Source organism: Mesorhizobium sp. M0633 (genome assembly GCF_040320645.1).
GTDB lineage: Bacteria > Pseudomonadota > Alphaproteobacteria > Rhizobiales > Rhizobiaceae > Mesorhizobium.
The window spans coordinates 55291-110505 of record NZ_JAMYQC010000015.1; the positions used below are offsets into that span (position 1 = coordinate 55291).

General features: G+C 62.7%; 58 protein-coding genes and 1 pseudogene (2 of these 59 cut by a window edge). 42 read left to right on the top strand and 17 right to left on the bottom strand.

All coding sequences use genetic code 11. From position 1 onward, the window contains the following. On the bottom strand, positions 1 to 463 hold the 5' portion of the coding sequence (locus NKI47_RS17515; RefSeq protein ID WP_352592004.1) for an alpha/beta fold hydrolase. Its footprint begins 431 nt before the window's first position; 463 of the gene's 894 nt are visible here — the first part of the coding sequence; the start codon lies at positions 461 to 463; its stop codon lies beyond the left edge, outside the window. Positions 464 to 696: 233 nt separating this feature from the next. Then, positions 697 to 2736: a lytic transglycosylase domain-containing protein gene (locus tag NKI47_RS17520; RefSeq protein WP_352592105.1), complete on the bottom strand. Its 2040-nt coding sequence runs from the start codon at positions 2734 to 2736 to the stop codon at positions 697 to 699. A gap of 326 nt (positions 2737 to 3062) precedes the next feature. On the opposite strand from NKI47_RS17520, the gene dapA reads away from it, so the two are divergent. The 4 genes from dapA to NKI47_RS17540 all read left to right on the top strand — a co-directional run bounded on the left by dapA (position 3063) and on the right by NKI47_RS17540 (position 5912). After that, positions 3063 to 3944, top strand: a complete 882-nt coding sequence (gene dapA, locus NKI47_RS17525; RefSeq protein WP_352490891.1) for a 4-hydroxy-tetrahydrodipicolinate synthase — start codon at positions 3063 to 3065, stop codon at positions 3942 to 3944. A gap of 25 nt (positions 3945 to 3969) precedes the next feature. Continuing rightward, positions 3970 to 4449 (top strand): SsrA-binding protein SmpB, encoded by a 480-nt coding sequence (smpB, locus tag NKI47_RS17530; RefSeq protein ID WP_023768487.1) that lies wholly within the window; start codon positions 3970 to 3972, stop codon positions 4447 to 4449. Between the two features lie 106 nt (positions 4450 to 4555). Then, complete coding sequence (locus tag NKI47_RS17535) at positions 4556 to 5284, top strand: GH25 family lysozyme (RefSeq protein ID WP_352569836.1); 729 nt, start codon at positions 4556 to 4558, stop codon at positions 5282 to 5284. Positions 5285 to 5390: 106 nt separating this feature from the next. Further along, complete coding sequence (locus NKI47_RS17540) at positions 5391 to 5912, top strand: hypothetical protein (RefSeq protein ID WP_352449007.1); 522 nt, start codon at positions 5391 to 5393, stop codon at positions 5910 to 5912. A gap of 30 nt (positions 5913 to 5942) precedes the next feature. Here the strand turns inward: NKI47_RS17540 and NKI47_RS17545 are convergent, their stop codons facing one another. Both NKI47_RS17545 and NKI47_RS17550 read right to left on the bottom strand, forming a co-directional pair. Beyond that, entirely contained in the window at positions 5943 to 6620 is a 678-nt protein-coding gene (locus NKI47_RS17545; RefSeq protein WP_352454370.1) for a uracil-DNA glycosylase, read from the bottom strand. Then, positions 6617 to 7198 carry a LabA-like NYN domain-containing protein gene (locus NKI47_RS17550; protein WP_023677774.1) on the bottom strand — a complete coding sequence of 194 codons (582 nt, stop codon included), beginning with the start codon at positions 7196 to 7198 and terminating at the stop codon, positions 6617 to 6619. Before NKI47_RS17550 ends, NKI47_RS17545 begins: the two co-directional genes overlap by 4 nt. A gap of 278 nt (positions 7199 to 7476) precedes the next feature. Between NKI47_RS17550 and rpoZ the strand changes: the two genes are divergently transcribed. The 20 genes and pseudogenes from rpoZ to NKI47_RS17650 all read left to right on the top strand — a co-directional run bounded on the left by rpoZ (position 7477) and on the right by NKI47_RS17650 (position 26383). Continuing rightward, a complete protein-coding gene (rpoZ, locus tag NKI47_RS17555; protein ID WP_023677773.1) occupies positions 7477 to 7878 on the top strand; it encodes a DNA-directed RNA polymerase subunit omega in 402 nt (133 codons plus the stop codon). Between the two features lie 111 nt (positions 7879 to 7989). Then, entirely contained in the window at positions 7990 to 10218 is a 2229-nt protein-coding gene (locus NKI47_RS17560) for a RelA/SpoT family protein (RefSeq protein WP_023677772.1), read from the top strand. Positions 10219 to 10306: 88 nt separating this feature from the next. Further along, positions 10307 to 10885 carry an orotate phosphoribosyltransferase gene (gene pyrE / locus NKI47_RS17565; RefSeq protein WP_352449004.1) on the top strand — a complete coding sequence of 193 codons (579 nt, stop codon included), beginning with the start codon at positions 10307 to 10309 and terminating at the stop codon, positions 10883 to 10885. A gap of 13 nt (positions 10886 to 10898) precedes the next feature. After that, positions 10899 to 11279 (top strand): VOC family protein, encoded by a 381-nt coding sequence (locus tag NKI47_RS17570; protein ID WP_352592010.1) that lies wholly within the window; start codon positions 10899 to 10901, stop codon positions 11277 to 11279. Between the two features lie 230 nt (positions 11280 to 11509). Beyond that, on the top strand, positions 11510 to 12091 hold the full coding sequence (locus tag NKI47_RS17575; RefSeq protein ID WP_023677769.1) for a DUF2062 domain-containing protein: 582 nt from the start codon (positions 11510 to 11512) through the stop codon (positions 12089 to 12091). Next, positions 12088 to 12501 carry a holo-ACP synthase gene (gene acpS / locus NKI47_RS17580; RefSeq protein WP_023719885.1) on the top strand — a complete coding sequence of 138 codons (414 nt, stop codon included), beginning with the start codon at positions 12088 to 12090 and terminating at the stop codon, positions 12499 to 12501. Before NKI47_RS17575 ends, acpS begins: the two co-directional genes overlap by 4 nt. Before the next feature lie 77 nt (positions 12502 to 12578). Beyond that, complete coding sequence (gene lepB, locus NKI47_RS17585) at positions 12579 to 13328, top strand: signal peptidase I (protein WP_352592013.1); 750 nt, start codon at positions 12579 to 12581, stop codon at positions 13326 to 13328. Positions 13329 to 13332: 4 nt separating this feature from the next. After that, positions 13333 to 14058, top strand: a complete 726-nt coding sequence (rnc, locus tag NKI47_RS17590; protein WP_352592016.1) for a ribonuclease III — start codon at positions 13333 to 13335, stop codon at positions 14056 to 14058. Continuing rightward, positions 14055 to 14981, top strand: a complete 927-nt coding sequence (era, locus tag NKI47_RS17595) for a GTPase Era (protein ID WP_352592019.1) — start codon at positions 14055 to 14057, stop codon at positions 14979 to 14981. The genes rnc and era overlap by 4 nt, the downstream gene beginning before the upstream one ends. 367 nt (positions 14982 to 15348) lie before the next feature. Then, positions 15349 to 16053, top strand: coding sequence for an antitoxin Xre/MbcA/ParS-like domain-containing protein (locus tag NKI47_RS17600; protein ID WP_352592022.1), 705 nt, complete (start codon positions 15349 to 15351; stop codon positions 16051 to 16053). Between the two features lie 362 nt (positions 16054 to 16415). Beyond that, positions 16416 to 17505: pseudogene (locus tag NKI47_RS17605) on the top strand (porin). A gap of 117 nt (positions 17506 to 17622) precedes the next feature. Further along, on the top strand, positions 17623 to 18411 hold the full coding sequence (recO, locus tag NKI47_RS17610; RefSeq protein WP_352592025.1) for a DNA repair protein RecO: 789 nt from the start codon (positions 17623 to 17625) through the stop codon (positions 18409 to 18411). After that, the gene (locus tag NKI47_RS17615) at positions 18408 to 18683 is read left to right on the top strand and encodes a PaaI family thioesterase (protein WP_023677761.1); all 276 of its coding nucleotides are present in this window, start codon (positions 18408 to 18410) and stop codon (positions 18681 to 18683) included. The genes recO and NKI47_RS17615 overlap by 4 nt, the downstream gene beginning before the upstream one ends. Before the next feature lie 84 nt (positions 18684 to 18767). After that, complete coding sequence (locus NKI47_RS17620) at positions 18768 to 21470, top strand: DUF2339 domain-containing protein (protein ID WP_352592028.1); 2703 nt, start codon at positions 18768 to 18770, stop codon at positions 21468 to 21470. A gap of 36 nt (positions 21471 to 21506) precedes the next feature. After that, a complete protein-coding gene (locus NKI47_RS17625) occupies positions 21507 to 21839 on the top strand; it encodes a DUF6572 domain-containing protein (RefSeq protein ID WP_051406156.1) in 333 nt (110 codons plus the stop codon). 163 nt (positions 21840 to 22002) lie between these two features. Beyond that, entirely contained in the window at positions 22003 to 22521 is a 519-nt protein-coding gene (locus NKI47_RS17630) for a sigma-70 family RNA polymerase sigma factor (RefSeq protein WP_023719875.1), read from the top strand. Further along, positions 22518 to 23312 (top strand): anti-sigma factor family protein, encoded by a 795-nt coding sequence (locus NKI47_RS17635; protein WP_352592031.1) that lies wholly within the window; start codon positions 22518 to 22520, stop codon positions 23310 to 23312. Before NKI47_RS17630 ends, NKI47_RS17635 begins: the two co-directional genes overlap by 4 nt. Positions 23313 to 23521: 209 nt before the next feature. Beyond that, positions 23522 to 24628, top strand: a complete 1107-nt coding sequence (locus NKI47_RS17640; RefSeq protein WP_023677756.1) for a peptidase C39 family protein — start codon at positions 23522 to 23524, stop codon at positions 24626 to 24628. Continuing rightward, positions 24625 to 26088 carry a RimK family ATP-grasp domain-containing protein gene (locus NKI47_RS17645; protein WP_352448993.1) on the top strand — a complete coding sequence of 488 codons (1464 nt, stop codon included), beginning with the start codon at positions 24625 to 24627 and terminating at the stop codon, positions 26086 to 26088. Before NKI47_RS17640 ends, NKI47_RS17645 begins: the two co-directional genes overlap by 4 nt. Before the next feature lie 22 nt (positions 26089 to 26110). Next, on the top strand, positions 26111 to 26383 hold the full coding sequence (locus NKI47_RS17650) for a DUF3303 domain-containing protein (protein WP_352592034.1): 273 nt from the start codon (positions 26111 to 26113) through the stop codon (positions 26381 to 26383). A 128-nt stretch (positions 26384 to 26511) separates the two neighbouring features. On the opposite strand, the gene NKI47_RS17655 is transcribed toward NKI47_RS17650, so the two are convergent. The 3 genes from NKI47_RS17655 to ygfZ form a co-directional block, all read right to left on the bottom strand. Then, a complete protein-coding gene (locus NKI47_RS17655; RefSeq protein ID WP_023677754.1) occupies positions 26512 to 28650 on the bottom strand; it encodes a putative bifunctional diguanylate cyclase/phosphodiesterase in 2139 nt (712 codons plus the stop codon). Between the two features lie 64 nt (positions 28651 to 28714). Further along, the gene (locus tag NKI47_RS17660; protein ID WP_023677753.1) at positions 28715 to 29347 is read right to left on the bottom strand and encodes an HD domain-containing protein; all 633 of its coding nucleotides are present in this window, start codon (positions 29345 to 29347) and stop codon (positions 28715 to 28717) included. Beyond that, positions 29347 to 30207, bottom strand: a complete 861-nt coding sequence (ygfZ, locus tag NKI47_RS17665) for a CAF17-like 4Fe-4S cluster assembly/insertion protein YgfZ (RefSeq protein ID WP_352592037.1) — start codon at positions 30205 to 30207, stop codon at positions 29347 to 29349. The genes NKI47_RS17660 and ygfZ overlap by 1 nt, the downstream gene beginning before the upstream one ends. An 83-nt stretch (positions 30208 to 30290) precedes the next feature. On the opposite strand from ygfZ, the gene NKI47_RS17670 reads away from it, so the two are divergent. Further along, on the top strand, positions 30291 to 31622 hold the full coding sequence (locus tag NKI47_RS17670; RefSeq protein ID WP_352592040.1) for a dihydroorotase: 1332 nt from the start codon (positions 30291 to 30293) through the stop codon (positions 31620 to 31622). Between the two features lie 34 nt (positions 31623 to 31656). On the opposite strand, the gene NKI47_RS17675 is transcribed toward NKI47_RS17670, so the two are convergent. From NKI47_RS17675 to NKI47_RS17690, 4 genes are all read right to left on the bottom strand, one after another. Next, positions 31657 to 32460 (bottom strand): hypothetical protein, encoded by an 804-nt coding sequence (locus NKI47_RS17675; protein WP_352592043.1) that lies wholly within the window; start codon positions 32458 to 32460, stop codon positions 31657 to 31659. Between the two features lie 81 nt (positions 32461 to 32541). Further along, positions 32542 to 32799, bottom strand: coding sequence for a hypothetical protein (locus NKI47_RS17680; RefSeq protein ID WP_023677749.1), 258 nt, complete (start codon positions 32797 to 32799; stop codon positions 32542 to 32544). Between the two features lie 374 nt (positions 32800 to 33173). Beyond that, positions 33174 to 33551, bottom strand: coding sequence for a TIGR02301 family protein (locus tag NKI47_RS17685; protein ID WP_023677748.1), 378 nt, complete (start codon positions 33549 to 33551; stop codon positions 33174 to 33176). Positions 33552 to 33599: 48 nt separating this feature from the next. Next, on the bottom strand, positions 33600 to 34025 hold the full coding sequence (locus NKI47_RS17690) for an NUDIX hydrolase (RefSeq protein ID WP_352592046.1): 426 nt from the start codon (positions 34023 to 34025) through the stop codon (positions 33600 to 33602). A gap of 123 nt (positions 34026 to 34148) precedes the next feature. On the opposite strand from NKI47_RS17690, the gene NKI47_RS17695 reads away from it, so the two are divergent. After that, on the top strand, positions 34149 to 34910 hold the full coding sequence (locus NKI47_RS17695) for an SOS response-associated peptidase (RefSeq protein WP_352592049.1): 762 nt from the start codon (positions 34149 to 34151) through the stop codon (positions 34908 to 34910). 55 nt (positions 34911 to 34965) lie between these two features. Here NKI47_RS17695 and NKI47_RS17700 read toward each other — a convergent pair whose 3' ends face one another. Continuing rightward, a complete protein-coding gene (locus tag NKI47_RS17700) occupies positions 34966 to 35115 on the bottom strand; it encodes a hypothetical protein (protein WP_023677745.1) in 150 nt (49 codons plus the stop codon). 414 nt (positions 35116 to 35529) lie between these two features. On the opposite strand from NKI47_RS17700, the gene cysS reads away from it, so the two are divergent. The 7 genes from cysS (at position 35530) to rarD (ending at position 41941) form a co-directional block, all read left to right on the top strand. Then, complete coding sequence (gene cysS, locus NKI47_RS17705; protein ID WP_352592052.1) at positions 35530 to 36999, top strand: cysteine--tRNA ligase; 1470 nt, start codon at positions 35530 to 35532, stop codon at positions 36997 to 36999. Further along, positions 36996 to 37382, top strand: coding sequence for a VOC family protein (locus tag NKI47_RS17710; RefSeq protein ID WP_352592055.1), 387 nt, complete (start codon positions 36996 to 36998; stop codon positions 37380 to 37382). The genes cysS and NKI47_RS17710 overlap by 4 nt, the downstream gene beginning before the upstream one ends. Before the next feature lie 6 nt (positions 37383 to 37388). Beyond that, a complete protein-coding gene (locus NKI47_RS17715) occupies positions 37389 to 37880 on the top strand; it encodes a GFA family protein (protein WP_023677742.1) in 492 nt (163 codons plus the stop codon). Then, positions 37877 to 38353, top strand: a complete 477-nt coding sequence (locus NKI47_RS17720; protein WP_352448982.1) for a GFA family protein — start codon at positions 37877 to 37879, stop codon at positions 38351 to 38353. The genes NKI47_RS17715 and NKI47_RS17720 overlap by 4 nt, the downstream gene beginning before the upstream one ends. Beyond that, a complete protein-coding gene (gene pip / locus NKI47_RS17725) occupies positions 38350 to 39306 on the top strand; it encodes a prolyl aminopeptidase (protein WP_352592059.1) in 957 nt (318 codons plus the stop codon). Before NKI47_RS17720 ends, pip begins: the two co-directional genes overlap by 4 nt. Next, on the top strand, positions 39303 to 40925 hold the full coding sequence (cimA, locus tag NKI47_RS17730; RefSeq protein ID WP_198023571.1) for a citramalate synthase: 1623 nt from the start codon (positions 39303 to 39305) through the stop codon (positions 40923 to 40925). The genes pip and cimA overlap by 4 nt, the downstream gene beginning before the upstream one ends. Before the next feature lie 83 nt (positions 40926 to 41008). Continuing rightward, entirely contained in the window at positions 41009 to 41941 is a 933-nt protein-coding gene (rarD, locus tag NKI47_RS17735) for an EamA family transporter RarD (RefSeq protein WP_023677738.1), read from the top strand. A 55-nt stretch (positions 41942 to 41996) separates the two neighbouring features. On the opposite strand, the gene NKI47_RS17740 is transcribed toward rarD, so the two are convergent. Beyond that, a complete protein-coding gene (locus NKI47_RS17740; protein WP_352448978.1) occupies positions 41997 to 42287 on the bottom strand; it encodes a muconolactone Delta-isomerase family protein in 291 nt (96 codons plus the stop codon). 99 nt (positions 42288 to 42386) lie between these two features. Here NKI47_RS17740 and NKI47_RS17745 point away from each other — a divergent pair, with 99 nt between their 5' ends. Further along, a complete protein-coding gene (locus NKI47_RS17745) occupies positions 42387 to 43292 on the top strand; it encodes a LysR family transcriptional regulator (RefSeq protein WP_352578950.1) in 906 nt (301 codons plus the stop codon). 87 nt (positions 43293 to 43379) lie between these two features. On the opposite strand, the gene NKI47_RS17750 is transcribed toward NKI47_RS17745, so the two are convergent. Continuing rightward, entirely contained in the window at positions 43380 to 43991 is a 612-nt protein-coding gene (locus NKI47_RS17750; protein WP_023677735.1) for an LOG family protein, read from the bottom strand. A 114-nt stretch (positions 43992 to 44105) separates the two neighbouring features. Between NKI47_RS17750 and NKI47_RS17755 the strand changes: the two genes are divergently transcribed. The 4 genes from NKI47_RS17755 (at position 44106) to NKI47_RS17770 (ending at position 48390) form a co-directional block, all read left to right on the top strand. Next, positions 44106 to 45611, top strand: coding sequence for a LysM peptidoglycan-binding domain-containing protein (locus tag NKI47_RS17755; protein ID WP_352592063.1), 1506 nt, complete (start codon positions 44106 to 44108; stop codon positions 45609 to 45611). Between the two features lie 60 nt (positions 45612 to 45671). Then, on the top strand, positions 45672 to 46046 hold the full coding sequence (locus NKI47_RS17760) for an ArsR/SmtB family transcription factor (protein ID WP_023677733.1): 375 nt from the start codon (positions 45672 to 45674) through the stop codon (positions 46044 to 46046). Between the two features lie 20 nt (positions 46047 to 46066). Next, positions 46067 to 47953: an ABCB family ABC transporter ATP-binding protein/permease gene (locus tag NKI47_RS17765; protein ID WP_023677732.1), complete on the top strand. Its 1887-nt coding sequence runs from the start codon at positions 46067 to 46069 to the stop codon at positions 47951 to 47953. Between the two features lie 89 nt (positions 47954 to 48042). Continuing rightward, complete coding sequence (locus NKI47_RS17770; RefSeq protein WP_352592108.1) at positions 48043 to 48390, top strand: antibiotic biosynthesis monooxygenase; 348 nt, start codon at positions 48043 to 48045, stop codon at positions 48388 to 48390. Positions 48391 to 48395: 5 nt separating this feature from the next. On the opposite strand, the gene NKI47_RS17775 is transcribed toward NKI47_RS17770, so the two are convergent. Further along, positions 48396 to 49262, bottom strand: coding sequence for an SMP-30/gluconolactonase/LRE family protein (locus tag NKI47_RS17775; protein ID WP_352592066.1), 867 nt, complete (start codon positions 49260 to 49262; stop codon positions 48396 to 48398). A gap of 264 nt (positions 49263 to 49526) precedes the next feature. On the opposite strand from NKI47_RS17775, the gene NKI47_RS17780 reads away from it, so the two are divergent. The 3 genes from NKI47_RS17780 (at position 49527) to NKI47_RS17790 (ending at position 51555) form a co-directional block, all read left to right on the top strand. Then, the gene (locus tag NKI47_RS17780) at positions 49527 to 50225 is read left to right on the top strand and encodes a phosphatidylserine decarboxylase (protein WP_023677729.1); all 699 of its coding nucleotides are present in this window, start codon (positions 49527 to 49529) and stop codon (positions 50223 to 50225) included. A 3-nt stretch (positions 50226 to 50228) separates the two neighbouring features. Next, positions 50229 to 51044: a CDP-alcohol phosphatidyltransferase family protein gene (locus NKI47_RS17785; RefSeq protein ID WP_023677728.1), complete on the top strand. Its 816-nt coding sequence runs from the start codon at positions 50229 to 50231 to the stop codon at positions 51042 to 51044. A gap of 247 nt (positions 51045 to 51291) precedes the next feature. Beyond that, positions 51292 to 51555 (top strand): hypothetical protein, encoded by a 264-nt coding sequence (locus tag NKI47_RS17790; RefSeq protein ID WP_352592069.1) that lies wholly within the window; start codon positions 51292 to 51294, stop codon positions 51553 to 51555. A gap of 121 nt (positions 51556 to 51676) precedes the next feature. Here the strand turns inward: NKI47_RS17790 and NKI47_RS17795 are convergent, their stop codons facing one another. Together NKI47_RS17795 and NKI47_RS17800 are read right to left on the bottom strand one after the other, a co-directional pair. After that, entirely contained in the window at positions 51677 to 53899 is a 2223-nt protein-coding gene (locus NKI47_RS17795) for an AMP-binding protein (RefSeq protein WP_352592072.1), read from the bottom strand. Between the two features lie 141 nt (positions 53900 to 54040). Beyond that, on the bottom strand, positions 54041 to 54448 hold the full coding sequence (locus NKI47_RS17800; protein WP_023677725.1) for a tautomerase family protein: 408 nt from the start codon (positions 54446 to 54448) through the stop codon (positions 54041 to 54043). Positions 54449 to 54562: 114 nt separating this feature from the next. Here NKI47_RS17800 and NKI47_RS17805 point away from each other — a divergent pair, with 114 nt between their 5' ends. After that, on the top strand, positions 54563 to 55215 hold the 5' portion of the coding sequence (locus NKI47_RS17805) for a LysR substrate-binding domain-containing protein (protein WP_352592075.1). The gene runs 202 nt beyond the window's last position; the window shows 653 of its 855 coding nt (coding positions 1-653); the start codon lies at positions 54563 to 54565; its stop codon lies beyond the right edge, outside the window.

The following is a 55215-nucleotide window of genomic DNA, read 5'->3' on the forward strand; positions in this document are numbered from 1 at the left end:
GCGCGGGGTCGAGGTAGGAGCGGATATGGGCGAGACCTTCCGACTCGATCACTGGGCCGATGTCGTTGAAGACGATGGCCTTCAGCACGCGCGGCCGCATCGCCCCGAGCACATGGATGATCAGTCCGCCGCGCGACGTCCCAATGAAGGCTGCCTTCTCGATGTTCAGCGCCGCCAGCCCGGCAAGTATATCGCCCGCCTCGATGCCGATATTGTAATGGCCGATATCGGCATCGTAGGCGGACTGCCCGCGCCCGCGATAGTCGAAGGCGACGACGTTGCGCTTCACCTGCGCCGACAGATAAAGCGCCAATTCGTGAAAGTCACGGCAATTGCGGGTCAGGCCGGGCAGGCAAACGACTGGCCAGCGGCCGGAATTCGCTTCGCCGTAGATGCGGGCGTGCAGGGACAGCCCGTCCGGCGCGGCGTAGAAGAAATCGGAGAAGCCTTCGTCGTTTGGCATGTACACTCGATTCCGTGCTGCTGTCAGATCGTTGCGACTGCTACAGGCGAGGGCAGGGGCGGTCAAATCGGGGGCTCTTCCTTCTCTCCTTGTGGGAGAAGGTGGATCGGCGCGTTAGCGCCGAGACCGTGGGGGCTGTTGGACGGAGCGCTGTCGGAACCAAGCTGGAGCACCCCTCATCCGACCGAGCTTCGCTCCGCCACCTTCTCCCACAACAAGGGGAGAAGGAAAGGCTAACCCCGGCCGTTCACCAGATCCCCGACAATGTCGTACTTGCCGGAGATACGCATCTTGTAGACCTCGTAGTTCTCCATCACGCGCTGGACGTAACTTCTTGTTTCCGTATAGGGAATCCGCTCGATCCAGTCGACGATGGCATCGATGTCCTTGCCGCGCGGATCGCCGTATTTCGCCACCCACTGGGCGGCGCGGGTGGGGCCGGCATTGTAACCGGCGAAGGTCAGCACGTAGGAGCCGTCGAAGCGGCCGAGCTGCTCGCCGAGAAAGGCCGCGCCCAGCGTTGCATTGTAGCCGGCATCGGTGGTCAGCCGGGCCTGAGAAAATGTCATGCCGGCCTTCTTCGCCAATTGCTTGGCCGTGCCCGGCATCAGTTGCAGCAGCCCGCGTGCGCCGGCGCTGGAGACGGCGCCGATGTTGAACTCGCTTTCCTGGCGGGCAATCGCATAGGCCAGCGCCTTGCCCGAGCCGGAAATGTTGGCGGTGTCGGGAATGACGCCGAGCGGATGCGACAGCGCGCCGACGTCGATGCCACGTGCGCCGGCGATCTTGCCCACCTTCAGCGCCATGAAATGGTTGCCTTGTCTTTCCGCCAGCATCGCAAGCAGCGCCAGTTCACCGGGGCTGCTCAACTGCCCGGCAAGGTCGCGGTAGAGGGTTTCGGCATAGCGGTCATAGCCTGCCTGCTGCAGCCGCTCGATGGCGCTGACCGCCTCGCGGGTGGCAAAATTCCGGCGGTCGGCGGCACTTGGCTGGGGGTAGACGATATTGAGGGTCTGCCGGCCGACACGCTCGCCGGCGAGCTGGCCGTAAAAGGTCGTGCCGTAGCTGGCGGCACGGCTGAAATAATCCTTGGCACTGCCGGGACCGCCGAGTTCGGCGGCACGGCCGAGCCAGTAATAGGCGCGCGACAGCGACATCGGCCCTTGGGCGAGCTCCGCGATTTGCGCAAAATGCTTGGCGGCGGTGCTCGGGTCGTTGAGGCCGCGCAGCGCGTACCAGCCCGCATGGAATTCCGCCTCGGCAGCATTGGCGGGACTTTCGGCGGCATGCGCGGCGACTATTCTGTAGGCCGTCTTCATGTCGCCCTGGTCGACCAGCTCGCGCGACAGCACCCGGCGTTCGACCCACCAGGCGTCCGGATCGACCAGAGCGTCGCGGTCGCCCGGCGCCTTCAGCACCAGCGCGGCGGCATCGGAAAATTTCTGTTGCTTGCGCAGATATTCGGCTTCGGCAAACAGATAGCCGGCCGCCCGCTGCGCTGCCGGCACCGCCTTCAGCAGCTTGGCCGCGTTCTTGTCGCCTTTGGTGACTGCCGCCCAGGCATCGGCCAATTGCTGGGCGCCGGCGAGACCGGCGACGCGCAGCGCCGAAGCGACCCGATCGGCATAGAACATGCGCTCCATGCGGAAGCGATGGTCGGCGGCCGGGATCAGCGCGCCGAACTCGCGGATGACCGCCGCCTCGTCCGTGGCTTCGAGCTTTTCGGTGCGCCAGAATGGCGACAGCACCGAGCGCGCCGCCTTCGTATCGCCCTGCGCTACATAGGAGCGGGCTAGGATCACCACACCCTCGAAGGTCAGCGGCTGGCTGCCGTCGAACGCCCGCACCACCACCTGTGGCGCGGGGTTCTCGCGATAGAGCGCGCGCTCGCTGTTCTTGCGCAAGGCGATCGTGCCCGGCCAGTTCGGCAGCATCTTCGCGGCATCGGCGATGTCGCCGCTCGGCACCTGGTCGCCGCCATAGAGCGCAATCGCCCAGGCAAGGATGTGCCGATCGAGCGATTTGGCCGGCAGCGCTTCGCGCACCTGGCGCGCGCGCTGAATGTCGTTTGCCGCCAGCGCATCGAGACCGCTCTTCAGCGCCGCGACGCTGGCGGATGGCGAAGGGGACTGCTGCAGTGCATCGTTCTGCGGCTCCGTCATCGGGATCGCCGACGTGACCTGCCCATCGACGCTGCCGCCGATCGCCGCGCCAGGGATCAGCACAACGATCGCGCCGAGAAGCGCGAAAAGATGAGGCCGCCTAGTCGGCATGGATTTGGTCATTTCCTATTCTTCGATGCTACAGCTGGCACAGATGAACTGCAGCCTATTCGTCTGTGATGAAGGGCCCGTAAAGAAACCTTATCGAGGTCGTTCGAATTGCAATTGCTGGCGCAATGCTTGCCGCGCAACAATGTCGAGACTATGGTGCGCCGCTTCGCTTTCGGCTAGAAGGCGCGCACGACAAACACCTACAGCGCCGCGCGTCTTCTCAGACGCGCAAAGGACGCTGTAGCAATTTAAATTTGGCGCATGATCCTTTCCGAAATCGACTGCGATTTTCGGGGTCATGCGCTAGTCCCAAGGAGTTGGACGACATGCTAAGAGGCTCGCTGACCGCGCTCGTCACACCGTTCGAAAAGAGCGGCCGTTTCGACGAGAAAGCCTTTCGCGCGTTCATCGCCTGGCAGATCGCCGAAGGCACGACGGGCGTGGTCCCTGTCGGCACCACCGGCGAGTCGCCGACGCTGTCGCATGACGAGCACCGCCAAGTCGTCAAGGTTTGCATCGAGGTCGCCAAGGGCCGGGTTCCGGTCGTCGCCGGCGCCGGCTCCAACAACACCGACGAGGCGGTCGGCCTGGTCCAGTATGCCGAGAAGGCGGGCGCCGACGCGGCCCTTGTCGTCACGCCTTATTACAACAGACCGACGCAGCGCGGCCTCTATGCGCATTTCGCCGCCGTCGCCAAGGCGACCAGCCTGCCGATCATCATCTACAACATTCCACCGCGCTCGGTGGTCGACATGAGCCCGGAGACGATGGGGCAATTGGTGCACGACTTCAAGAACATCGTCGGCGTCAAGGATGCCACCGGCAAGGTCGAGCGGGTTTCGGAGCAGCGCGCCACCTGCGGCAAGGATTTCATCCAGCTCTCCGGCGAAGACGCCTCGGCGCTCGGCTTCAACGCGCATGGCGGCGTCGGCTGTATTTCGGTGACGGCAAATGTCGCACCCAGGCTTTGCGCTGAATTCCAGGAGGCAACGCTTTCCGGCGACAGCGCCAAGGCGCTCGACCTCCAGGACCGTCTGTTGCCGCTGCACAAGGCGATTTTCATGGAGCCCGGCGTTTCCGGCGCGAAATATGCGCTGTCGAAGCTGGGCAAGGTCGAGAACGTGCTGCGCTCGCCGCTAATGACGGTCGAGCCGTCGACCGCCGAGAAGATCGACGCGGCGATGAAGCACGCCGGCTTGATAAACTAAGGATGAGGCGCCACCTCTCCGCATCATGAATCAAGTCAGAAAAGCCGATCCCAACAACAAGACCGTTGCGGAAAACCGCAAGGCGCGGTTTTCCTATGAGGTGCTCGACACGATCGAGGCCGGCCTGGTGCTGACCGGTACGGAAGTGAAATCGCTGCGCCAGGGTCAGGCCAATATCCAGGACAGCTACGCCTCGGTCGAGGGCGGCGAGATCTGGCTGATCAACTCCTATTTGCCGGAGTATCTGCAGGCCAACCGCTTCAACCATGAGCCGCGCCGCCGCCGCAAACTGCTGCTCAACAAGCGCGAGATGGCCAAGCTGGCGCAAAGCGTCGACCGCGAAGGCATGACGCTGGTGCCGCTGAAGATCTACTTCAACGACCAAGGCCGTGCCAAGCTGCTGCTCGCCGTTGGCCGCGGCAAGAAGCTGCACGACAAGCGCGAGACCGAAAAGCAGCGCGACTGGTCGCGCGAGAAGGGCCGGCTGCTGAAGGAGCGAGGGTGAGGAGCGGTCCGCGAAGCGGAGGAAAAGCCAGCGATTTGGCTTTTAGAGCGACGAACGCCCGGAGCCATAGCGGCGGGCAGGGCGGACCAAAAGGGATAGGTCTCGTTTGAAAAACCGGATCGTCTTATGGGGCGCGGCCGGTCTGCTCGTGGCGGGCCTCGTTCTGGCCGGCGGCTATACCTACTTCCAGACGTTTTCTCCGGACCGCGGCAAATATCCGGTCAGGGGCATCGACGTCTCCCATCATCAGCGGCAGATCGACTGGCGGCGTGTTGCCGCCGACGATGTCGCCTTCGCCGTGATCAAGGCGACGGAAGGCGGCGATCATGTCGACGATGCCTTCGCCGCCAATTTGCGCGCGGCCCGCGCCGCCGGTCTTGCCGTCGGTGCCTATCATTTCTTCACCTTCTGCAGACCGGGTGCGGATCAGGCACGCAACTTCATCTCGGTGGTGCCGCACGATCAGCCTTTGCTGCCGCCGGTGGTAGACATCGAGTTCGGCGGCAATTGCCCGCAGCGGCCAACTCCCGAACAGCTGAGCGCCGAACTCTCCGCCTTCCTCGGCCCGGTCGAGGCGGCGTTCGGCAAGACGGCGATCCTCTATGTGACCGACGAGGCGGCGCAAGCCTATGCCGGGCAGCTAGCCAGCCGCCCGCGCTGGCTGCGTTCGCTGGCGCTGCGGCCGGGCCATGACAACTGGATCTACTGGCAGTATCACAACCGGGGCCGCGTCGACGGCATCAGCGGCGACGTCGACCTGAATGTTCTCCAGGGCGGACCTGCGACGCTGGCCGCATTGTTTGCCGCAGCGCCTGAAGCGACAGCGTCGGATTGATGCTATTCCCGTCCACCAAAACACCCTCGATGGCACGAAGACAGAGCGACGAAGCTTCCCCATGTGGCTATTCATATCGCAGGCGGCGCCGTGCTAAGTACATTTGATGCCGGAGCGCCCTTCATCAACCAATGACAGCAACGCCCCGCCTGCTGCGATGGACGGCGGCGACCCCCGCCTGGCATTTGTCTATGCGGAGGCGGTGCGTGGCCTCCAGCACCAGCAGGGCGTGGTTGAAAGTCTCAATACGCGCGCTGGAAATCTGATTTTTGCAACTGCGTTCGCGAGTTCTCTCCTTGGAGGCAGGGCGCTCCTGGATGGCGTGGGGCCTTGGGACTGGCTGGCGCTGACATTGCTTTTTCTTATCGGGCTGCTGGTCGCGATTATGGTGTGGCCGTATTATAACTATACGTTCCGTTTCGATCCAGAGAAGCTGCTCCAGGACTTCGTTGATCAGCACCCTCCCGCAACCCTGGACGGGATGCACCGAGCGCTTGCGCTGCGCATCAAATCCGACATGGCCAGCAATTGGCGGATCATCCAACGCCTGCGCGTCGCGCTGCAGCTTGCACTGTTTCTGTGGTTGCTGGATCTCCTGGCCTGGTTGTTCGCGATCGCCCGAATCTAGGGCTCGTGCCCTGGCGGGCCTCGTCCGATTCTATGTCTTCAGAAAAGCTTCTATCTGACTGAAGACGTTGACGAACATCGCCTCCGTCAGCACGCCGGTATTGGTGTTGTAGCGCGAGCAATGATAGCTGGAAAACAGCGTGATGCCATTGGCCTGCTGCTGCCCACCATGCCGGAACGGATAGGCGGCAACGCGTTGGCCGAGCGCCCGCACGGTCGACTGGTGCGCGATCGAGCCAAGCGCCAGCACAGCGCGCAGATTTGGAAATCGCGCGATCGTCGGCACCAGGAACGTCCGGCAGGTCGCTATCTCGGCGCCAACCGGCTTGTTCTCCGGCGGCACGCAGCGCACCGCATTGGTAATCGCCGTACCGACAAGCTCCAGCCCGTCATCCGGTCGCGCTTTGAATTCGCCGCGCGCAAAGCCGTGCGCGATCAGCGTGTTGTAGAGCAGGTCGCCGGCAAAATCGCCGGTGAAGGGACGCCCCGTCCGGTTTGCCCCGCGCAGGCCCGGCGCCAGCCCGACGATCAGCAGACGCACTGCATCCTCGCCTTCCGGCGGCAAAAAGGTCGGCACCGGCGCGTTGAACCAGGACGGCTCGCGCCGCCGCCACTCGGCGATGAAGTCGTGCAACCGCGGGCAGAGCGGGCAATCGCGATCGGGTTCGGGGGAGACGACCAGGGGCGCGGTCAAGGCAACGACCGTCAATAGTCTTCCTCGTCGACTTCGGCCGGTTCGGGCCGGCGCACCGGCCGCTCCGACGGATCGCGGCCGACTTCATTCTTGAGCGTCATCAAGTCGATGAAATGGTCGGCCTGGCGGCGCAGATCGTCGGAGATCATCGGCGGCTGCGAAGCCATGGTCGAGACGATCGACACCTTGCGCCCGCGCCGCTGCAGCGCCTCGACCAGCGTGCGGAAATCGCCGTCGCCCGAAAAGATGACATAATGGTCGACGACATCGGCAAGCTCGAGCGCATCGACGGTCAGCTCGATATCCATATTGCCCTTAATCTTGCGCCGGCCGGTCGAGTCGGTGAATTCCTTGGCCGGTTTGGTCACCACCTTGAAGCCGTTATAGTCGAGCCAGTCGATCAGCGGCCGTATCGAGGAGTATTCCTGATCCTCGACCAGCGCGGTGTAGTAATAAGCGCGCAGCAGATAGCCGCGTTTCTGGAAGCTCGCCAGAAGTTTGCGGTAATCGATGTCAAAGCCCAGCGCGCGCGAGGTGGCGTAGAGATTGGCACCGTCGATAAAGAGAGCGATTTTTTCACGAGGATCGAACATGGAAAATGTCCTTTTTCGAAATAAGCGGTCGTCTAAATGCGTGGCGACTATCGGCCGGTCTGATAATAGACCTGTTGGCCTTCATCGTTCGAGATAACGCCAGTTTTACGGCAATCCAAGGCACCATGCCGCACCGCAAGCAATTGTGATCGGCGCTGTGTCGTCGCAGGCGGCCCGCGTCAGAGCTGCGCACCGCCATAAAAGCTTGTATTTTGGCGGCGTTCGGGTTATGGACCGCGCCTGCTTTCCATCAAATCCAGGCATGAAAGGGGCAACTCATGGCCCGCGTAACCGTTGAAGATTGCATCGACAAGGTCGACAACCGCTTCGAGCTGGTGCTCTTGGCCGGCCACCGCGCCCGTCAGATCAGCCAGGGCGCGCAGATCACCGTACCGCGCGACAACGACAAGAACCCGGTCGTTGCGCTCCGCGAAATCGCCGAAGAGACGCTGTCGCCGGACGACCTCAAGGAAGATCTCATCCATTCGCTGCAGAAGCATGTCGAGGTCGATGAGCCGGAAGCCGATGGCGAGGCGATTGCCGACCAGACCGGCAGCGCCGTTGCAGCCACCGATGCCGACGACGCCGAGGACAACGTCACCTTCGATCGCATGACCGAAGAAGACCTGTTGGCCGGCATCGAAGGCTTGGTGCCGCCGGAAAAAAGCGACGATTATTGATCTTAGCGACAACTGCCGACACTTTCGCGTCGGCAGTTTCGTGGCTATCTATGACATGCGCCGTACGCCAGTGCGGCGCATGATTCATTTCAGCATTGCGAGATCCCGGCCATGATGCGTCAGTATGAGCTTGTCGAGCGCGTGCAGCGCTACAAGCCTGACGTCAACGAGGCGCTGCTCAACAAGGCCTATGTTTACGCCATGCAGAAGCATGGCCACCAGAAACGCGCCTCCGGCGACCCGTATTTCTCGCATCCGCTCGAAGTCGCCGCCATCCTCACCGAAATGCACATGGACGAGGCGACGATCGCCGTTGCCTTGCTGCACGACACGATCGAGGACACCACGGCGACCAGGGCCGAGATCGACGAATTGTTCGGCCCGGAAATGGGCAAGCTGGTCGAGGGCCTGACCAAGCTGAAGAAGCTCGACCTCGTCTCGAAGAAGGCCGAGCAGGCGGAGAACCTGCGCAAGCTGTTGCTGGCGATCTCGGAAGACGTGCGCGTGCTTCTGGTCAAGCTCGCCGACCGCCTGCACAATATGCGCACGCTCGACCATGTGCCGGAAGCCAAGCGCCTGCGCATCGCCGAAGAGACGATGGACATCTACGCGCCGCTGGCCGGCCGCATGGGTATGCAAGGCATGCGCGAGGAGCTGGAGGAGATTGCCTTCCGCTTCATCAATCCGGAAGCCTACCGCGCCGTCACCGCACGGCTGGCCGAAATCTTCGAGCGCAACAAGGGCGTGCTGTCGGAGATCGAGAAGGCGCTCTCCACGCTGTTCGACAAATATTCGATCAAGGCCGAGGTCAAGAGCCGGCAGAAGAAGCCGTGGTCGGTATTCCGCAAGATGGAGGCCAAGGCGCTGTCGTTCGAGCAGCTGTCCGACATTTTCGGCTTCCGCGTCGTTGTCGAGACGGTCGAGGACTGTTACCGCGCGCTCGGCGCCATCCACACCACCTGGTCGATGGTGCCCGGCCGCTTCAAGGATTACATCTCGACGCCGAAGCAGAACGACTACCGCTCGATCCACACCACCATCGTCGGCCCGTCGCGCCAGCGCGTCGAATTGCAGATCCGCACCTATCAAATGAACAAGATCGCCGAATACGGCGTCGCGGCTCATTCGATCTATAAGGATACCGGTGGCAAGATGAATGGTGCCGCCCATGCGATCTCGAAGGAAACCAATGCCTATGCCTGGCTGCGGCGCACCATCGAGCAGCTTGCCGAAGGCGACAATCCCGAGGACTTCCTCGAAAACACCAAGCTGGAACTGTTTCAGGACCAGGTATTCTGCTTCACGCCGAAGGGCATGCTGATCGCGCTGCCGCGCGGCGCCACGCCGATCGACTTTGCCTATGCCGTCCACACCGACGTCGGCGACACTTGCGTCGGCGCCAAGGTCAATGGCCGCATCATGCCGCTGATGACGGAGCTGAAGAACGGCGACGAGGTCGAGATCATCCGCTCGAAGGCGCAGGTCCCGCCGGCGGCGTGGGAATCGGTGGTCGTTACCGGCAAGGCACGCTCGGCCATCCGCCGCGCCACCAAGAACGCCATTCGCAAGCAATATTCGGGTCTCGGTATCCGCATTCTGGAGCGCGCCTTCGAACGCTCTGGCAAGACCTTCACCAAAGAAAGCCTGAAGCCGGTGCTGCACCGGCTGGCGCGCAAGGACATCGAGGATGTACTGGCCGCGGTCGGCCGAGGCGAACTTGCCTCCACCGATGTCATGAAGGCGGTGTTTCCCGACTACAAGGACGAGCGTGTCACGCTGGTCGCGCCCAAGCAGCGCGAGGAGGGCTGGTCGAAGATCCGCAACGCCGCCGGCATGCTGTTCCAGATTCCGGGCCGCGCCGCACGCAAGGACAAGAACCAGCCGCGAGACGATGCGGTGCCGATCCGCGGCGTGCGCGGCGATCTGCCGGTGCGCTTCGCGCCGGAGGGGGCAGTGCCAGGCGATCGCATCGTCGGCATCGTGCAGCCGGGAACCGGTATCACCATCTATCCGATCCAGTCGCCGGCGCTGCAGGCCTTTGACGACCAGCCCGAGCGCTGGATCGACGTGCGCTGGGATATTGACGAGCGCACCAAGGAGCGGTTCCCGGCGCGCGTCTCGGTCACCGCCATCAACGCGCCGGGTTCGCTGGCCGACATTGCACAGGTCGTCGCATCCAACGACGCCAACATCCACACTCTGTCGATGGTGCGCACCGCGCCCGATTTCACCGAAATGCTGATCGATCTTGAAGTGTGGGACCTCAAGCACTTGAACCGGCTGCTGTCGCAGCTAAAGGACAATTCGAGCGTCAGCGATGCAAGGCGCGTGAATGGGTGAATAGCGAATAGTGAATAGTGAATAGTGAAAGAGGGTGCTCTCACTACCCTACTACCATTCACCATTCACCATGGACATGGAGTGAACGATGAACACCGATGAAGTGCTGGGCATTTTCCGCGAGGCCGGCGCCGTTCTCGAAGGGCATTTCATCCTGACGTCGGGCCTGCGCAGCCCGGTCTTCCTGCAGAAGGCGCGCGTTTTCATGCATGCCGACAAGACCGAGCGCTTGTGCAAGGCGCTCGCCGAAAAGATCCGCACTGGCGTGCCCGGCAGGATCGACTACGTCGTCGGCCCGGCGATCGGCGGGCTGATCCCGGCCTATGAGACCTCGCGCCATCTTGGTGCGCCGGCGATCTGGGTCGAGCGGGAAGGGGGCGAATTCAGGCTGCGCCGCTTCGAGATCGCCAAGGGATCGCGCGTCGTCATTGTCGAGGACATCGTCACCACCGGCCTGTCGATCCGCGAGACCATCGACTGCCTGCGCGGCCTTGGCGCCGAAGTCGTTGCCGCCGCATGCATCATCGACCGCTCGGCCGGCAAGACCGATGTCGGCGTGCCGCTGATCGCGCTCGCCGAATATGAAGTTCCGGCCTATCCAGCCGACATGCTGCCGCCCGAGCTCGCCGCCATACCGGCGATCAAGCCGGGCAGCCGCAATATATGACTGAGACGCTGCCGTGATTGCCGGCATCGATCATTTCGTGCTGACAGTTCGTTCGGTGGACGATACCTGCGCCTTCTATCAGCGCGTGCTTGGCTTCGAGCGCCTCGACGAGCCGGATCGACCAACGGCGCTGCTGTTTGGAACGCAAAAGATCAATGTGCATGAGGTCGGGCGTACCTTCGAGCCGAAGGCCAAGGCGCCGACGCCGGGCTCCGGAGATTTCTGCTTGATTGCTGCCCGGCCGCTCGCCGAGATATGTGCCAACCTCGCCGCCAATGGTGTGGTGATAGAGGTCGGCCCGGTCGAGCGTGCCGGCGCTCGTGGCGCGATAATGTCGGTCTATTTTCGTGACCCGGACGGCAACCTCGTCGAGGTCAGCGAATATCGATCCTAAGCGACGCTCCTTAAATTCGCCGCGATCATACCCTGTTCAGAACGGCGATACCCAAGGCTGGCGCGACCGGCCACCGAGCGGATGCCTCGGCCTCGTTGTTCTTCGGCCAGCGCATCGCTATATCAAAGTCGTAGTTGCTTTTCGGCGACCGCAGAGCGCAGCATAGGGCTGTCGCGCCCGGCTGGAGAAGCCGGCGTGAAGCTATTGACGGAACTAGGAACAGGAACAGAGTGCTTTTTCGACGGCGCAAGCCTGATGGTTTTTTCGAGCGGGTGCGTACTTATTTGTGGCCGCGCCGCTCGTTCTCGCGCTCGCTGCGGTATTTCTCCAAACGCATCCTGCGGCTTAGGGCCACGCCGCATGCCGTGGCCGCCGGTGTTGCGGCGGGCGTATTCGCGTCGTTTTTCCCGCTTGGCTTTCACTTCATCATTGCTGCCATCCTGTGCTGGCTGATCGCCGGCAATCTGGTCGCGGCAGCACTCGGCACGGTCTTCGGCAACCCCCTGACCTTTCCGCTGCTATGGGCCGCCTCCTGGGAGGTCGGCAAGCTGATCCTGCATGAACACCTGCCGGCGCATGGCCCGCCCGCGCATCTCGGCGACATGCTGCATAATCTTTCCTTTGCGCAATTGTGGGGACCGGTGCTGAAGCCGATGACGATCGGCGCAATACCGCTCGGCCTGGTTTTCGGCCTGCTGTTTTACGGCATCACCCGCTGGGGCATGGTCACTTTCCACGAGCAGCGCCGCAAGCGGCTGGCCGAAAGAGCGGCAAAGGCTGGAAAAACCGGGCCGGAAGTTCCTGCCGAATGATTATCGGTATCGGCAGCGACCTCATCGACATCAGACGCATCGAGAAGTCGCTGGAACGCCATGGCCAGCGCTTCATCCAGCGCATCTACACCGAGATCGAACAGGCGCGCTCCGAAAACCGCGCGGCGCGTGCGGCCTCCTACGCCAAGCGTTTCGCTGCCAAGGAAGCCTGCGCCAAGGCATTGGGTACCGGTCTGGCGCAGGGTGTGTTCTGGCGCGACATGGGGGTCGTCAACCTGGCCAGCGGCAAGCCGACCATGGCGCTGACCAATGGGGCGGCAGCGCGGCTGGACGAAATTCTGCCTGAAGGGCACCGCGCGGTGATCCACCTCACCATCACCGATGATTTTCCGCTCGCTCAAGCCTTTGTGATCATTGAAGCGTTGCCGGTCGAAGAAGCGCCACATTGATTGCATCTGACCAGCGGCATGACGTTGCCCAGCGCGCGCCGAGACTCTATACCATCCAACGCACAATCGAGGACGACATGAGCGTGGCTGAAAAAACCCAGAAGAAATCCGGCGGACTTGGCGAAACCGTCAGCGTCATAGTCCAGGCCCTGCTGCTTGCGCTGGTCATCCGCACGCTCCTGTTCCAGCCGTTCTCGATCCCGTCCGGGTCGATGCGGCCGACTTTGCTCGAAGGCGACTATCTCTTCGTCACCAAGTGGTCCTACGGCTTCTCCCGCTATTCACTGCCGTTCGGGCCGAACATCTTTTCGGACCGCATCTGGGGCTCAGAGCCGAAGCGCGGCGACGTGGTGGTGTTCAAGTTTCCGCCGGATCCTTCTGTCGATTATATCAAGCGCGTCGTCGGCCTGCCGGGCGATAAGATCCAGGTCAAGGATGGCCAGCTCTTCATCAACGACGTGGGCGTGCCGCGCGTCAAGGTCGGGCAGATCGACAACCGCGACATCACCGAGGAGAACGGGCCGGTCGATGTTTATCGCGAGACGCTGCCGAACGGCGTCAGCTACGACACGCTCGACCTGACGCAGGCTTCGATCGGCGACAATACCAAAGAGTTCAAGGTGCCGCCCGGTCACTATTTCATGATGGGCGACAATCGCGACAACTCGTCGGACAGCCGCTTCACCGTCGGCTTCGTGCCGGACGAGAATTTGGTCGGCCGCGCCAACCTCATTTTCTTCTCGATCGGCGGCAGCGCCAGCCCGCTCGAAATCTGGAAATGGCCGTCACTGATGCGCGCCTCGCGCCTGTTCCATTTCGTCAATTAGGGCCATGGCGGCGACGAAACGGCTGACCGCCGATGCGCTCGCCGAGGCGCTCAGGGAGCGCACCGGCCACAGTTTTGGCGACCATCAGCGCCTGCAGCGGGCGCTGACCCATGCCAGCGCTCGCGGCAGTCACGCCGGCGTCGACTACGAACGTTTCGAATTCCTGGGCGACCGCGTTCTCGGCCTTGTCGTTGCCGATATGCTGCTGGCGGCATTTCCCGACGCCGCCGAGGGTGAGCTGTCGCTGAGATTGAACGCTCTGGTCAACGCTGAAGCCCTGGCGGAAATTGCCGAGGAGATCGGCCTGCCGGAACTTATTCGCGCCGGTTCGGACGTACGCGGCCTCGACGGGCGCAAGCGCGTCAATCTGCGCGCCGATGCATTGGAATCGCTGATCGCCGTGCTCTATCTCGACGGAGGGTTGGAAGCGGCCCGTGCCTTCATCCACAGATACTGGCAGCCGCGCTCGCAAGCCATTGACGCCGCCCGTCGCGATGCGAAAACCGAACTCCAGGAATGGGCGCATCAGGCGGCAGGCGCAGTGCCGGTTTACATAATCGACAGCCGCGAGGGACCGGACCACGATCCGCTGTTCACCGTCAGTGTCAAGGTCGGCGCCTATCCGCCGGCGACCGGCAGCGGGCGCTCCAAGCGCGAGGCAGAGCAGACTGCAGCCGCGGCACTTCTGCAGCGGGAAGGCGTCTGGCTCGATCAAGGGAGTGCCGCATGACCGCCACCGAAGCTCCGGCAACAGAAGCTCCCGCTACCCGCTCCGGCTTCGTCGCGCTGATCGGCGCGCCCAATGCGGGGAAATCGACGCTGGTCAACCAATTGGTCGGCGCCAAGGTGTCGATCGTGACGCACAAGGTGCAGACCACGCGCGCTATCGTGCGCGGCATTGCCACCCACAACAACGCGCAGATCGTCTTCGTCGACACGCCGGGCATATTCAAGCCGAGGCGCCGGCTGGACACCGCGATGGTGACCACAGCGTGGGGCGGTGCCAAGGACGCCGATATCGTGCTGCTCTTGATCGATGCCGAGCGCGGCATCCGGGGCGATGCCGACGCCATCCTCGAGCGGCTGAAGGATGTCCGGCAGCCGATGGTGTTGATCCTCAACAAGGTCGATCGGGTCAAGCACGAGACGTTGCTGGCATTGTCGGCGGCAGCCAACGAAAGGGTGCCGTTCAAGCGCACCTTCATGGTTTCGGCGCTGACCGGGTCCGGCTGCAAGGACCTGCTCGACTATCTCGCCGAGACCTTGCCGGCCGGCCCCTGGTACTATCCGGAGGACCAGATCTCTGACCTGCCGATGCGCCAGCTCGCGGCCGAGATCACCCGCGAAAAGCTCTATCTCAGGCTGCATCAGGAACTGCCTTATTCCTCCCACATCGAGACCGAGAAATGGGAAGAGAAGAAGGACGGCTCGGTGCGCATCGACCAGACAATCTATGTCGAGCGTGACAGCCAGAAGAAGATCGTGCTCGGCCATAAGGGCGAGACGATCCGCGCCATCGGCCAGGCCGCGCGCATGGAAATCGCAGGCATACTCGAGCAGAAGGTGCACCTCTTCCTGTTCGTCAAGGTGCGCGAGAACTGGGGCGACGATCCCGAGCGCTACCGCGAAATGGGGCTCGAATTTCCGCACTGAGCCTGTTTGGGCGATCCGCCGAGCGGCCTGTTGGTCGCATCAGGATTCTGAGCGGTCGCCGCGGTGCCCGATCGGTCGACTTGCATCTTGAACAGCCGCCGAATCATTCCGGGAGGCTATGCGTCGACCACGTCGGTCGACCCGTTCCTTATTGGTACCGGCGCGACGGGAAATCCTGAGCGGGTTCTGAGAAATTTCCGATATTTCATGCAAAATCGGCCAGTAGATCGAATGGAACTCCTGCCGATACTGCGACCGTGCGTGGTTCCCGTTTGTCGTCTCTCCGTCATACACCCTGCCTATAGGCTGTGCGAAAGACCCGCTTCCGAGCAAACCGGAACCGGCAAGCAAACAGCCAGATCAGGACATGACCGGGACTTGGAATCGCATCGACCCCATCCGTCAGATCGAGTTTGCAAACGCCGTCGCTGTTGAGATCGAGCGCGTGCTGGCGCGGCAAGGCAAGGTAACGAACAGCGATGCGGTCGTTGCAGCGGGCAGGGTCGCCGGCGCCGTTGCCGCCGCCGTCGCTTTGCTTGCGCCGACCGACATCAGTGCGATCGACACCATGCAGGAAAGATTAGCCGGCATGGCGTCGCGTTTCGTGCGGATATTGGCAGCCGAAGCTGCGGAACGCCGTGCCCGGACGCATCTGTCGACGGCGCACGAAGGCCAAGGGGCAGACATCCAACGCCTGGCCGGAACGGGCGACCTCGACTCGATGCGGGTCGAGGACTGGGCCGGTCGGGTCGCCGGGTCGACGTTCCTGCAGCAAAATCTCGGCATATCGCGCTCGACCCTGCATCGCTGGCAGCGGAGCGGCACGGTCGTTGCGTTGCGCTCCGGTGGCCGCAAACATGTATTTCCCCTGGCCCAGTTCATCGACGGCAGGCCGGCGCCGGGTATCAAGGAAGTGTTATCCGCGATGCCCGATCCACGGCATGCCTGGTCGTGGCTGATCGGCCCCGCGCCCGGCCTCGCCGGACGTATTCCCATTGAAATGCTCAAACGGGATCTGGTGGCGGAAGTCGTTCTTGCCGCACAGAACGCAGCGATGGCGAAGTCGGCTTGATCTCGCTGCCAACTCTAGAAGTCTATTCCAAAAAAAGAACATGTAGAAGGAATGTATGTCGGATTCCGATAGGTTTGCCGGCTAATGGCATAAGTATATTTTTGTACAATTGTGACAGTGTCTCGTTTGTTCCGGCGGTAAATGTGAAGAAAATATGAAGTGATATTTGTGCAACATGGATTTATTCTGTTATGCAAACATTGATTATTTTTGGAATCATCATTGAGACTGGAATGCGGAAGAGTATGTTCGCCGCCTGAAGAGGGGGTGCGGTGCGCGCCTTTTTCGACGTGGGTGAGGCGTTCAGCCGTTCAACCCATGAATCCAAAGCCATTTTTAACTTTGACTGGAGAGGTCAGAAAATGAATATCAAGAGCCTTCTTCTCGGCTCAGCCGCGGCATTCGTCGCGGTCTCCGGTGCGCGCGCCGCCGACGCTGTTGTGGTCGCCGAGCCGGAACCCGCCGAATACGTCAAGATCTGCGACCGTCTACGGCGCTGGCTACTACTACGTCCCCGGCACCGAAATCTGCCTGCGCATCGGCGGCTATGTCCGCTATGACGCCAGCTTCGGCGACGCCGGCCGCGTTTTCGATGGCGCGACGACACATGACCTTATGGACGGTGACGAGCAGCAGACCTGGAACAAGAATGCCCGCTTCAATCTGAAGACGTGGACCGGCCAGGAGACCGAGCTCGGCACGTTGAAGACCTATACCGAGACCCGTTTCAACTTCGGCAACACCAAACACACCGTGAGCGGTGTTGATTTCAGCGTGCAGGACAACAAGGCGGTTACCCTGAACTTCGCCTGGATCCAGCTTGGAGGTTTCCGCGTCGGTAAGGATGAAACTGTCTATGATTCGTTCATCGGTTACGCCGGCAACGTCGTCCAGGACACTATCATTCCTTACGGCACCAAGGACACCAACCTGATCAGTTACTATTTCGATGGCGGTAATGGCTTTACGGCAGTCGCCTCGGTCGAAACGGGCTCCGGCGCTGACCAGTCGATCGACAGCTACGTTCCGTTTGTCGTCGGCGGCGTGAAATACAAGGGCGACTGGGGTGCGATCACTGCGGTCGGCGCCTATAACAGCACGTCGGAAGAATGGGCCGGCAAAGCTCGCCTCGACGTCAAGCCGATTACTGACCTGACCCTGTTCGTGATGGCGGGCTACGGCAGCGACGACAACGTCGCGAAGAACTTCTACAAGCCGTGGACTGGCAACTTTGCCGTCTGGGGCGGCGGCAGCTATGCCGTCAACAAGAAGACGTCTTTGAACGCCCAGGTCTCCTATACCGACGACCAAGACTTCGCCGTTGCGGCCAACGTCGCCTACACCATCGTTCCTGGTTACACGATCACCGCCGAAGTCGATTATTACGACAATTTCGATGCCGACGATGCCGACACAATCGGCGGCATCTTCCGCTTCCAGCGCTCGTTCTGATCAAACGACGATCTCGCAAAAAACGGCCCATAGCGATACGCTACGGGCCGTTTTGGTTTGGCGGCGGATACGTCGCACATCTTGATTTCGCCATCCAACCGGTGACAAGCTCTCGTCATGGAATGGCGCGACGAGGGAATCATTCTCGGCACCCGCAAGCATGGCGAAACCAGCGCCATTCTCGAGGTGATGACGTGCGCGCATGGCCGCCATCTCGGTCTCGTGCGCGGCGGCCGTTCGCGCAAACAGCAGCCTGTCTTGCAGCCCGGCAATCGCGTCGACCTGTTGTGGCGGGCGCGGCTCGACGAGCATCTCGGCACCTTCCAAGTCGAGGCTATCGAGATGAACGCCGCCCGGCTGATGGACAGCGCCGTTGCCGTCTACGGCCTGCAGACGATGGCCGCGCATTTGCGTCTTCTGCCTGAGCGTGACGCCCATGGCGGCCTTTACGAGACGCTTGCGGTGATGATCGCTCATCTCGACGATGCCGATGCCGCCGGCGAGCTGGTGGCCCGCTTCGAGCTGCTGGTACTCGACGAACTCGGTTTCGGCCTCGATCTCAGCCAGTGTGCGGCGACCGGCACCAGGCAGGACCTTGCCTATGTCTCGCCGAAATCCGGCCGCGCCGTGTCGCGGGCGGCGGGCGCGCCGTGGCGCGACAAGCTGCTGGCGCTGCCTGCCTTCCTGCAGCGCGGCTCCGGGCTGCGCGCCGATCCGGCGGCGATCGAGGACGCCTTCCGGCTGACCGGCTTCTTTTTGACCCGCCATGTCTACGAACCGCGCGGCATCGAGCCTCCCGGCGCCCGCGCCGGGTTTCTCGCCGCCTTGCGCAGGCATCATTCACCCGGCCATGAATCCGGCAAGGCAAGCGCCGGGGAAACCGCCACCGGGGAAACCACCAGATGAGCGAAGTTGAACCTGATCCCGAAAACGTTTCGCCGCTCGGCCTTGGCACCATTTCGCAGGTGGGCGAGGCCTATGCGACGGCCGAGTTCAAAGTGAATTTGACGCGGCCGATCACGCCAAGGACGGGCGAGGTGGTGTGCGAGGGCAAAGTGGTGCACAAGGGCCGCACGCTGACGGTTTCGGAAGCGGCGCTGAAGGACGCCAACGGCAAGCTGCTGGCTTTCGGCACCGAAACATGCTCGATCTTTCCGGCCAATCTGGCGGCACGTTGAATGGACCGGCCGTTTGGCCGCCGCATTTGAATGTCACTGAACATTGAATGTCAGTGACAACTGGCCTGGTTTGGGGGAACCGCCATGTTTGAAAGCCTGATTGGCCTCGTCGCCATCATCGCGCTGTTCGTCATCATTTCACGCCAGCAGAGCCGCATCGGCCTGATCGAGCGCGAGCTTGGCGCCTTGCGCAGCCTTGTGCTTTCGGGCACGCCTGCGCTGCCGCCGCAAGCCAAGGAACCGGCTGCAAACGACAGCAAACCGGCGGATGCCGCAATCCCGCTTGCGGCCGCAGCCGACATGGCCGTATCGCCACGGACCGCAGCGGTCGTGTCAGCTACAGAGGCCGATGCCGATACAACGGCGCCGTCCGCGCCGGAGTCGGCGCAACCGGCGGCGGCGGCGAAGGCAGCTCGCCAGTCCGACGTCGAAACGGCGCTCGGTACCCGCTGGGCGGTCTGGGTCGGCGGCATCGCGCTGGCGCTGGGTGGCTTGTTTCTGATCCGCTACACCATCGAGGCCGGCATTTTCGGGCCACGCGTGCGGCTTGTCATGGCGGCGGCACTCGGGCTGGTGCTGGTCGCCGGCGGCGAGTTCATCCGGCGCACCGGCTTCAGGGTGCCGGTGCAAGGTGCTGCCGGTGCCTATATCCCGGCGATCCTGACGGCGGCCGGCGCTTTCATCCTGTTCGGTACCGTCTACGCCGCGTACAGCATTTACGGCTTCATCGGCCCGACGCTCGCTTTCACGCTGCTCGGCGCCATCGGGGTGGCGACGATCGCGGCAAGCCTGGTCCACGGTCAGGCGCTGGCCGGCGTCGGCCTGCTCGGTGCCATGGTGACGCCGCTGCTGGTCGCCTCGCAGGCTCCCAATCCGTGGGCGCTGTTCGGCTATCTGGCGATCGTGCTCGCCGCCACCTGCGTCATTGCCCGCATCCGCGACTGGAGGCTTTTGACGGCCGCAGCCTTCGTCGCCACGGGCATCTGGACCATCTTCTATATGACCGACGCGCCGGGGGCGAACCTTGCCGTCATCCTCTTTATCGACGGGGCGACACTGGCCGCGCTCGCCTTCGTCTGGCTTGGCCGCCGCGACGAAGCGGTCGCCGGCAGCGGCTTCGACTGGCCGTCGATCGCGCCGGGCTTCTTCGTCGGCCTTTCGGCGCTGGCCCTGTTTGTCGATCCGGCCTTCGTCGCCATCCGCGGTGCATTGCCGGGGGCCGCCCTTGTCGCAGCCCTGGTGGCGGTGGCGCTCTACCGGCCGCGGGCGCTTGCACTGCTGCACGCCGCCGGGCTGGCGACTGTACTGGTCTATCTCGGCATCATTCCGCCGACCACGATCGCTTCAGATTTTTCGGGTGGCGCTCTCGGCGTCGACGGCATGCCGGTCGTGGCGTCCGATGCCTTGGTGCTCAGGGTCGGCATCGCTCTCGGCCTGGTCTTCATCGGCGCCGGCTTTTGGGCGGCGCGCCGTTTTGCGGCCTCTGGCTGGCTGCGCGCCGCCGCATGGGCGGCCTGGAGCGCTGTCGCGCCGCTGATCATCCTGCTGGCGCTCTGGTCTGCCTTCGGCAATCTCGACCGAGACCTTGCTTATGCGGCGGTCGCAGCCGTTTTGGTCGGCGTCTTCGTCGCCGGCGGCGAATGGATAGCGCGCGGCGAAGGGCCGCCGCTAACCGGCGGCGCTGCTGTCTCCTTCGCGCTCGGCGGGGCGGCGATTGCCGGCCTGCTGATGCTGCACATGGCCTTTGGTTCCGGCTGGACAACCATCCTGCTCGGAGCAGCCGCCGTTGTGCCAGCGCTGGCGACGCGCTGGCGCAGCTATCCGGTGCTTGGCTGGATTTCCGTTGGTGTGGTGATTGCAGTGCTCGGCCGCGCTGTCTTCGACCCGACCATCGTCGGTGCCGAGTTCCTGTCGAAGACGCCGGTGTTCAACTGGCTGCTGCTTGGATATGGCGTGCCGGCGCTCGCTTTCGGTTTTGCCGCCTGGCAGCTTGCCCGCACCACCAATGGCCGGCCGCGCCTCGCAATGGAGGCCGGCGCCGCGCTGTTCGCCCTGCTCACCGTCGCCATGCTGGTGCGCCATGCCATGCATGGCGGCGTCATCGATACCGCTGCTGCGACGCTTGCCGAACAGGCGATCTACACGCTGATCGCCATCGGTGGCGGTGCCATCCTGGTCGCCATCGACATGCGCTCGCCAAGTTCGGTGCTGCGCTACGGCTCGATTGCAGCGGGCGTGGTCTCGGTCGCGTTCATCGTCCTCCAGCATTTTCTGGCGCTGAACCCGTTGCTGACGGATGAATCGACCGGCAGCATTCCGGTGTTCAACCTTCTGTTGCTCGCCTACCTCTTGCCGGCAGTCGCGACAGGCGCACTGGCGCTCTATACCCGCGACAAGCGGCCGAAATGGTATGCGGCCATGCTGGCGGTTGTGGCGGCGGTGCTCGCCTTCGCCTATGCGACGCTGTCGGTCAGGAGGCTGTTCAAGGGTGAGTTCATCGGCCTGTGGAGCGGCCTCGGCCAGCTCGAGACCTATACCTATTCGGCGCTCTGGCTGGTCATCGGCGTGGTGCTGCTCACCGCCGGTGTCTGGCTGAGGTCGCAGGTGCTGCGCATTGCGTCGGCGGCGCTGATCTCGGTCGCCGTGCTCAAGGTCTTCGTCTTCGACATGTCGGAGCTGGAAGGTGTGTTGCGGGCGCTGTCCTTCATCGGCCTCGGCGCGGTGCTCATCGGCATCGGCTTGTTTTATCAGCGGCTGCTGACAAGGGCCGCGAGAGAGGTAAATTAGTGTGAGTCTATGATCACGGGAAAAGGCTATTGACAGATGGCTGTTCAGCATACGGACGTCGTGGATATTGTCGCAAAAGGCAAAAATGGTGAATATTTGCTCAGCATTGTAGATGATCTCGATTGGGATGATGTAGAAAATCATCTTGAGCTTCTAGAGAATAAACTGAATCTATATTGTGTTTTCGTTTTAGAAGGGCAATTCTACAAAGAACATCCGGATGCTGTGGGGCGACCCGTTATGATTTCGGTGGCATTGTTGTCTATTATGCCAGCCGAGGTACAATGGTTCTTTACCGCAGCTGCGGTATCAGTCGAAAAGGCCGGATTGCAATTTGAAGTTCAGCACCTCTCGAAGGGGAATTTGTAGAGGGGTCTTCAGGTGGGGATCGGCCGGGAATAAACCTGCCACTGGCAGCGTTATTCAGTTGCTTGGGTGACCGGGGCGGCGGACCGCTTCGCGCTGGCCGCTTGCGCCGCGCTGCAAAGGCGCGTTCAATCATCACGGACAGGGCCCCCCAGAACCAGCGGTCATGGACGAAAAGAAGGCAGCAATCCTTGGTGAAATACCGCGTCTGCGCCGCTATGCACGCTCGCTGTTGCGCGACCGCGATTCCGCTGACGATCTCGTCCAGGATTGTCTCGAGCGGGCACTTGTGCGGCTCGACAATTGGCAGACAGGAGAAAGCCCCAGGAGGTGGCTGTTTACGATCATGCATCATTTGTTCATCGACCAGATGCGCAAGGTGAACCGGCGCGGCGAGGCAGCGATGCTGCCGCTCGAGGCGAGCGAGGCGCAGGCAGCACCCGCCGAGCAGGTCGAGAGCATCGCCTCGCGCGAGATCGTCGACGCGCTGCAGGCGATAAGCCCTGACCGGCGCGCGGCACTTGTGATGGTCGCCATCGAAGGGTTTTCCTATGCCGAAGCCGCCAACATCCTTGGGGTTCCCGCCGGCACCTTGATGTCGCGCATCGCGCGCGGGCGCGAGGAACTGCGCGCGCTGCTTGATGATACCGCGCGCCGTCGATCGATAAGGATCGTCGAGAAATGAGCCGACGCGATTTCTCCGAACGCGACATCCACATGGCTCTCGATGGCGAGTTGCCGGGCGACGAGCGGACGGCCTATGAGGCATGGCTCGAGGCCAATGCCGAGATGAAGGCCAAGAGCGCACGCTACGCCGCCGACCGGGCAGCGTTGCGCGCAGCCTTTAACGGCGTGCTGGACGAGCCCGTCCCGGTGCGGCTGACCAAGGTGGTGCTTGGCGAGGCGCCGGTGGTCAGGGCGGCGGCGTCGCGCTCGCGTTGGTGGCTTGCGGCCGCCGCTGCCGCCATGCTGGTGATTGGCGGTGCTGGCGGCTATCTTGCCGGCATCGGCGGCCTCGGCCTGGAAAATACGGCCGAGGACCAGCTTGCCGAAGAGGCGATTGCCGCCCACGTCATCTATGCCGCTGAAAAGCGGCATGCTGTGGAAGTGCCGGCAAGCGACAAGGATCATTTGCAGAACTGGCTGTCTAACCAGGTGGGTTTGAAGCTGGTGGCGCCAGATCTGGCGGCGCAGGGATTCCAACTGGTCGGTGGCCGGCTGCTGCCTGCCGGCCAGGGCAAGGCCGCGATGCTGCTTTACGAGGACGACAAGGGCGAGCGCATATCGCTCTTCGTAATCGCCGAATCGGCGGCCAAGGCCAAGGGCACCTATGGGTCCGAGGAAAATGGTCCTGAGGCCGTCTACTGGCTGGACAAGGGTTATGGCTGCGCCGTCGTCGGATCGCTGCCGCGCGAGCAGCTGGCTGCGGTGGCCAAGAGCGCCTATGGCCAGCTTCTGGCGGGCTTGAAAAGCTGAGCAGGATCTCGTTTTTCCGGGGCCGCGCCGATGCCGAAACACGAAGGTCGTTTCAAAGCCTTTGCGCGACCTGCCTGCCTTAAAAACTGTCACAATTCGGCCCTAATCGAGGTGCGATAGCGCTTGCTGAATGCTGGCGCTTCGGCTGGTGTGACCGATGTTTAGACTAGGGCCGTTTCCACAACCCAATCGAGGTTTTCTGAGCCCGCATGCCTGCCGAGATTCGCAAGGCCCGCGCGTCCGACGTCGATGACCTCGCCGCCATCGAAAAAGCTGTTTTCTCGAGCGACCGCATTTCTCGCCGCTCCTTTCGCCAACTGATCGAACGCGACACCGCCGAACTGCTGGTTGGCGAGAACGATGGTCACGTCGCCGGCTATGCGGTCGTGCTGTTTCGCAAGGGCAGCGGCGTCGCGCGGCTCTATTCGATCGCCGTCGGTCCATTTTTCGGCGGCCGTGGCGTTGGCCGCCTGCTGCTGGAAGAGGCTGAAGCCGCCGCTTTCGAGCACGGCCGCATGATGCTTCGTTTGGAAGTCCGCGAAGACAATCCGCGCGCCATCCAGATTTACGAGCAGAGCGGCTACCGCAAGATCGGCCGTGAACCGGACTATTACGAGGACGGCGCCACGGCGCTGCGCTATGAGAAGACCTTGCGCGGCGACATTCCGGTCGCCACCGAAGTGCCGTTTTATCAGCAGACTTGCGAATTCACCTGCGGACCATGCTGCCTGATGATGGCGATGGCTAACTTCGACCCCGGATTCGTGCCGGATCCGGTGATGGAAATCCGGCTGTGGCGTGAGGCGACGACCGTTTTCATGATGTCGGGGCCGGGCGGCTGCGAGCCGTTCGGGCTTGCCGTCGCCGGCTATGAGAGCGGGCTTGCTGCTGAGATCTATGTGTCCTTCTACGGCGCGCTGTTCCTGCAGTCGGTGCGCAGCGAGGACAAGCGCCGGGTCATGGAGCTGGCGCAGGTCGACTTTCGCCGCCGCGCGGAACTTTACGGCATCCCGGTGAATTACCGTTCATTCGGGCTTGACGACATTCGCACCGCGATCGCAGAGGGAAAACTGGTGCTGGTCCTGATCAGCGGCTTCCTGATGTTCGGCAAGAAGGTTCCGCACTGGGTATTGGCCATCGGTGACGATGGCGATCATATCCTGATCCACGACCCCTGGGTCGAGGACGAGCGGCAGGAGACGATCCTCGATGCTGCCAATATTCCCGTGCCTTACGGCATCTTCATGAACATGGCGCAATTCGGCCGCGACGGATTGCGCGCCGCCATCACTCTCGGAAAGCGCGACAGCCAATGACCTGGGTCATCCTTACCGGCCGGCAGAACGATCTCGACCAGGTGGCGACGCCGCACAAGATCATCACCAATCGCGACTACCTTGCCCATCCGGCACTGTTTCGCGGTCAGCGGCCGAAGGTCATCAACCTGTCGAACAATTATGGCTACCAGAGCCGCGGCTATTACGCGTCGCTGCTTGCTGGTTCGCGCGGCCATAAGGTCATCCCGACGGTCGAAACGATGATCGACCTGTCAGAACGCAAGCTCTATGAGCACGCGTTGCCGGAACTCGAACTCGCACTCAACAAGTGCCGCAAGGACCTGGGTGGCGCTTTTCCGCAGAAGGTCTGCATCTTCTTCGGCATCGGACCATCCAGGATATGGGACCGCTTCGCAAAACTTCTGTTCGACTGGTTCCGTGCCCCGGCGCTCGAGCTCCACATCAGGGACAGCGCCGAATGGGCCTCGATCCGCAAGATTGGCTTCCATCCCCTGGCCAGGATGACCGAGGACGAGGAAACGCACTTTCTCCAGTGCCTGGAGACCTACACTAACCGCGAGTGGCGCGACACCAAGGGCCGCACGCCGGCGCGCTACACTTTCGCAACGCTGGTCGATCCGCATGAGGAACTGCCGCCGTCGGAGATTTCGTCGCTGCGCCACTGGGCCAAGATCGCTGAAAAGATGGGTGTCGAAATCGAGCCGATCACCAAGCGGGATCTGGCCAAGCTCGCCAACTACGACGCGCTGTTCATCCGCGAGACCACTTCGATCTCCAACCACACCTACCGCTTTGCCCGCCGCGCCCAGCAGGAAGGCATGCCGGTCATCGACGATCCGCTGTCGATGATCCGCTGCACCAACAAGGTCTATCTCAACGAGCTGATGACCTACAACAAGGTACCGGTGCCGCCGACGGTGATGATTGCCGGCACCTCGGACCTGGAAGTTGCGGCACAGACGCTGGGCTTCCCGCTGGTGCTGAAGATCCCGGACTCCTCGTTTTCGCGCGGCGTCAAGAAATGCGGCACCTTTGAAGAGTTGAAGACGCTCGCAACCGAATGGCTGGAGGATTCCGACCTCCTGATCGCGCAAAAATTCATTCCGACGGAATATGACTGGCGCGTCGGTGTCCTCGGCGGCCAGCCCTTGTTTGCCGTTCATTATCTGATGGCCAAGAAACATTGGCAGATCGTCAATCATAAGGCCAACGGCAAGCCCGACCAGGGCGGCATCAAGACCTTCACCCTGAAGGAAGCACCGGCCCATGTCGTCGAGACGGCGGTGAGCGCGGCGCGCTGCATTGGCGACGGCCTCTACGGCGTCGACCTCAAGGAAACCAGGGACGGCGTCTTCGTCATCGAGGTCAACGACAACCCCAACCTCGACCACGGCTGGGAAGACTCCGGCGAAAAAGACGAGGTCTGGGTGCGGCTGACGCAGTGGTTCCTGGAGCGGCTGGACCGGCCGGGGCGATAATATCCGAACTGAGGGGAAAAAGATGCTGTTCTTCGTAACCGAGGATTTTCGCGGCTGCGACCGCAAGGAGATCTACCGCCGTTTCCGCGACCAGGGCCGCCTGAAGCCGGACGCGCTTCTCGTGCACCACAGCTGGATCGCAGCGGATATGAGCCGCTGCTTCCTGCTGGTGGAGGCCGATGACGTCACGTTCCTGCAGCGGTGGGTCATCGAATGGGCGGATCTGGTCGAATTCGAGATCGTTCCCGTGGCGACGAACAAGGATATGGTGGAGGCATTGAGCGGACATCTCTGACCCGTTGGGAACCTCCTGGTTCGCCACACTGAATGCCGCCTTCTCCTATCAAGGAATTAACACGCGGATCGAGCGTCATCTCAAGGAGATCTAAGGCGGTTGCCCGCGCTTCCGCGAGACTGTCGCACTTAGCCGGACTGCCGGATCGTCGCGCTCGACTTCAGCAGCCGATTAATGTCCGACGCCTTTGACGGCACCCCGATCAAATAGCCCTGGGCCTCGACACAACCCTCCTTTTGCAGGAATTCAAGCTGCGCTTCGGTCTCGACACCTTCGGCGGTGACGGTGATGCCCAGCTGTGCGCCAAGCCCGATGATGGTGCGCACGATCGCCGCGGTATCGCGACTGTCGATGTCACGGGTGAAAGAGCGATCGATCTTGATCTTGTCGACGGGAAAGCGCCTGAGGTAGCCCAGCGACGAATAGCCGGTGCCGAAATCGTCCAGCGCGATGCGGACGCCCAGATCGCGTAGCTGCCTGAGTGTCTTGAGCACCAGATCGCTCTCGTCCATCAGCACGGTTTCGGTGATTTCCAGTTCAAGCCGGTTGGCCGGCACGCCCGAGAACGCCAGTGCCGAGATAACGCTGCGGGCAAAGGTACCGCTTTTGATCTGCACAGCGGAGACATTGACTGCGATCCGCCAAGCCGCCCAGCCTGCCGCGGTCGTGCAGGCTTTTCGCAGCGCCCATTCTCCAAGCGGCACGATCAGCCCGGTCTCCTCGGCGGCCGGAATGAAGTCGTCCGGCCGTACCAGGCCGCGCACCGGCGAACGCCAGCGCATCAAGGCTTCGGCACCGACGATTTCGCCGGAGGCGATGTTCATGATCGGCTGGAAATCCAGCTCGAATTCCCGGCGCGACAGCGCTGCCCTGAGATCGATTTCGAGCGCCCGGCGTGCCCGCACCATCGCGTCCATGGCTGGTTCGAAGAAGCGGTACAGGTTGCGCCCTTCGCTCTTTGCCCGATAGAGCGCCATATCGGCATTTTTCAGCAAAGTGTCGGCGTCCTTGCCGTCATTCGGAAACAGCGCGATGCCGAGACTGATGCCGACACGCATGTCGTGTCTTTTGTCGCGAAACGGCTTTCCGATGATCTCGACGATGCGTTTGGCCAGCTTTTCCGCGTCGCCCGGGCTTTTGAGATTGAACTGGATGATGACGAATTCGTCGCCGCCGAAGCGGGAGACAACGTCCGTTTCATTGCGCAGGCACCGTTGCAGCCGTTCGGCCACGCATTTCAGCAGCCAGTCGCCGGAAGGATGGCCCCAAGTGTCGTTGACCGCCTTGAAGTGATCGAGGTCGAGCGAGAATATCGCCAGCGATCCGTCTCTCGTCTCACTCAGGGCTTGGTCGAGCCGTTCGCGAAGCATCGAGCGATTGGGCAGGTTCGTCAGTGTGTCGTGGTGCGCAAGATGGGTCATGCGCTCTTCCACACGCCTGCGCTCGGTGACGTCGTCGAACGTCGCGACCCAGCCGCCGCCGCTCATCGGCCGGCGCGCAACCAGCAGCGTCCTGCCGTCAGCGAGATGGCGATGCGTTACGTGTGTTTTCCCCGCCCGCAGGCAGGCTTCGATTTGCGAGATTTCGCTGTCGGGGTCGAGCTTTGTATAAATGCCCAGTTCCAGCAGCCGCTTGAACGCATCATGGTGACTCATGCCAAGCGGGAAGTCGGCCGGCCTGACATGATAAAGTTCCAGGAAACGTTCGTTGCGGACGATCAGCTTGCCATCCGCATCGTACATCAAAAGGCCTTGCGACATGTTGGCAAGTGCCGCGTCGAAACGGCGGTGCTGCTCCTTCAACTCCTGCTCGGCGCGCCGTTGCTCGGTGATGTCCTCGTAGATCGATACCCAACCGCCTGACGCCAGCGGCCGGTGCGAAATGTTGACGATACGCCCGTCTGCAAGCGTTTCCTCATAGGTGGAAGGTTTTGCCTGGTCGATATAGGGCTTGCGGATGGCATAGAGTTGCTCAGCGCTTTGCGAGGCGATGCCGATATCCACGCTGTGCTGGAGGATGTCGAAAAACCGGATGCCGGGCCGCACCACTTCGGCGTCGAGGCGAAAGATGCTGATGTAGTTCCTGTTGCAGATGATCATCCGTTCATCGGCATCGAACATGCACAGGCCATGCGACATGTTCTCGACCGCTGCCGAAAAACGCTCGTTCTGTTCGCGCAGCTCGTCTTCAATAGGTTGCGGCTGACCAACGCCTTTGGCCCTCCGTCGGCGGACGGACGAACCAGCCTTGATACCGGCAACGGGCATGAGGCAAGCCTATGGACCATGGTTAACCATGGCACTGTTGTCCCTGCCGGTTAATTTACCGTTTTCAGCCGGCTGGAACGGCAGTCTGGCGTCGAGACTTTTCGATCGCCGCAAAGCGTTTGAGAAAGGCATTCTGCGCCCAAGTCACCGAGCGCGGCGTGACGTCGAAGCGCTCGGCATTGAAGCCGCGCGGCCTGCCGAAGAACTCCGTCGCCTCTGCCGTCGAAAAACCCGCAAGCAGCGTTGCTTCGAAATAAGCGGCGATCTGATCCGCTCGCTTGATCTCCTTGCGCAGTCCCGCGTCGAGTTCGGCCGGCAGTGAAAAGCGCAGATGGATGGCGCGCTGCAGCCTGATCTCGCAATCCCTGTAGCTGCCGCCCATCACGGATTTGAACGGCGAGATCATGTCGCCGATGACATATTCCGGCGCGTCGTGCAGCAGCGCCGCCAACCGCGCGTCGGCGTCGGCATCCGGCATCAGCTCGCCGACAAGCGTTTCGACCAGCAGCGAATGCTGGGCGACCGAAAAGGCGTGATCGCCTCTGGTCTGGCCGTTCCAGCGTGCGACGCGGGCAAGGCCATGGGCAATATCGGAGATCTCGATGTCGAGCGGCGAGGGATCGAGCAGATCGAGCCGTCGGCCGGACAGCATGCGCTGCCAGGCGCGCGGCGGCGCCCCGGCGCGATCGGCAGCCATCAGGCGTCCTCCGCGCCGATGGCTTCCTGCGGAAAGCTGAATTTGGCCCAGGACGGGATAGCGAGCGACACGGCGACGTCCTCCGCCAGGATCGGCAGGCCGGCGTCGAGCGCTGCCTTGACCCGGTCGATGCGGGCAATGGCAAGGCCTGTCCTGGCCGCGGTCGAGCCAAGCGTGCCGACCGGTCGCCCCTGCACGGTCAACTCTGCGCGCGAAGTGGGCAGGGTGCGTTCGGCCGAGACAATCAACACCCGACGCCTGGCAGTGCCGCGATGCTGCATGCGCGAGACGACCTCCTGGCCGACGTAGCAGCCTTTCTTGAAGCCGACACCGCCGATCTGGTCGAGCAGCACGTCATGCGGAAAAGCGTCGCCGAGTTGGTAGTCCGCACCGCTTTCGGCAATGCCATGGGCGATGCGAAAGGCTTGCCATGCGGCAAGGTCGCCGCCATCTGCGGTGTCATCATAGAAGCGCTTGACGGCAGTATCGACAAACCGCGCATCAGCAAACGGTGCTGATTCAAATTGCGAAGTGGTTGAATCGCTTCCCCATGCGACGGCCACAACCGGCTGATCCAGCTTGGCAATTTCGACTTTGGCGCGCAATTTGTAGAGCGTCAGCCGGCGCATGAAATCATCGGCGGTCTCGGTACGGCATTCAAGTCGGAAAGCATTTTCGCCGGCGCGCGAGATCAGGAAGTCGAAAAGGATCTTGCCTTGCGGCGTTAGTAGCGCGCCGGGCTTTGCTTCGCTGCTGCCGAGCACGTCGAGGTCGGTGGTCAGGATGTTCTGTAAAAAGTGCTCGGCATCCGGCCCGGACACGGAAACGAGTGCGCGATCTGTGAGCGAGGCAAAGGGCATGGTGGGAAAACGAGCCTGATCTTGCAAAACTATCGGTCATTACGTAAGCCGCTGGCACTTCCCCCGCAAGAGACCGGATCCGTATGGCCCCCATCTACGATCTCATCCTGACAGGCGGCACCGTGGTCAATCACGACGGCCAGGGTTTTCGCGACGTCGGCATCAATGGTGGGCGCATCGCTGCCATCGGCGACCTCCGCGAGGCGTCGGCCGGTGAGACGATCGACTGCCGTGGGCTGCACATCCTGCCGGGCGTCGTCGACAGCCAGGTGCATTTCCGCGAGCCGGGCCTGGAGCACAAGGAAGATCTGGAGACGGGCTCGCGGGCAGCGGTGCTCGGCGGCGTCACCGCCGTCTTCGAGATGCCGAACACCAATCCGCTGACCGCCAGTGAGGCAACCCTTGCCGACAAGGTGCGGCGTGCCACCGGCCGCATGCATTGCGACTTTGCCTTCTGGGTCGGCGGGACCCGCGACAATGCAAAAGACGCTGGCGATCTTGAGCGGCTGCCTGGTGCGGCCGGCATAAAAGTTTTCATGGGCTCGTCCACCGGCGACCTGCTGGTCGAGGACGACGAAGGCGTTGCCTCGATCCTGAGGAACACACGCCGCCGCGCCGCCTTTCACTCCGAGGACGAGTTCCGGCTGCGCGAGCGGCTTGGCGAGCGCATCGCGGGCGATCCGTCCTCACATCCGGTGTGGCGCGACGAGATCGCTGCGTTGCGCTGCACGGAGCGCCTTGTGCGAATCGCGCGCCAGGTCCGCGCCCGGATCCATGTGCTGCACATCTCGACCGCCGAGGAGATAGGCTTCCTCGAACAGCACAAGGATGTCGCAACCTGCGAGGCGACGCCGCATCATCTGACGCTGAGCGCCGATGATTATGCGCAGTTGGGCACCCTGATCCAGATGAACCCGCCGGTGCGCGCCACGCGCCATCGCGACGGGGTCTGGTACGGCGTTGCGCAAGGCACCGTTGATGTGCTCGGCTCCGACCATGCGCCGCACACGCTGGCCGAGAAGGCAAAGCCTTATCCGGCGTCGCCGTCCGGCATGACCGGGGTGCAGACTTTGGTGCCGATCATGTTGGATCATGTCAACGCCGGCCGGCTGACGTTGCAGCGCTTTGTCGACCTGACCAGCCACGGCCCGCAGCGTATTTTCGGCATCGCCAGGAAAGGCCGTATTGCCGCCGGCTACGATGCCGATCTGACCATCGTCGATCTGAAGCGCCGCGAGACCATCGCCAACGCCCAGCAAGGCTCCAAGGTCGGCTGGACGCCTTATGACGGCAGGCAGGTGACCGGCTGGCCGGTCGGCACCATCGTTCGCGGCCGGCGCGTGATGTGGGAAGGCGAGATCGTCGCGCCGGGCCAGGGTAGGGCGGTGGAGTTTTCCGAGGCGTTGGCGGGCTAAGCTCCCTGCCTCCATAGGGGCCAGGCTAAATCACTCAATCCCCAGCGACGAAGAACGTCCATTGTCCGGTCGGCGTGATGCCGACTCGGTAGAAGATGTAGGCACCGAACTGCTTCATGTCGTCATAGTCGCTGGCAGTGACGATCTTGAACAGCTCGACCCGTTGCCTGGCATCGAGCTTGTCCAGCGGCAGGGCGAAGAAATAGGGCCAGACATAGAGATCCTGCGGCGTGCCGGCATCGACATGGACAAAACCGGCACTGAGCACCTCTTCCAGGATGGCGAGGATCTCCTGGCCTTCCGTGTCGCCGGAAAGGCCTTTCAGGAAGGCGATCGGGTCGCCCTCCATGTCGCCCAGCGACAATTGGGTCATCGTGTCTCCCGTGCCGATCAGCGGCCGAAGCTTTTCGATGTCGCCGCTTTTGCACGCCTCGACTATCAGATCGTGCATGCGCCTGACCGGTTCCGGCAACTTGGCAAGGTCGTAGACGACTTCGGGCACAGGCGCGTCGGGATCGACATGCGGATTGGCCACGCCGCCATCATTGGCCGGCCCTTTCGGTTCGGTTTGTTCCGGCTCGTCGGATGGCGTCGGCTGGCTGGCCGGTGGTGGCGTCGTGCCGAGCGGGCCGGGCATCGGCACGGTACTTCCAGGCGGCGACACGTCGCCGTCGGGCAGCGGCGTGACCGGCGAGGGCAGGTCTTCGCGCTTGATCTCGCTGAGGGCGTGAGCGGGACTGCTCGCAAGAAACAGTGCAAGGGGAATCGTGGCGCAGGAAACAGTAAGCCAAATGCTGAGGACCAGGCCGCGCGGCTTGCCTGATATCGAAAAATTCACCGCCTGCTACTCCCTGGTTCCAGCCCATCCATGTGCCCGGATATGATGTCCGGGCGGCGCGCCGTCGTCAAAGAACCGGGGTCAGTGCCGCAGTCTTTCGGGCTCGAAGGCCCCGGCAATCACCTTTTCACGCATGCGATCGAGCAGGGCAAGCGCCGAGGTCTCGCCATTGGTGCGCAGCATTTCGCCGAATGCCGTTTCGAGGGCTGCCTCGGCGATGATTTCCGGCTCGATCCCGGCCGACAATCCTTCTGCCCAGGCTTCGCTGTGGCTTTCCACGGCGGTCAGGCGCTTTTCTTCCCTGACCAGCGCGTCGATGTCGTTGACGCCATGTTCCATTGCGATTTCCACCCTTTCAAGCGGTGATCCGTTGGACAGGGATCAAGCTTGAGTTGTCCCTTTTACACGCAGGCGCAGTAAGTATTTGTAAATACGACATTTTTTTGGTCGTCTTCTACAAATTCCGTCGCGTCCAGCAAACCTGCGTCCGATCCGATTCAAACTTAGCCGATTAGGCCGGCCAAGGGGACGGAAACCTTCAGTTTGAGTTAATTTCACATTCGCGCGCTAACGTTTCGTTAACATAGTTGCAAAAGTGCAACATCAGGTTTGCACCAAGACCTCACCCGAGGCAAGCGGAGAAGTGTCGAACGCGTCCGCCGCCCACAGCGCCGGCGGTTGATGCCGGTTTGCCGGAACGGCAGCTGCCGTCGTCAGTTTCCGTAGCGCGAAGCGATGTCGCGAGACAGCGTCTCGCCTTCCTTCATGTACCGGCTGATGGCTTCCGTCGCCGAGGCGGTGCATTGCGTATAAGTACCGCCGAACGACCGGTAGCCGCGGTTGAAGCTGGCGATGAAGCGGGCGCGCCGCTCCGGGTTCGGATTTTCCGATGCGATCAGTTTTTCCATCTCGGCTCGCCACCGATCGCCCTTCTCGCCACACAGATTACGCAGGAAATGCAGCGAGCCGAGCACTTCCGCCAGCCGCATCAGCCCGGGCTCGAACGGTGCTTCGGCGGCAATCGCCGGGCGCGCACCGACAACCACGCTGACGGCGAGGCATGCGGCGAGAAACGAAGACGTGCGGCTCATGAGTCCTTGTGCTGAAACAATTTGTCGCCTGCAAGGCGATTCTCTGGCTCAGGTCTCGCCGTCTTTGTTGGGACCGAGTAGATCGTCCGCAATTTCAAACACCGTATCGGCGAGCGGCATCGCTGTCATTTCGGCCAGCGTATAGAAAGCCGCGGTTTCGGCGTCGTCGCTGGCCACCGCCTCGCCGCCAGCATAATCGGCCCCAAACACCGTCAGCCAGTAGTCGACCGGATGCCCGTCGCCGCTGCCGTCGATGTGGATTTCCCGTAGCGGCCGGTAGCTGCGCGCCTGCAATCCGGTCTCTTCCAGCAATTCGCGCCGTGCTGCCTGTTCCAGCGTCTCGCCGGCTTCGACCTTGCCGCCGGGAAAGGCATGGAGGCCTTGCGAGGGCGGCCTGGCCCGCTTGACCAGCAGCACCGTGTTCTCGCGCACGACACAGACCGAGACTGCCGGAATGATCTTGCGTGCTTCCATGGGCTTCGGATCGCTCGATTGGCATAGCCCGTTGTGGACCGGCCGTCGGCGAACAGCTTTAGCGGTTGCGAAAGGCGGGTTCCATGGCCACTTTCACATGCCACCAATTCGAGAGCTGAATTCATGTGCGGACGCTTTGCCTTGACCGCCACTCCGGACCAGACCGCCGCCTTTCTCAGCCTGGCGGAACTTGAGGAGTTTCCGGCCCGCTACAACATCGCGCCGACGCAGCCGGTGCTGATGGCGCTCGCCGGATTGCCGCAGGCGCCGGGCTCGAACTTGCCCGACCGCCGCTCGATGCTGGTGCGCTGGGGCCTGATCCCGGCCTGGGTCAAGGATACGCGTAACTTCCCGCTGCTGTTCAACGCGCGTTCTGAGGGGGCTTCGGAAAAGGCGTCGTTTCGCGCTGCCATGCGCCATCGCCGCGCCCTGGTACCGGCTTCGGGATTCTACGAATGGCACCACACCGGTGGCAGAAGAGGGCAGCCCTATTGGGTGCGGCCAAGGCGTGGCGGGCTTGTCGCCTTCGCCGGGCTGATTGAGACCTATGCCGAGCCGGGCGGCTCGGAAATGGACACCGGCGCCATTCTGACCGCCCACGCCAATGCCGACACTGCCCATATCCACGACCGCATGCCGGTGGTGATCCATCCCGAAGATTTCGCGCGCTGGCTGGATTGCCGCACGCTCGAGCCGCGCGATGTGGCCCATCTGCTGAGACCCGCCCAGCCCGATTTCTTCGAAGCGATCCCGGTTTCCGACCTTGTCAACAAGGTCGCCAATACCGGGCCGGAGATTCAGGAGAAGGGCGTCGTCGAGCCTGAGCCTGAGAAGGTCAGGCACCAGAAGTCCGGCGCGAACGACAGTCAGATGAATTTATTTTAGCAAAAGCTACTATTGCTGGTGCGCCGTGAGCGCCTCAACCTTCCCGACGGCATTCTCAGGCAGCGCGCGGCGAAACGATCTTCTGCGCCGGCTTCTTCTTCTTCGCGGTGTGCAGAAGAGCTGCGACGATTGCTGCCGGGCCGATCGCCCGGTAGTGGCTGGCGAGCGCCGGTTGCTTGGCGCGGTTGGATTCTTGCTTAGGCATTGTTCTCTTCCCTGGTAACGTCTTCGTGTCTGCGTTTGCTGGCCGAATCCGACCAAATCGTGACGCTTGCTGATCTAGCCGGCGAATGTTTCATCACAGTGCCGACCTGTTTAATAAAATGTTTCAGTGGCTCAATTCCTGTGAGCCAACGATATTTTTGGCGAAGGTAGCGACTTGACGGCAACACCGGGCAAGGCGATAAAGCCGGCCATGAAAACGTCTTTCGCCATTTGTGGCATTTGCATTATCGGCTAGCCTCGCGCTGGTCCTGGACGTTTTCGCCTCATCTCCTCCCAGATTGGACAAACGCCCCGGCCAGCAGGCTGGACCCCGATTTGCGCCTCGGCGTAACCGACTCCATCCAGAGCACGATCCCAAAAGATCATGCCAAAGTAACGCACCGGGAACGCACGTATGTCTGACGCATCGAAGAGCCTGCGCCTCTACAATACGCTAACGCGGAGCAAGGACGATTTCTTCCCGATCGATCCGCGCAACGTGCGCATGTATGTCTGCGGCCCGACGGTCTACGACTTCGCCCATATCGGCAATGCGCGGCCGGTGATCGTCTTCGACGTGCTGTTCCGTTTGCTGCGCCATCTCTACGGGCAAGCGCACGTCACTTACGTCCGCAACATTACGGACGTCGACGACAAGATCAACGCCCGCGCACTGCGCGATTTCGGCGGCGAGATTGCCTCTGGCAAGCTGTCGCTGAACGAAGCGATCAGGCGGGTCACCGAAAAGACCGCCGGTCAGTTCCACAAGGACGTCGCGGCGCTCGGTTGCCTGGAACCGACGGTCGAGCCGCGCGCCACCGAGTTCGTCGAGCCCAGGCCCGACGGCAAGGTCGACATGATCTTCTTGATTCAACGCTTGATCGAACGCGGCCATGCCTATGTCGCGGCTGGAGAAGTCTTGTTCGACACCGCTTCCATGCCGGATTATGGGCAGTTGTCGAAGCGCAATCTCGATGAGCAGCAGGCCGGCGCCCGCGTCGCCGTCGATGAGCACAAGAAGAACCCGCAGGATTTCGTGCTGTGGAAATTGTCTTCGCCCGAGGAGCCAGGCTGGGACAGCCCGTGGGGCAGGGGTCGGCCGGGCTGGCACATCGAGTGCTCGGCGATGTCGGCCGCCTATCTCGGCGAGGTGTTCGACATCCATGGCGGTGGTCTCGACCTGATCTTTCCGCACCACGAGAACGAGATCGCGCAATCGCGGTGCGCCCACGGCACCGAAACGATGGCCAAGGTGTGGATGCACAATGGTTTCCTGCAGGTCGAGGGCCAGAAGATGTCCAAGAGCCTGGGCAATTTCTATTCGATCACCGAATTGCTGGAGACGGATACCTTTGGCGGCCGCAAATGGCCGGGCGAGGTGCTCAGGCTGGCGATGCTGATGACGCACTATCGCGAGCCGATCGACTTTTCCGTGCGCAAGCTGGAAGAGGCGGAGAATACGCTGCGCAAATGGAAGCGGGCGGCCGATCTGGCGCCGCCGACGGCAAAGCCGGTGCCGGCGGGTGTGATCGAAGCGCTGTCGGATGACCTTGCCACCTATGCCGCATTCCAGTTGCTGACGCAGTTGGCTGGTGATGCTGTTGATTTCAACGCAGGTAGCGGCAACGCAGCCGCCGAAGACAACGATACTGCCGCTTCACTGAAGGCATCGCTTCTGTTCCTCGGCTTCGACATCGCAACAGCCAAGGTGGATGAAGACGCCATTGCCAAGGCGATCGCCAAACGCCTCGCGCTGATCGCCGCCAAGAACTGGGCCGAGGCCGACCGCATCCGCGACGAGTTGCTGACGCAAGGCATCCAGTTGAAGGACGGCAAGGACCCCGTCACCGGCGAACGCATCACCACCTGGGAGGTAAAAAGATGATCGATCATCTCGGCATCACCGTTTCGGATTTCGACGCGTCGAAGGCTTTTTACGACAGGGCGATAGCGCCGCTCGGCGCCTCGCTGCTTTACATGGTGCCGCAGGAATATACCGGCGGCGCCAAGGTCGGCGGCTACGGCCGCGACCGGCCGGTGTTTTGGCTGCATGCCGGCAAGGACAAGCCGAAGGATCATCAGCATGTCGCCTTCACCGCTCGCAGCCGCGCCGAGGTCGATGCCTTTCACGCCGCGGCGATTGCCGCCGGCGGCAAGGACAATGGCGGGCCGGGCCTGCGCCTGCACTACCATCCGAACTATTATGGCGCCTTTGTTTTCGATCCCGACGGCAACAATGTCGAGGCGGTTTGCCATGCCCCGGAGTAGTGCGCGATGAGCCTCGACAACAGACCGGTCTATACAGGCGGCTGCCAGTGCGGCGCGGTGCGCTTCCGCGTCGAAGGAGCTCTCGGTGATGCTTCCGTATGCCATTGCCGCATGTGCCAGAAGGCGAGCGGCAATTTCTACCTGCCGCTGGTCTCGGTGCGCGGCGCAAGGCTGGACTGGACGCGCGGTGAGCCCAAACGCTTCCGCTCGTCCAACGCGGCTTTGCGCGGTTTCTGCGCCGAATGCGGCACGCCGCTGACCTTCGAAGCGCCCGACGGGGTGGCCCTCGCCATCGCCACATTCGACCACCCCGAGGAGATCGCCCCGACCATCCAATGGGGTGTCGAAGCCAAGCTCCCGTACGTGGATCACGTCCACGAATTGCCAGGTGAGGAAACGATGGCCGACGTCTCGTCGGCCTCCTATCTCGCCGATCTCGTCTCCTACCAACATCCCGACCACGACACCGAACAATGGCCGCCGGAGGAAAAATCATGACCGAAACCGTTCGTACCGGCGGCTGCCAGTGCGGCGCCGTGCGCTTCCGCATCCACGGGGCGCTCGGCCGTCCGTCCATTTGTCATTGCCGCATGTGCCAGAAACAGTTCGGGTCGTTTTTCGGCGCGCTGGTGACAGTGCCGAGCGACGGCGTCGAATGGGTGCGCGAGGAGCCGAGTTACTTTCAGTCGTCGGTCAACATCGATCGCGGCTTCTGCGCCCGCTGCGGCACACCGCTGACCTACCGCCAGCCCGGCGCGCTGGAGATCGCCATCGGCGCCTTCGACGACCGTTCCGATCTGGCGCCGCAGATCCAGGTTAACTACGCCGCCAGGCTGCCTTGGGTCGAGACGATCTTCGACGCGCCGATCCATGACGACCCGGATTTCTACGCGCGACAGGAATCCATCATCTCCTTCCAGCATCCCGATCACGAGACGGCCAACTGGCCGCAGCAGGGCCTGAAATTATGAGCAGCGAATTCCGTACCCTCTATCCCGAGATTGAGGCTTTCGAGTCCGGCATGCTCGACGTTGGCGATGGCCATCAGGTCTATTGGGAGCGCTCCGGCACCAGAGGGGCCAAGCCGGCTGTCTTCCTGCATGGCGGGCCGGGCGGCACCATTTCGCCAAAGCACCGGCGGCTGTTCGATCCGAAGCTGTACGATGTCATCCTGTTCGACCAGCGCGGCTGCGGAAAATCGACGCCCAATGCCTCGCTTGAAGCCAACACCACCTGGCACCTGGTCGCCGACATCGAGCGCCTGCGAAAAATGTGCGGCTTCGACAAATGGCTGGTGTTCGGCGGTTCGTGGGGTTCGACGCTGGCGCTGGCCTATGCCCAGACCCACCCCGAGCGGGTCAGCGAACTGGTCGTGCGCGGCATCTACACGCTGACCCGCGCCGAACTCGAATGGTACTACCAGTTCGGCGTGTCGGAGATGTTCCCCGACAAGTGGGAGCGGTTTCTGGCGCCGATCCCGGAGGCCGAGCGCGGCGACATGATGGCCGCCTACCGCAAACGGCTGGTCGGCAGCGATCCTGTGGCGCAGGTCGAGGCCGCCCGCGCCTGGAGCCTGTGGGAGGGCGAGACGATCACGCTGCTGCCGGAACCGGAAACCAGCGGTCCCTTCGGCCAGGATGATTATGCCCTGGCTTTCGCCCGCATCGAGAACCACTATTTCGTCCATGCCGGCTGGCTGGAAGAGGGACAGCTGCTGCGCGATGCATGGAAGCTTAAGGATATCCCGGGTACCATCGTTCACGGCCGCTACGACATGCCGTGCCCGGCGCGCTACGCCTGGGCGCTGCACAAGGCGTGGCCGCAAGCGGATTTCCATCTGATCGAAGGCGCCGGCCACGCCTATTCGGAGCCGGGCATCCTCGACAGGCTGATCCGCGCAACGGACATGTTTGCCGGGAAATGACCATGGCTCGCGAGCGCCTTTATCTGTTCGACACCACGCTGCGCGATGGTCAGCAGACGCCGGGTGTCGACTTCTCCGTCGAGGACAAGATCGCCATCGCCAAGCTGCTCGACGAGTTCGGCATCGACTACGTCGAGGGCGGCTACCCCGGCGCCAATCCAACCGACACCGCCTTCTTTGCCGAGCGCCGCACGGCCGATGCCAAGTTCGTTGCCTTTGGCATGACCAAACGGGCAGGAGTGTCGATCTCGAACGATCCTGGGCTTGGCGCGCTGGTCCAGTCGAAGTCGGACGCCATCTGCTTCGTCGCCAAGAGTTGGGACTACCATGTCCGCGTCGCGCTCGGCTGCACCAATGAGGAGAACCTCGAGGCGATCAAGGCCTCGGTCGAGGCGGCGCTCACTGCCGGCAAGGAGGCGATGGTCGACTGCGAGCATTTCTTCGACGGCTTCAAGGCCAATCCAGATTATGCGCTGGCCTGCGCCAGGACGGCCTACGATGCCGGCGCGCGCTGGGTGGTGCTGTGCGACACCAATGGCGGCACGCAGCCCTCCGAGGTGCGCGCCATCGTCGAAAAGGTGATCGCCGCCGGCATACCGGGCGATCATCTCGGCATCCACGCCCATGACGACACCGGCCAGGCGGTGGCGAATTCGCTTGCCGCCGTGGAGGCCGGCGTGCGCCAGATCCAGGGCACGCTGAACGGCATCGGCGAGCGCTGCGGCAACGCCAACCTGATCTCGATCGTGCCGACATTGGCGTTGAAGCCGGCCTTTTCGGGCCGCTTTGCTACAGGCATTTCGGCAGAAGCGTTGACCGGTATATCGCGCCTGTCCCGCGCCTTCGACGAGTTGCTGAACCGCGCGCCCGAAGCGCAAGCGCCCTATGTCGGCGCCTCCGCTTTCGCCACCAAGGCCGGCATCCATGCCTCGGCGCTGGCCAAGGAGCCGGCGACCTACGAGCATGTGCCGCCAGAGACTGTCGGCAACCGCCGCCGCGTCATGGTTTCGGACCAAGGTGGCAAGGCCAATTTCCTCGCCGAGCTGAAGCGGCGCGGCATCGACATGCCCCGGGATGACCATCGCCTCGATGCGCTGATCGCTGTAGTCAAGGAACGTGAGGCGGAGGGCTACGCGTACGAAGGCGCCGACGCCAGCTTCGAGCTTCTGGCGCGCAAGATGCTGCATGGCCTGCCGGAATTCTTCCGCGTCACCTCGTTCCGCTGCATGGTCGAGCGCCGCTTCGACGCCAACGGCCAGCTGAAGACGGTCTCGGAGGCGATCGTGAAAGTGCTGGTCGAGGGCGAGGAGAAGATGTCGGTCGCCGAAGGCCATGGCCCGGTCAACGCGCTCGACATTGCGCTGCGCAAGGATCTCGGCAAATTCCAGAGCGAGATCGCCGACCTCGAGCTGGCCGACTTCAAGGTGCGTATCCTCAATGGCGGCACCGAGGCGATCACCCGCGTGCTGATCGAATCGCATGACGGCACCGGTGCGCGCTGGTGGACGGTCGGTGTCTCCGAAAACATCATCGACGCTTCCTTCCAGGCGTTGATGGATTCGATCGTCTACAAGCTGATGAAGAACCGCGACATGGCGGGATTGGCGGCGGCGGAGTAGCGTTGAACCATCAGCAAGACTCCATTGATCCATCAGCAATTTGCGATGGTTTTGGGCAAGCCGCTGGCGCATAGCCTTGGGCCATGACTACCCAAGCACTTCACATCGAGGCCGACACCAAAGCTCGTCGCGGCTTCCTGCTGGCGCTCGGCGCCTACCTGCTTTGGGGGCTGCTGCCCTTCTACATGAAGGCTGTCGCGCATCTGCCGCTGGCCGAAGTCATCGCCCACCGCATCGTCTGGTCGGTGCCGATCGCGGCCGCTGTCCTGGTCTGGGCCGGTCGCACTGCCGATTTCAAAGCGGCAGTTCGTTCGCCGCGCATCATTTCGATGGCGGTGCTGACGGCGGCGCTGATCTCGGTCAACTGGGGCATCTATGTCTGGGCGATCGCGGTCGACCGCACCATCGAGACCGCGCTCGGCTACTACATCAACCCGCTGGTCAGCGTCGTTGTCGGCGCGCTGCTCCTCGGCGAGCGGCTCGACCGCCTGCAGATCGCGGCGGTGGTGCTGGCGGCAATCGCGGTCGCGGTGCTGACCATCGACGCCGGCAAACTGCCCTGGGTGTCGCTGGTGCTAGCCTTTTCCTTTGCCGCCTATGGCTTCTTCCGCAAGACGCTGCCAATCGGCCCGAGCCAGGGCTTCCTGCTTGAAGTGCTGCTGCTGTCGGTGCCGGCACTCGGCTACATCATCTTCCTGATCGCCACAGGACAGGATCATTTCGTCTCCAGCTCGCTGAACGACACCGCCTTGCTGATCGGCTGCGGTCCGGTCACCGCCGTGCCGCTGCTGTTGTTTGCGTTCGGAGCCAGGCTGCTGCGCCTCTCCACCATCGGCATCATGCAATATATCGCGCCGACGATCGTCTTTTTGATCGCGGTGCTGATTTTCGGCGAACCCTTCGGCAGTGTTCAGGCCATAGCCTTCGGGCTGATCTGGGCGGCACTGGCGATGTACTCCTGGTCGATGTTTTCTTCGGCGCGCAAGACCGTTTCCGCATCAGCTCGAGCCGCGTAACGAAGAAAGGCGGCTGGCCGGTCTTAATGCCGGCAGCCGCGTCTTTCACGATCGCTCAGCGCTTCGGCCCGAAGCCGGGATATGGCTGCAGCGGCACGACGGCGGCAATATCCATCATGCCAGCCTTGACCAGCGGTAAAGTTGCAAGATGGTGGCGCACATCGGCATCGCTGCCGGCTTCGAACATCATGCCGCTGCCGGGAATGTCACCCCGATTCCACACCTGACGCACGGCGCCTTCGGCATAGAGCGTGCGGCGCTGCTCGGCCTCGCCAGGCAGCAGCGGCGCGAAATCGGCGTCGGTGAACTTTTCGGTGTTGCGCGCAAGAAGGGCAAAGAACTGCATCGGAATCTCCTGATGTTGGCCGTTGGAATGCGGAAATATTCGCTTCTGCTGGCCAGACAGTCCAAGACTGATTAGGCTAAATTTGAGACCTCACGGGACTTGAGCATCGAAGCAACAATGTTCGACCTGCGCCAGCTCCGCTATTTCATCACGGTGGCCGAAACCGGCAACGTCGGGCGTGCCGCCGAATTGCTGCACATCTCGCAGTCGCCGCTCAGCCGTCAGATCATTCAGCTGGAGGAGCAGCTGGGCGTCGCACTGTTCGAGAGGGCGAGGCAGCGTGTTCATCTCAATGCCGAGGGCCGCGCTTTTCTTGCCGAGGCGCGTGCGCTGCTGGCCCATGCAAGACGGCTGGAGGAGCTCGGCCGCAATCTCGCCAGCGGTACGGTCGGCCGTCTCGCCATCGGTTATGTGGAAGGTGCGGTCCATGCCGGGCTTGTCGCTCGGATGCTGCGCCAGTTTCGCCGCGACCGGCCCGAATTTCATCTTCAACTGAAGGGTCAGCGTTCCGCCGCCCAGATCGAAGCGCTGCGCGAACGATCGCTCGATCTGGGCCTTGTCTACACGCCTCCTTCTGCCGATGATCCCGACATCGTCGCCATGCTCATCATGCGCGAGCCGCTGGTTCTGGCGATGCCGGAAGGCGATCCATTGGCAGAAATCGCGGAGATACTGCCGCAGCAACTGGACGGCCGTACCTGGATAACGGTGGTGCGCCAGCCTGACGACACCAACCGCAGCCAATTTCTCGCCGCCTGTGCGAAGGCCGGTTTCCTGCCTGACATAGCCTATGAGACGACCGATCCGTTGACGTCGTTGGGCTTGGTCAGCGCCGGGCTTGGGCTGGCGACGGTGCAGGCCAGCCTGCGGAGTGCCGCGCCGCCTCAGATCGTGTTTCGCGATCTGCCGTGGTTCGAACGCACCGTCTCGATCCATCTCGCCTGGCGGCGTCAGGATAAGCGTGCGGTCATCGGAGACTTGAGGAAGGCAGTAGGGAAGGAGTGAATAGTGAATAGTGAATAGACAGGCGCCGGTTTGGAAAGTCTTCTACTTCACCATTCACCATTCACCATTCACCATTCACCATTCACTCTACATCTTATCAATCACCGACTGCACGCCCTCCGTCGGTGCATCGACGGAGGATCCTGCCACCATGATAGCGGCGACGATTGCTTCCGGATCCTCGACCACCAGCGGCTTGACCCGTTGCGCCGTGTGGATGAAGCCCTCCGTTGCCATGTGGTCGAGTAACGCCAGCATCGGATCCCAGAACCCGCCGACGTTGCCGAAGACGATCGGCTTGCGGTGATGGCCGAGCTGTGCCCAAGTCATGATCTCGACGATCTCCTCGACGGTGCCGATGCCGCCGGGCAACGCCACAAAGGCGTCAGATTTCTCGAACATCCTGTGCTTGCGCTGGTGCATGTTGTCGGTGATGACGAGCTCGTCGAGCCGGTTAAGCGCGGTTTCGGTCGCCTCCCGGTTGATCAGAAAACGTGGAATTATGCCGGTTACCTTGCCACCGGCCTTTAATGCCCCTTCAGCGACGGCACCCATGATCCCTTTAGTGCCGCCGCCATAAATCAGACGCAGGCCGGACTTGGCGATCGAGCGGCCAAGCAGGTGTCCGGCCTTGATATAGGTCTCATCTCGGCCCGGGGACGAGCCGCAATAGACGCAGACAGATCGAATCGTGTTCATGTTATGATTGGTGATAGGGACTATTGGCATGGTCAAGCCCTGGGGCGGGCTTTTTCTTGTCGGCTTTGGTAAAACAGGCTAGACCGAAATTAGGTGGCTAAGGGGCAGGGAAACATGGCAATTAATCCATTGAAGGCGTTTTTGTTCGCGGCTGGCGGCTCTGTCGCCGCGGCGGGAACCGCCTATGTATCGGGCGCGCTCGACCCGTATCTCAATTCTACCCGGCCTGCGGAGGTCGCGGCGCTGACGCCGCCGGCTTCGAAACCGGCCGCTCCGGCGACCGAGGGCCGGCTGCCGCCTGCGCCCGCCGCGTCCACCGATGCGGCAGCGCCCGCCGCGCCGGCCGCAGCAGGTGCAATCGTGCCGACCTTCGACATCGTGCGTGTCGAAAGCAACGGCTCGATCGTCGTCGCCGGCAATGCGGCGCCCAACGCCAAGGTCGAGATTCTCAACGGTTCGGCTGTGCTCGGCTCGACGGTCGCCGGTCCCGACGGCGCCTTTGCCATTATTCTCGACGATCCGCTGAAGCCCGGCGACTACACGATCACACTGCGCTCGACGGCTGGCAATGTCGTGACCGCCTCGGCGCAGACCGCCGTCGTTTCGATCCCCCAGAATTCCACCGGCCAAGTGCTGGCAATGGTCGAGGAGCCGGGCAAGCCGTCCGAACTGCTCACTGTTCCGGCCCCTCAGGCGAAATCTGACGCCTCGCCGCCTGTCGGCGAACAGGCGGCCGTTCAGCCACCCGCCACCGGCACCGAATTGCCGGCTGCCGCAGCGCCGGCGCCAGCCGCCCCGGCGGCTGATGTTCCAGCAGCGCCTGCTCCTGCCGCGCCGGCCGCTGTTGAAGCCGCGCCGGCTCCGGCAGCACCCGCCACACCGGCAGCGCCCGCTACTCCCGCGGTGGAGCCGAAGATCGTCGTCGAAGCTGTCGAAATCGACGGCAACAAGATTTTCGTTGCCGGCCTCGCCGATCCCGGCCGCAAGGTGCGTGCCTATGCCAACGATATCCTGCTCGGTGACGCGAAGACCTCGCCCGACCGCCACTTCCTGGTCGAAGCGACACGCGACATCCCGGTCGGCACCTACACCATCCACGTCGATGCGCTCGACGCCGACGGCGTGACGGTGGTGGCCCGTGCGGCTGTGCCGTTCGAGCGCGAGCCTGGTGAGGCGGTTGCGGCCGTGGCGCCGGCCGAGCAGAAGCCTGCCGGGGTAAAACAAGCCGAGCCGAATGCTCCGGCGACCGAAGCCGCACCGGCAACGGCCGCCGAAACGCCCGCAACTGCCCCCACTCCTACAACCGAGGCCCCGGCCGAAATGGCTGTCGCAACGCCTCCGGGCGAAACTCCCGAGACCGTGGCGCCAAAGCTCGAACATGCCGATGGCGCAGTCATCATCCGCCGCCATGACACGCTGTGGCGGATTTCGCGGCGGGTCTATGGCCAGGGCATGCGCTACTCGACCATCTATCTCGCCAACCAGGACCAGATCAGCAATCCGAACCGCATCTGGCCGGGGCAGGTGTTCAAGGTGCCGGAGAAATCGAAGGAAGGCGAGCCCGCCGATCTCAAGGCACTGGGCGACCAGATGACGACGGCGCCAGTCAAGACCGAGTAGCCGTTCTGCCCATCAGGATAGCTTGCGGCAGGGCCAGTCATCGTTTATCGCCGATGGACGATGACCGAATCCCCCCTCGTAACGGACCGAAGCCGCGCGGCAGATGAACGCGCGCCGGCCAACTGCACGCCGGCCAACTGCACGCCGGATAGCCGCGCTGTCGCTGTCCGGCTCGCGGCCCTTTCGCATCCAGCGCGGATCGAAATTCTCAAACACCTTTCCGCAAGCCGTTCCTGCTGCTGTCGCGAGGTCGTCGAGCATCTCGACCTGGCGCAGTCCACCGTTTCCCAGCATTTGAAGATCCTGGTCGAGGCCGGGCTGATCCGCTTCGAGCCTGACCGCCAGCGCTCGCGCTATGAACTCGACCGCGCCGCGCTCGCCGATGTTTCGGCATCGCTGGCCGCGCTGGTCGATTCCTGCTGCTCCGGCCGCTAAAATCATAAAGGTAAACAAGAATGGCCGAGAAAACCGTTTCCGCAGATTCCGGCTCGACCTTCAGAACGTTGCGCAATCTCTGGCCCTATATGTGGCCGGCCGACCGCGCCGACCTGAGGGCGCGCGTGGTGTGGGCAACCGTACTGCTGGTTGTCGCCAAGCTGACCCTGGTGGCCGGACCCTATTTCTTCAAATGGGCGACCGACGCACTGGCCGGCGATAGCAAATCGCCGCCGCCGCTGCCGGCCCTGCTGCTGGCGCCGGTCATGCTGGTCGTCGCCTACAATGCCGTGCGGCTGGTGCAGCTCGGCTTCAACCAGTTGCGCGACGCCCTGTTTGCACGGGTCGGCCAGCATGCGGTGCGCCGGCTCGCCTTCCGCACCTTCGTGCACATGCACGAACTGTCGCTGCGCTTCCACCTCGAACGGCGCACCGGCGGACTGTCGCGCGTCATCGAGCGCGGCACCAAGGGCATCGAGACGATCGTCCGCTTCACCATGCTGGCGACGGCGCCGACAATCGTCGAATTCGCGCTCACCGCCGGCATCTTCGCCGTCACCTATGGCTGGCTATACGTCTTGGTGATCGCGGTCACGGTCTGGCTCTATGTCTGGTTCACCGTCAGGGCGAGCGATTGGCGTATTTCGATCCGCCGTGAGATGAACGAAAGCGACAATGAAGCCAGCACGAAGGCGATCGACTCGCTGCTCAACTACGAAACAGTCAAATATTTCAATAACGAAGCCATGGAGGCCGAGCGGTTCGACCGGTCCACGGCGCGCTACGAGTTGGCGGCGACCAGGACCTGGACCTCGCTTGGCTGGCTGAACTTCGGCCAGGGTGTGATCTTCGGTATCGGCATGACCGTCGTCATGGTGATGTCGGCGCTCGAGGTGAAGGCGGGCACACAAAGCGTCGGCGATTTCGTCTTCGTCAACGCCATGCTCATGCAGCTTTCGGTGCCGCTGAATTTCATCGGCATGATCTACCGCGAAATTCGCCAGGGCCTGACCGACATCGAAAACATGTTCGATCTGCTCGACGTCAAGCGTGAGATCGTCGATCGGCCGGGCGCCAAGCCGCTGGTCGTCGATGCCGGCAGGGTCGAGTTCCGCGACGTACATTTTTCCTACGACCCCAACCGCAAGATCCTGAAGGGCATCAGCTTCGAGGTGCCAGCCGGCAAGACGGTGGCCATCGTCGGCCCCTCCGGAGCCGGCAAGTCGACCATTTCGCGGCTTTTGTTTCGCTTCTACGACATCCAGCGCGGCAAGATTCTGATCGACGGCCAGGACATTCGCGACGTGACGCAGGAGAGCTTGCGCGCTGCCATCGGCATGGTGCCGCAGGACACGGTGCTGTTTAACGACACCATCGCCTACAACATCCGCTACGGCCGCGTCGGCGCCAGCGAGGAGGATGTGCGCAAGGCGGCAGAACTGGCCCAGATCGGACCATTCATCGAGCGGCTGCCCGACGGCTATCGCTCAATGGTCGGCGAGCGCGGATTGAAACTGTCCGGCGGCGAGAAGCAGCGGGTGGCGATTGCCCGCACCATTTTGAAGGCACCGCCGATCCTGATGCTCGACGAGGCGACCTCGGCGCTGGACAGCCACACCGAGCAGGAGATCCAGGCGGCACTCGACCTGGTCAGCCAGGGCCGCACCACCCTCGTCATCGCCCATCGGCTGTCCACAGTGATTTCGGCCGACGAGATCATCGTCCTGCAGGATGGCCAGATCGCCGAGCGCGGCACCCATGTCGCCTTGATAGCCAAGCGCGGCCTTTATGCATCGATGTGGGACCGCCAGCGCGAGGCAAGCGAGGCCGAGGAGCGGCTGCGCATTGCCCGCGAAAGCGACGAGTTCGGCGTCGTCGTCCGCCGCCGCACCTCGGAGGTGAGCTGAAAATTCGTGCTTGACCTCAACTTAAGTTGAGATCGTAGGCCGTTTTGGATCGCAGCAAGATGCGTCGTTCAAAAACGGAGACAATCGATATGAATGGGATAAATCAGGCAGTTAGTGGCGGCAGTGTATTCCGGGTGGACAAGTTTGTCGTTCCGGCCAACGCCCGCGAGGAGATTCTTGCCAAGGTCCGGATGACGCATGAATTGCTGCGCCAGCAGCAAGGGTTCGTCCAGGATTTCCTGCTTGAACAATTCTCGGGGCCGGGCGAGTTCGACCTCGTGACCATTGTCGAATGGGAAGGGCAGGCCGCCGTCGACAAGGTCGTGCCGATCATCAAGGCCGCGCATGAGCGCAGCGGCTTCAATCCTCAGGAGACCATCGCGCGACTTGGCGTCAAGGCCGATATTGCCAACTATCAGCGGATTCCCGGGATGTAAGCTCTCTACGGCCAGCCGGCGCCCGGCGTGGTAGCCTCGATCCTGAGCACCTGGCCGGTACGGGCATCGCTGATCATATGTTCGAAGCCGCGCCATTCGGCGGCCACGATGAACAGAGTTTTTCCCTCGCTGCCGCCGAGCATGCAGGCAAAGCAGCCGCGGTCGACATCGACACTTTCGAGCATCGCGCCGCCCTCGCGCACCCGCACGCAATGCCGGTTCGGAACGTCGGCATACCAGGCCGCACCTTCGGCATCGAGGCAGATGCCATCGGGAAAACCGTTGCCGAGATTGGCCCAGACCCTGCGGTTGGAAAGGCCACCATCGGCAGCGATGTCGAAGGCGGTCAGCCGGTTGGCGTGGGACTCGGCAACGATAAGCGTCTTGTTGTCAGGCGTCACCGCCATGCCATTGGCGAAGGCGAGGTTCTCAGCCACCTGCTGAACCGAGCCGTCAGGCGCGACCAGCACGATGGCGCCGGGGCCGAAATGCTGGCCGGGACCCGGAGCAGGCCCACCACCATTGACATAGATGTTGCCGCGTCCATCGACGACGATCTCGTTCCACGGGCTCTTCGACAGGTGTCTCAGATCGGCATGGGTGACCAGCCTCCCGTCTGCCTCCTGCCTGAGGACCAGCCCCTCGCAGCCGGAGACGACAAGCAGGCGCCCGTCCGGCAGCCAGTCAATGGAATAGGGCAGGGTGGCCGGCACGGTGAGCGCGATCTCGCTGTTGCCTAGGGCGTCAACGGCGATGATCTGGCCTGTGCCCCAGTTGCAGAACCACAGCCGGCCATCGTGCCAGCGCGGTGACTCGCCGAAGGCCAAGCCGTTCATCACCACTTGCACTTGCCTAGCTGCTGATTTCTGCATGGGCCGAGAACCTCCGGGTTTGCGCAAATCGTCATGGCCGAAAGGCCGATGAGAGGCGCTGTCTTGCCAAGGACGGGCGAGAGTGCTGCGTTCCGACAATCGCAATGAACATTTCCGGTTGATCACTTCGGCAGTCCGGATTCTGCTAACGGCATCCTGAAACGGCGGCGACCGCCACCCCCCGAGCGCTCTCATTGTCGCGTTGCGACCGCGGGGTGTTTCCGCTATTGAGGCCGGACTTGGAACCAAGGTTGCCCTCATCCCATGAGCCTCGTTGACACGATCAAGAATGCGTTCGTTCCGATCCATCGCGAGGGTTATCCCTTTATCGCTGCGTTCGGCGCGGCGACGCTCTTTCTTGGCTACTTCTCCTCGACCCTGTTCTGGATCGGTCTCATCCTGACGGCCTGGTGCGCCTATTTCTTCCGCGATCCCGAGCGTGTCACGCCGATCGATGACCGGCTGGTTGTCAGCCCGGCCGACGGCATCGTCTCGGCGGTTGGCCCGGCCGTGCCGCCGCGCGAGCTTGGCCTCGGCGGCGGTGAAATGACCCGCATCTCGGTGTTCATGAACGTCTTTTCCTGCCACGTGAACCGCTCCCCGGTGCGCGGCCGCATTTCCAGGATCGAGCATCGGCCAGGAAAATTCCTCAACGCCGAACTCGACAAGGCAAGCACCGAGAACGAGCGCAACGGGCTGGTCATCGAAAGCCCCAATGGAACGGTCGCCGCGGTACAGATTGCCGGCTTGGTGGCGCGGCGCATCGTCTGCTGGGCCGAGCCCGGCGGCGCCATCGGCACCGGCGAGCGCTTCGGGCTGATCCGCTTTGGCTCGCGCGTCGATGTATTCCTGCCCTCGACCGCGACGCCGCGTGTCGCCGTCGGCCAGACCGCAGTTGGCGGTGAGACGGTGCTGGCGGAATTCGGCGGCGTTGCCGCAACGCCGCTCGTGCGGATCTCCTGACCGGTGGCCCCGCCGTTCAAGAAATTCGAGGCGCATGGCGGCGGTGGCCCGCGCATTCGCGAAATCCCGATGCGCATGGTGCTGCCCAATTTGGTCACGGTGCTCGCCATCTGCGCCGGCCTGTCAGGTATTCGCTTCGGCTTCGAGGGCCGCTTCGAGCCAGCGGTGGTAATGGTGCTGCTCGCGGCCTTCCTCGATGGTATCGACGGCCGTCTGGCGCGAATGCTGAAGGCGACTTCCAAATTCGGCGCCCAGATGGATTCGCTGGCCGATATCGTCAATTTCGGCGTGGCACCGGCGCTGGTGCTCTATGCCTTTCTGCTCGACAGGGCAGGTTCGCCGGGCTGGATCGCCGCGCTGCTGTTCACCATCGCCTGTGGGATGAGGCTTGCCCGTTTCAACGTGCTCGACGAAGAGCTCGACCGTCCGCAGTGGCAGACCGAATATTTCGTCGGCGTGCCGGCGCCGGCGGGTGCGGTGCTGGTGATGCTGCCGCTCTATCTGTTCTTCCTCAGGCTTGGGCTTGAACCCAGCCGCCTGGCAGCCTTCATTGCCACCGGCTTTACAATATTGGTGGCGTTCCTGCTGGTCAGCAGACTGCCCGTCTATTCCGGCAAGAGCGTCAGGATACCGGGCGACAGGGTGCTGCCGATCATCCTCGCAGTCGTCCTCTACGTCCTGCTTTTGATGACCTATCCCTGGTATACGCTGACGGCCTCGGTTGCCGGCTATCTGGTCTTCTTGCCGTTCAGCGTGCGCGCCTATTCGAGACGCGCCAAGCGCGAAGGCGAGAAGGTGCCGTCCTCGGATATTGGTTGACAGATTTGGTGCCAGTTCGCGTTGCGCCTGGCAGTGCATGATTCCGAAAAGGGTCGTCCGTTTAGACTCAGGACCGGCTCACACAGCGCGCCGCTGTGGAATGCACCTCAAAAACCCCGTTTTCGGAACTTGCTGGGCGGCTAGACCGTTTGTGTTTGGTAGGTCCGTCTGAGCGGCTGCTCGTGGTACGTCGTCTACGTCGCGCAAGCTGCCGCATCGGGCGCAGAACCATCGGAAACGAGGAGAAATGGCTGTCATCCTCATCGGCGTGTTACTGACTGTCGCCGGCCTCGTCTATATGGCGGTAGCAGCCATCATGCGCGGGCGGCTTAGTGAACCGACCGCTGTCTCCACCGCGCCGGACAGTCCGACGCCCAATCTCGCAACACCAGGTCCAACCCTGGAGCCGCGGCGGCGCGGGCTCCGTTTTCTCGGCCTGTCGCAGAACTGGCCGGGCCTGCTGATGATGGCCGTCGGCGCCATTCTGCTGTTGTCGGTGGTGGTCTTCTAATGCATTCGCGCAAAAGTGTGCAGCGGTTTTGCGATAACGGCATGCATAAAAGCAAGAATCTAAAGCGTGTCGCACAAGGCCGGTCGAACGCGACGCGCTTTAGAGTTCTCGACAGCAAACCTCAGGCGGCTGCGCTCAGTCCCAGCCTCTCGAGTGCCAGCTTTCTAGTCGAGACATAGTCGGTCTTGCCGGAGCCCAGTACAGGGATCTCCTCGACCTTGACGATGTCGTTCGGCACCATCAGTTCGGCCGCGCCGGCTTTTTTGCCGAATTCGCGCAATTCGTGGGGATCGGCATTGTCGGCGGTGGTGACCAGAACGAGGCGCTCGCCGCGCCGCTTGTCCGGCACCGCTACCACGGCGTGATGCTCTTCCGGCCACAGCGACTGCACCAACATCTCGACCGCACCAAGCGATACCATCTCGCCGGCTATCTTCGCGAAGCGCTTGGCGCGGCCGCGAATGGTGATGAAGCCTTCGCGATCGACCGAAACGATATCGCCGGTGTCGTGCCAGCCTTCGAGCGGCTGCAACTCGCCAGGCCGGTCGCCGCTCATGTAGCCCATCATCAGGTTCGGCCCGTCGAGCCACAGCCGGCCGGCGTCGCTGATGCCTTCGACTGGTTCGAGTTTCATGCGCATGGCCGGCAGCAGCCGCCCGACCGTTCCATCGCGGCCGTGGATGGCGGTGTTGACGGCAACCACTGGTGCGGCCTCGGTCAAGCCAAAACCTTCGATGATCTCGGCCTGGAAGCGCTCGCGGTAAACCCGGCGCGTCTCCGGCTTCACCGCCTCGGCACCGGCCACGACGAAGCGCAGGCTGGAAAAATCGCCGTCCTTGGCGGTGCGGGCATAGTTGGCGAGGAACGTGTCGGTGCCGAACATCACCGTCGGCCGGACCTTGCGCGCCACCTCCGGAATAAGTTTGTAGTGGAGCGGTGACGGGTAGAGGAACAGCTTTACTCCGGTGACCAGCGGCAGGATGGTGCCGCCGGTCAGCCCGAACGAGTGGAACACCGGCAGCACGTTGAGCAGGATATCGGCCGGCGAGATGGTGATGCGAGCTTCCGCCTGCATCGTATTGGCAAGAAGGTTCCGGTGCGACAGCACCACGGCCTTGGGCGTGCCTTCCGAGCCGGAGGTGAACAGGATCACCGCCGGCTTGGCTGCATCCTGGCGCTGCAACGGCCAGCGCCACAGCAAGCCGGCTGCGGCCTTGTCCAGCACGGTCACGCTTGCGCGGACATCCTCCAGCCACAGCAGTTTCGCCCCGCCCTTTTCCACCGCCTCGACGATGTCGGCGAGGTTGGCCTTTTCGACAAAGGCGCGTGAGGAGACCACGGTTCGGATCATCGCCGTGCGGACGGCGGCGGTGACGCTGGCCGGGCCGGCAGTATAGTTGATCATTGCTGCCACCCGCGCAGCCGACAAAAGTCCGACGAACGACAGCACGACGCCATTGGCGTTGGGCAGGAGCAGCCCAACCGCTTCGCCCGGCGCTGTTATTGCCTCGAACCGTCGGCCCAAAACCCTGGCGCCGATGAACACTTTCCGGTAGCTCAGGGCACCGCCAATGACGTCCTCGATTATTGGGTGCGAAGCGCCAACACGGTCGGCCGCATCGCGCATGGCGAGGAACAGCCCTCGGTCGAGATCACTGCCGAAAAGCCTGGCCTCGGCGAAGCGATCAAACAGCGCATTGGTGTTGGAGGCCTGATCTGGGTTCCGCGCCACCAGCTCGGCGATGGTCATCGGCTCCAGCGCGCTGATCGACAGCTGCGGAAACCAATGGCGCGGCGCCTTGTCCGCCGGCGTCAGCGAGGCCGGCAGGCTGCGTGCGCCGGCAACGAAGACCGGCACGATACGGGCGTCGGCCTGCATGGCGATACGGGTGATGGCGCGAAACAACCGAAACGACTTGACGTCTGGCTCGACCGCATCCGGCAGGTAAACGGCGAGCCGGCCCTTGCCCTTCAGCACCCGCACCAATCTGCGGCTGACGAAGACATGCTCGGCGTTGAAGGCGATGGTGCGGCCGAGCTCGCGCCACGGCTCCAGCCACGGCGATCTGGCCGAAGCCTGGTCGAGGATGTGCAGCGTGTCCTCCGGCAGCAGCGACAGCATCAGCGCCGGCTCGATGCGTGACTGATGCCAGATGACATAGATGACCGGGGCCACCGACCTGCGCGCAATCTTGATGCGCTCGTCGCTGATCCGGTAGGCGAGCTTGAACGGCACGTAGAGCAGCGCCTGGCTCAAACGCAGGCCGAGGCGGAACTTCTCCACCACGCCGATCAGCAGCCAGGCCGCGACAAGACCCGCAAGCAGCGCCAGTGTCAGGATCATCGCCGCATCTCCCAACGATCTCACGTCACGGCTCTTCAGTGGCCGCTTCGGGTGAGAACCTAGCCGAAGTTGGATCAACGTCAATGCGGCTCCATTTTTCCTTCTCTTCTATGTTTGATTCGGCTCGGCTGCCTATCGCAGCTACGCCGCTTTCATCCTTCCGCTGATGAACCGGAATTCCTGCGTCTTGCCGCCAAAGCCATAGGCGGCTGCAGGCACTTCATGCACGAGGGCGTAGCTTTCCTCATGCACCTTACCCAGCAGCCGGCCGAATGCCGCGAAAATTGCCTGCAGATACGCCTCCAGTTCGAGCTTGGTGTTGGTGCCGTCGACAACCTTGATGTCGAGCCAGGCCGTGTTGGTGCCATGCTCGGCCAGCGACTTGCCGCCGGCGAACCAGTGCTCGGGGTCGTGATAGGAAATGGCAACAGCTGTGATCGTCGCGTCCTTGCGCAGATGCGTGGCCGTCAGTTCGGTCACTTCCTTGGCAATGGCGGCGGACAAAGCGGCATCGGGCTTGCCGGTAACGCTGACATTGATGATCGGCATATTTCTTCTCCTCGGTTTCAAGCGGCGCCTCTTCGCCGTCGAGAAAATCATGCCATCGTCCTTTGATCAAAAAAATCGAATTGTTTTTGATAAACACGTTGATAGTGTCGAATTATGCAGATGTTCGATCCCGACCTCCTCAAGACTTTCCTCGCTTTCGTCGACGGCGGTTCCCTGGCGCGGGCCGCGTCGATCGTCGGTCGCTCGCCGTCCGCAGTGACCGCGCAGATGCAACGGCTGGAGGATGTTGTCGGCGAACCGCTGCTGGTGCCGCAGGGGCGAGGGCGCGGCCTGACGCCGGCAGGCGAGGATCTGATCGTTCACGCGCGTCGCATCCTTGCCGCGCACCGCGAGGCGTGGCTGGCCCTCAAAGGCGCGCACGCCGACGGGCGCGTCGCCATCGGCACCACGCAGGATTTCGCCGACAGCGGCTTGCCGCAGCTTCTCAGGGCTTTTGCTATCAGCCATCCGCGCGTCAGGATCGAACTGCGCGTCGGCCGTTCCGCCGAACTGGCGCAGGCTTTGCAGGCCGGCATCCTTGATCTGGCCATTGCCATGCGGCAGGTGCCGACACGGGACGAAGTCGGTGTGCTCAAGGAGCCAATGATCTGGCTTTGCTCACAGAACGGGCTGGCCACCCGCCACGACGAACTGCCCTTGGCGCTGCTCGATCCCCATTGCGGGTTTCGCGAAGCGGCGACCAGTGCACTCGATGCGGCCAGCCGTCGCTACCGCATTGCTGCCGGCAGTGCCAGCCTCGCCGGCCT

Excerpts from the sequence above, each read along its gene's own strand:
- NKI47_RS17640 (WP_023677756.1), top strand. The coding sequence starts at position 23,522 with ATGCCTGCCGAGATTCGCAAGGCCCGCGCGTCCGACGTCGATGACCTC.
- NKI47_RS17540 (WP_352449007.1), top strand. The coding sequence starts at position 5,391 with ATGCCGGAGCGCCCTTCATCAACCAATGACAGCAACGCCCCGCCTGCT.
- cimA (WP_198023571.1), top strand. The coding sequence starts at position 39,303 with ATGACCATGGCTCGCGAGCGCCTTTATCTGTTCGACACCACGCTGCGC.
- NKI47_RS17630 (WP_023719875.1), top strand. The coding sequence starts at position 22,003 with ATGGACGAAAAGAAGGCAGCAATCCTTGGTGAAATACCGCGTCTGCGC.
- NKI47_RS17765 (WP_023677732.1), top strand. The coding sequence starts at position 46,067 with ATGGCCGAGAAAACCGTTTCCGCAGATTCCGGCTCGACCTTCAGAACG.
- NKI47_RS17615 (WP_023677761.1), top strand. The coding sequence starts at position 18,408 with ATGAGCGAAGTTGAACCTGATCCCGAAAACGTTTCGCCGCTCGGCCTT.
- era (WP_352592019.1), top strand. The coding sequence starts at position 14,055 with ATGACCGCCACCGAAGCTCCGGCAACAGAAGCTCCCGCTACCCGCTCC.
- rpoZ (WP_023677773.1), top strand. The coding sequence starts at position 7,477 with ATGGCCCGCGTAACCGTTGAAGATTGCATCGACAAGGTCGACAACCGC.
- rarD (WP_023677738.1), top strand. The coding sequence starts at position 41,009 with ATGACTACCCAAGCACTTCACATCGAGGCCGACACCAAAGCTCGTCGC.
- NKI47_RS17770 (WP_352592108.1), top strand. The coding sequence starts at position 48,043 with ATGAATGGGATAAATCAGGCAGTTAGTGGCGGCAGTGTATTCCGGGTG.
- NKI47_RS17780 (WP_023677729.1), top strand. The coding sequence starts at position 49,527 with ATGAGCCTCGTTGACACGATCAAGAATGCGTTCGTTCCGATCCATCGC.
- NKI47_RS17760 (WP_023677733.1), top strand. The coding sequence starts at position 45,672 with ATGACCGAATCCCCCCTCGTAACGGACCGAAGCCGCGCGGCAGATGAA.
- NKI47_RS17685 (WP_023677748.1), bottom strand. The coding sequence starts at position 33,551 with ATGAGCCGCACGTCTTCGTTTCTCGCCGCATGCCTCGCCGTCAGCGTG.
- lepB (WP_352592013.1), top strand. The coding sequence starts at position 12,579 with ATGAGCGTGGCTGAAAAAACCCAGAAGAAATCCGGCGGACTTGGCGAA.
- NKI47_RS17560 (WP_023677772.1), top strand. The coding sequence starts at position 7,990 with ATGATGCGTCAGTATGAGCTTGTCGAGCGCGTGCAGCGCTACAAGCCT.
- NKI47_RS17670 (WP_352592040.1), top strand. The coding sequence starts at position 30,291 with ATGGCCCCCATCTACGATCTCATCCTGACAGGCGGCACCGTGGTCAAT.
- NKI47_RS17800 (WP_023677725.1), bottom strand. The coding sequence starts at position 54,448 with ATGCCGATCATCAATGTCAGCGTTACCGGCAAGCCCGATGCCGCTTTG.
- NKI47_RS17635 (WP_352592031.1), top strand. The coding sequence starts at position 22,518 with ATGAGCCGACGCGATTTCTCCGAACGCGACATCCACATGGCTCTCGAT.
- NKI47_RS17620 (WP_352592028.1), top strand. The coding sequence starts at position 18,768 with ATGTTTGAAAGCCTGATTGGCCTCGTCGCCATCATCGCGCTGTTCGTC.
- NKI47_RS17740 (WP_352448978.1), bottom strand. The coding sequence starts at position 42,287 with ATGCAGTTCTTTGCCCTTCTTGCGCGCAACACCGAAAAGTTCACCGAC.
- cysS (WP_352592052.1), top strand. The coding sequence starts at position 35,530 with ATGTCTGACGCATCGAAGAGCCTGCGCCTCTACAATACGCTAACGCGG.
- recO (WP_352592025.1), top strand. The coding sequence starts at position 17,623 with ATGGAATGGCGCGACGAGGGAATCATTCTCGGCACCCGCAAGCATGGC.
- NKI47_RS17710 (WP_352592055.1), top strand. The coding sequence starts at position 36,996 with ATGATCGATCATCTCGGCATCACCGTTTCGGATTTCGACGCGTCGAAG.
- NKI47_RS17690 (WP_352592046.1), bottom strand. The coding sequence starts at position 34,025 with ATGGAAGCACGCAAGATCATTCCGGCAGTCTCGGTCTGTGTCGTGCGC.
- NKI47_RS17795 (WP_352592072.1), bottom strand. The coding sequence starts at position 53,899 with ATGATCCTGACACTGGCGCTGCTTGCGGGTCTTGTCGCGGCCTGGCTG.
- acpS (WP_023719885.1), top strand. The coding sequence starts at position 12,088 with ATGATTATCGGTATCGGCAGCGACCTCATCGACATCAGACGCATCGAG.
- NKI47_RS17680 (WP_023677749.1), bottom strand. The coding sequence starts at position 32,799 with ATGGAACATGGCGTCAACGACATCGACGCGCTGGTCAGGGAAGAAAAG.
- rnc (WP_352592016.1), top strand. The coding sequence starts at position 13,333 with ATGGCGGCGACGAAACGGCTGACCGCCGATGCGCTCGCCGAGGCGCTC.
- pip (WP_352592059.1), top strand. The coding sequence starts at position 38,350 with ATGAGCAGCGAATTCCGTACCCTCTATCCCGAGATTGAGGCTTTCGAG.
- NKI47_RS17650 (WP_352592034.1), top strand. The coding sequence starts at position 26,111 with ATGCTGTTCTTCGTAACCGAGGATTTTCGCGGCTGCGACCGCAAGGAG.
- NKI47_RS17715 (WP_023677742.1), top strand. The coding sequence starts at position 37,389 with ATGAGCCTCGACAACAGACCGGTCTATACAGGCGGCTGCCAGTGCGGC.
- NKI47_RS17700 (WP_023677745.1), bottom strand. The coding sequence starts at position 35,115 with ATGCCTAAGCAAGAATCCAACCGCGCCAAGCAACCGGCGCTCGCCAGC.
- NKI47_RS17520 (WP_352592105.1), bottom strand. The coding sequence starts at position 2,736 with ATGCCGACTAGGCGGCCTCATCTTTTCGCGCTTCTCGGCGCGATCGTT.
- NKI47_RS17720 (WP_352448982.1), top strand. The coding sequence starts at position 37,877 with ATGACCGAAACCGTTCGTACCGGCGGCTGCCAGTGCGGCGCCGTGCGC.
- pyrE (WP_352449004.1), top strand. The coding sequence starts at position 10,307 with ATGAACACCGATGAAGTGCTGGGCATTTTCCGCGAGGCCGGCGCCGTT.
- NKI47_RS17655 (WP_023677754.1), bottom strand. The coding sequence starts at position 28,650 with ATGCCCGTTGCCGGTATCAAGGCTGGTTCGTCCGTCCGCCGACGGAGG.
- NKI47_RS17775 (WP_352592066.1), bottom strand. The coding sequence starts at position 49,262 with ATGCAGAAATCAGCAGCTAGGCAAGTGCAAGTGGTGATGAACGGCTTG.
- NKI47_RS17660 (WP_023677753.1), bottom strand. The coding sequence starts at position 29,347 with ATGGCTGCCGATCGCGCCGGGGCGCCGCCGCGCGCCTGGCAGCGCATG.
- NKI47_RS17750 (WP_023677735.1), bottom strand. The coding sequence starts at position 43,991 with ATGAACACGATTCGATCTGTCTGCGTCTATTGCGGCTCGTCCCCGGGC.
- NKI47_RS17645 (WP_352448993.1), top strand. The coding sequence starts at position 24,625 with ATGACCTGGGTCATCCTTACCGGCCGGCAGAACGATCTCGACCAGGTG.
- NKI47_RS17550 (WP_023677774.1), bottom strand. The coding sequence starts at position 7,198 with ATGTTCGATCCTCGTGAAAAAATCGCTCTCTTTATCGACGGTGCCAAT.
- NKI47_RS17695 (WP_352592049.1), top strand. The coding sequence starts at position 34,149 with ATGTGCGGACGCTTTGCCTTGACCGCCACTCCGGACCAGACCGCCGCC.
- NKI47_RS17790 (WP_352592069.1), top strand. The coding sequence starts at position 51,292 with ATGGCTGTCATCCTCATCGGCGTGTTACTGACTGTCGCCGGCCTCGTC.
- ygfZ (WP_352592037.1), bottom strand. The coding sequence starts at position 30,207 with ATGCCCTTTGCCTCGCTCACAGATCGCGCACTCGTTTCCGTGTCCGGG.
- NKI47_RS17755 (WP_352592063.1), top strand. The coding sequence starts at position 44,106 with ATGGCAATTAATCCATTGAAGGCGTTTTTGTTCGCGGCTGGCGGCTCT.
- smpB (WP_023768487.1), top strand. The coding sequence starts at position 3,970 with ATGAATCAAGTCAGAAAAGCCGATCCCAACAACAAGACCGTTGCGGAA.
- dapA (WP_352490891.1), top strand. The coding sequence starts at position 3,063 with ATGCTAAGAGGCTCGCTGACCGCGCTCGTCACACCGTTCGAAAAGAGC.
- NKI47_RS17625 (WP_051406156.1), top strand. The coding sequence starts at position 21,507 with ATGGCTGTTCAGCATACGGACGTCGTGGATATTGTCGCAAAAGGCAAA.
- NKI47_RS17600 (WP_352592022.1), top strand. The coding sequence starts at position 15,349 with ATGACCGGGACTTGGAATCGCATCGACCCCATCCGTCAGATCGAGTTT.